Annotated in this window: 70 protein-coding genes and 1 pseudogene (1 of these 71 running past the window's edge); 30 read left to right on the forward strand and 41 right to left on the reverse strand. The window is 33.3% G+C overall.

Going from position 1 to position 57671, the window contains the following annotated elements; all coding sequences use genetic code 11:
• The coding region (locus LAV82_RS27280) for a DUF8096 family protein (RefSeq protein ID WP_499717409.1) at positions 1-94 on the reverse strand (94 nt) is incomplete at its 3' end.
• A 73-nt stretch (positions 95-167) separates the two neighbouring features.
• Positions 168-317 (reverse strand): hypothetical protein, encoded by a 150-nt coding sequence (locus LAV82_RS27285; RefSeq protein ID WP_170959627.1) that lies wholly within the window; start codon positions 315-317, stop codon positions 168-170.
• A 272-nt stretch (positions 318-589) separates the two neighbouring features.
• On the opposite strand from LAV82_RS27285, the gene LAV82_RS27290 reads away from it, so the two are divergent.
• Positions 590-733 carry a hypothetical protein gene (locus LAV82_RS27290; RefSeq protein WP_499717349.1) on the forward strand — a complete coding sequence of 48 codons (144 nt, stop codon included), beginning with the start codon at positions 590-592 and terminating at the stop codon, positions 731-733.
• 512 nt (positions 734-1245) lie between these two features.
• The gene (locus LAV82_RS27295) at positions 1246-1617 is read left to right on the forward strand and encodes an endonuclease domain-containing protein (protein ID WP_240530847.1); all 372 of its coding nucleotides are present in this window, start codon (positions 1246-1248) and stop codon (positions 1615-1617) included.
• A gap of 41 nt (positions 1618-1658) precedes the next feature.
• On the opposite strand, the gene LAV82_RS27300 is transcribed toward LAV82_RS27295, so the two are convergent.
• A complete protein-coding gene (locus LAV82_RS27300) occupies positions 1659-1841 on the reverse strand; it encodes a hypothetical protein (RefSeq protein ID WP_016766705.1) in 183 nt (60 codons plus the stop codon).
• Between the two features lie 217 nt (positions 1842-2058).
• On the reverse strand, positions 2059-2268 hold the full coding sequence (locus LAV82_RS27305; protein ID WP_097812883.1) for a hypothetical protein: 210 nt from the start codon (positions 2266-2268) through the stop codon (positions 2059-2061).
• A gap of 201 nt (positions 2269-2469) precedes the next feature.
• Between LAV82_RS27305 and LAV82_RS27310 the strand changes: the two genes are divergently transcribed.
• Entirely contained in the window at positions 2470-2598 is a 129-nt protein-coding gene (locus LAV82_RS27310; RefSeq protein WP_013056633.1) for a hypothetical protein, read from the forward strand.
• Between the two features lie 221 nt (positions 2599-2819).
• Here LAV82_RS27310 and LAV82_RS27315 read toward each other — a convergent pair whose 3' ends face one another.
• Positions 2820-3368: a YhcN/YlaJ family sporulation lipoprotein gene (locus LAV82_RS27315; RefSeq protein ID WP_499717350.1), complete on the reverse strand. Its 549-nt coding sequence runs from the start codon at positions 3366-3368 to the stop codon at positions 2820-2822.
• Positions 3369-3692: 324 nt separating this feature from the next.
• Between LAV82_RS27315 and LAV82_RS27320 the strand changes: the two genes are divergently transcribed.
• The 8 genes from LAV82_RS27320 to LAV82_RS27355 all read left to right on the forward strand — a co-directional run bounded on the left by LAV82_RS27320 (position 3693) and on the right by LAV82_RS27355 (position 8546).
• Positions 3693-3896, forward strand: coding sequence for a DUF1657 domain-containing protein (locus LAV82_RS27320; protein ID WP_013056635.1), 204 nt, complete (start codon positions 3693-3695; stop codon positions 3894-3896).
• Positions 3897-3975: 79 nt separating this feature from the next.
• A complete protein-coding gene (locus tag LAV82_RS27325; protein WP_499717351.1) occupies positions 3976-4449 on the forward strand; it encodes a YhcN/YlaJ family sporulation lipoprotein in 474 nt (157 codons plus the stop codon).
• Between the two features lie 16 nt (positions 4450-4465).
• On the forward strand, positions 4466-4945 hold the full coding sequence (gene spoVAC / locus LAV82_RS27330) for a stage V sporulation protein AC (RefSeq protein ID WP_057274877.1): 480 nt from the start codon (positions 4466-4468) through the stop codon (positions 4943-4945).
• Positions 4945-5955 (forward strand): stage V sporulation protein AD, encoded by a 1011-nt coding sequence (spoVAD, locus tag LAV82_RS27335; protein ID WP_499717352.1) that lies wholly within the window; start codon positions 4945-4947, stop codon positions 5953-5955. The genes spoVAC and spoVAD overlap by 1 nt, the downstream gene beginning before the upstream one ends.
• A gap of 5 nt (positions 5956-5960) precedes the next feature.
• Positions 5961-6311, forward strand: a complete 351-nt coding sequence (gene spoVAE, locus LAV82_RS27340; RefSeq protein WP_025910774.1) for a stage V sporulation protein AE — start codon at positions 5961-5963, stop codon at positions 6309-6311.
• A 12-nt stretch (positions 6312-6323) separates the two neighbouring features.
• A complete protein-coding gene (locus LAV82_RS27345) occupies positions 6324-6530 on the forward strand; it encodes a DUF1657 domain-containing protein (RefSeq protein ID WP_211080107.1) in 207 nt (68 codons plus the stop codon).
• Positions 6531-6570: 40 nt separating this feature from the next.
• Positions 6571-7431, forward strand: coding sequence for a DUF421 domain-containing protein (locus LAV82_RS27350; RefSeq protein WP_211080108.1), 861 nt, complete (start codon positions 6571-6573; stop codon positions 7429-7431).
• Positions 7432-7829: 398 nt separating this feature from the next.
• Positions 7830-8546, forward strand: a complete 717-nt coding sequence (locus LAV82_RS27355) for a DUF421 domain-containing protein (RefSeq protein ID WP_209151482.1) — start codon at positions 7830-7832, stop codon at positions 8544-8546.
• 113 nt (positions 8547-8659) lie between these two features.
• On the opposite strand, the gene LAV82_RS27360 is transcribed toward LAV82_RS27355, so the two are convergent.
• The 4 genes from LAV82_RS27360 to LAV82_RS27375 all read right to left on the reverse strand — a co-directional run bounded on the left by LAV82_RS27360 (position 8660) and on the right by LAV82_RS27375 (position 9581).
• The gene (locus LAV82_RS27360; RefSeq protein WP_162837693.1) at positions 8660-8815 is read right to left on the reverse strand and encodes a hypothetical protein; all 156 of its coding nucleotides are present in this window, start codon (positions 8813-8815) and stop codon (positions 8660-8662) included.
• A gap of 73 nt (positions 8816-8888) precedes the next feature.
• Positions 8889-9131, reverse strand: a complete 243-nt coding sequence (locus tag LAV82_RS27365; RefSeq protein WP_499717353.1) for a YolD-like family protein — start codon at positions 9129-9131, stop codon at positions 8889-8891.
• A gap of 13 nt (positions 9132-9144) precedes the next feature.
• Positions 9145-9450, reverse strand: a complete 306-nt coding sequence (locus tag LAV82_RS27370; protein WP_499717354.1) for a hypothetical protein — start codon at positions 9448-9450, stop codon at positions 9145-9147.
• The gene (locus tag LAV82_RS27375) at positions 9429-9581 is read right to left on the reverse strand and encodes a DinB/UmuC family translesion DNA polymerase (protein WP_499717355.1); all 153 of its coding nucleotides are present in this window, start codon (positions 9579-9581) and stop codon (positions 9429-9431) included. The genes LAV82_RS27370 and LAV82_RS27375 overlap by 22 nt, the downstream gene beginning before the upstream one ends.
• 260 nt (positions 9582-9841) lie before the next feature.
• Here LAV82_RS27375 and LAV82_RS27380 point away from each other — a divergent pair, with 260 nt between their 5' ends.
• Both LAV82_RS27380 and LAV82_RS27385 read left to right on the forward strand, forming a co-directional pair.
• Positions 9842-10045 carry a hypothetical protein gene (locus LAV82_RS27380; RefSeq protein ID WP_499717356.1) on the forward strand — a complete coding sequence of 68 codons (204 nt, stop codon included), beginning with the start codon at positions 9842-9844 and terminating at the stop codon, positions 10043-10045.
• 73 nt (positions 10046-10118) lie between these two features.
• Positions 10119-10256, forward strand: coding sequence for a hypothetical protein (locus LAV82_RS27385; RefSeq protein WP_165351633.1), 138 nt, complete (start codon positions 10119-10121; stop codon positions 10254-10256).
• 70 nt (positions 10257-10326) lie between these two features.
• Here the strand turns inward: LAV82_RS27385 and LAV82_RS27390 are convergent, their stop codons facing one another.
• The gene (locus tag LAV82_RS27390; protein ID WP_215054625.1) at positions 10327-10734 is read right to left on the reverse strand and encodes a hypothetical protein; all 408 of its coding nucleotides are present in this window, start codon (positions 10732-10734) and stop codon (positions 10327-10329) included.
• Positions 10735-10944: 210 nt separating this feature from the next.
• Here LAV82_RS27390 and LAV82_RS27395 point away from each other — a divergent pair, with 210 nt between their 5' ends.
• Positions 10945-11145 carry a hypothetical protein gene (locus LAV82_RS27395; protein WP_075422738.1) on the forward strand — a complete coding sequence of 67 codons (201 nt, stop codon included), beginning with the start codon at positions 10945-10947 and terminating at the stop codon, positions 11143-11145.
• A gap of 447 nt (positions 11146-11592) precedes the next feature.
• Here LAV82_RS27395 and LAV82_RS27400 read toward each other — a convergent pair whose 3' ends face one another.
• From LAV82_RS27400 to LAV82_RS27430, 7 genes are all read right to left on the reverse strand, one after another.
• Positions 11593-11925, reverse strand: a complete 333-nt coding sequence (locus LAV82_RS27400; protein ID WP_499717357.1) for a YolD-like family protein — start codon at positions 11923-11925, stop codon at positions 11593-11595.
• A gap of 14 nt (positions 11926-11939) precedes the next feature.
• Entirely contained in the window at positions 11940-13205 is a 1266-nt protein-coding gene (locus LAV82_RS27405; RefSeq protein ID WP_499717358.1) for a Y-family DNA polymerase, read from the reverse strand.
• A gap of 451 nt (positions 13206-13656) precedes the next feature.
• The gene (locus LAV82_RS27410) at positions 13657-14382 is read right to left on the reverse strand and encodes an HAD family hydrolase (RefSeq protein WP_499717359.1); all 726 of its coding nucleotides are present in this window, start codon (positions 14380-14382) and stop codon (positions 13657-13659) included.
• 36 nt (positions 14383-14418) lie between these two features.
• Positions 14419-15333: a DMT family transporter gene (locus tag LAV82_RS27415; RefSeq protein ID WP_499717360.1), complete on the reverse strand. Its 915-nt coding sequence runs from the start codon at positions 15331-15333 to the stop codon at positions 14419-14421.
• Positions 15330-15719 carry an NUDIX hydrolase gene (locus LAV82_RS27420; RefSeq protein ID WP_098279013.1) on the reverse strand — a complete coding sequence of 130 codons (390 nt, stop codon included), beginning with the start codon at positions 15717-15719 and terminating at the stop codon, positions 15330-15332. The genes LAV82_RS27415 and LAV82_RS27420 overlap by 4 nt, the downstream gene beginning before the upstream one ends.
• A gap of 16 nt (positions 15720-15735) precedes the next feature.
• On the reverse strand, positions 15736-16434 hold the full coding sequence (locus tag LAV82_RS27425; RefSeq protein WP_499717361.1) for a hypothetical protein: 699 nt from the start codon (positions 16432-16434) through the stop codon (positions 15736-15738).
• Between the two features lie 18 nt (positions 16435-16452).
• The gene (locus tag LAV82_RS27430) at positions 16453-17598 is read right to left on the reverse strand and encodes an aminotransferase class V-fold PLP-dependent enzyme (protein WP_499717410.1); all 1146 of its coding nucleotides are present in this window, start codon (positions 17596-17598) and stop codon (positions 16453-16455) included.
• A 938-nt stretch (positions 17599-18536) separates the two neighbouring features.
• Between LAV82_RS27430 and LAV82_RS27435 the strand changes: the two genes are divergently transcribed.
• The gene (locus tag LAV82_RS27435; RefSeq protein ID WP_499717362.1) at positions 18537-18704 is read left to right on the forward strand and encodes an aspartyl-phosphate phosphatase Spo0E family protein; all 168 of its coding nucleotides are present in this window, start codon (positions 18537-18539) and stop codon (positions 18702-18704) included.
• A 544-nt stretch (positions 18705-19248) separates the two neighbouring features.
• Here LAV82_RS27435 and LAV82_RS27440 read toward each other — a convergent pair.
• The 5 genes from LAV82_RS27440 to LAV82_RS27460 form a co-directional block, all read right to left on the reverse strand.
• Positions 19249-19737, reverse strand: coding sequence for a hypothetical protein (locus LAV82_RS27440; RefSeq protein WP_499717363.1), 489 nt, complete (start codon positions 19735-19737; stop codon positions 19249-19251).
• A complete protein-coding gene (locus LAV82_RS27445) occupies positions 19730-20173 on the reverse strand; it encodes a thiol-disulfide oxidoreductase DCC family protein (protein WP_499717364.1) in 444 nt (147 codons plus the stop codon). Before LAV82_RS27445 ends, LAV82_RS27440 begins: the two co-directional genes overlap by 8 nt.
• Before the next feature lie 201 nt (positions 20174-20374).
• Positions 20375-20842 (reverse strand): NAD-binding protein, encoded by a 468-nt coding sequence (locus LAV82_RS27450; RefSeq protein WP_499717365.1) that lies wholly within the window; start codon positions 20840-20842, stop codon positions 20375-20377.
• Positions 20843-21234: 392 nt separating this feature from the next.
• Positions 21235-22575 carry a TrkH family potassium uptake protein gene (locus LAV82_RS27455; RefSeq protein WP_499717366.1) on the reverse strand — a complete coding sequence of 447 codons (1341 nt, stop codon included), beginning with the start codon at positions 22573-22575 and terminating at the stop codon, positions 21235-21237.
• A 16-nt stretch (positions 22576-22591) separates the two neighbouring features.
• Entirely contained in the window at positions 22592-23245 is a 654-nt protein-coding gene (locus tag LAV82_RS27460) for a potassium channel family protein (RefSeq protein WP_499717367.1), read from the reverse strand.
• 286 nt (positions 23246-23531) lie between these two features.
• Here LAV82_RS27460 and LAV82_RS27465 point away from each other — a divergent pair, with 286 nt between their 5' ends.
• A complete protein-coding gene (locus LAV82_RS27465; RefSeq protein ID WP_499717368.1) occupies positions 23532-24785 on the forward strand; it encodes a cation:proton antiporter in 1254 nt (417 codons plus the stop codon).
• 89 nt (positions 24786-24874) lie between these two features.
• On the opposite strand, the gene LAV82_RS27470 is transcribed toward LAV82_RS27465, so the two are convergent.
• The 6 genes from LAV82_RS27470 to LAV82_RS27495 all read right to left on the reverse strand — a co-directional run bounded on the left by LAV82_RS27470 (position 24875) and on the right by LAV82_RS27495 (position 30949).
• On the reverse strand, positions 24875-25972 hold the full coding sequence (locus tag LAV82_RS27470) for a GerAB/ArcD/ProY family transporter (RefSeq protein WP_499717369.1): 1098 nt from the start codon (positions 25970-25972) through the stop codon (positions 24875-24877).
• A gap of 21 nt (positions 25973-25993) precedes the next feature.
• Positions 25994-27223: a Ger(x)C family spore germination protein gene (locus LAV82_RS27475; RefSeq protein WP_499717370.1), complete on the reverse strand. Its 1230-nt coding sequence runs from the start codon at positions 27221-27223 to the stop codon at positions 25994-25996.
• Positions 27213-27563: a hypothetical protein gene (locus tag LAV82_RS27480; protein ID WP_499717371.1), complete on the reverse strand. Its 351-nt coding sequence runs from the start codon at positions 27561-27563 to the stop codon at positions 27213-27215. The genes LAV82_RS27475 and LAV82_RS27480 overlap by 11 nt, the downstream gene beginning before the upstream one ends.
• 958 nt (positions 27564-28521) lie before the next feature.
• Positions 28522-28809, reverse strand: coding sequence for a hypothetical protein (locus LAV82_RS27485; protein ID WP_499717372.1), 288 nt, complete (start codon positions 28807-28809; stop codon positions 28522-28524).
• Positions 28810-29425: 616 nt separating this feature from the next.
• Positions 29426-29845 carry a hypothetical protein gene (locus LAV82_RS27490; RefSeq protein WP_499717373.1) on the reverse strand — a complete coding sequence of 140 codons (420 nt, stop codon included), beginning with the start codon at positions 29843-29845 and terminating at the stop codon, positions 29426-29428.
• A gap of 258 nt (positions 29846-30103) precedes the next feature.
• Positions 30104-30949, reverse strand: a complete 846-nt coding sequence (locus LAV82_RS27495) for an STAS domain-containing protein (protein ID WP_499717374.1) — start codon at positions 30947-30949, stop codon at positions 30104-30106.
• Positions 30950-31805: 856 nt separating this feature from the next.
• On the opposite strand from LAV82_RS27495, the gene LAV82_RS27500 reads away from it, so the two are divergent.
• Positions 31806-32258 carry a VOC family protein gene (locus LAV82_RS27500; protein ID WP_335523962.1) on the forward strand — a complete coding sequence of 151 codons (453 nt, stop codon included), beginning with the start codon at positions 31806-31808 and terminating at the stop codon, positions 32256-32258.
• 30 nt (positions 32259-32288) lie between these two features.
• Here the strand turns inward: LAV82_RS27500 and LAV82_RS27505 are convergent.
• Positions 32289-32894 (reverse strand): annotated as a pseudogene (locus LAV82_RS27505) (GNAT family N-acetyltransferase).
• 252 nt (positions 32895-33146) lie between these two features.
• On the opposite strand from LAV82_RS27505, the gene LAV82_RS27510 reads away from it, so the two are divergent.
• The 7 genes from LAV82_RS27510 (at position 33147) to LAV82_RS27540 (ending at position 39038) form a co-directional block, all read left to right on the forward strand.
• Complete coding sequence (locus tag LAV82_RS27510; RefSeq protein WP_499717375.1) at positions 33147-33881, forward strand: SDR family NAD(P)-dependent oxidoreductase; 735 nt, start codon at positions 33147-33149, stop codon at positions 33879-33881.
• 188 nt (positions 33882-34069) lie between these two features.
• The gene (locus tag LAV82_RS27515; protein ID WP_499717376.1) at positions 34070-34366 is read left to right on the forward strand and encodes a putative quinol monooxygenase; all 297 of its coding nucleotides are present in this window, start codon (positions 34070-34072) and stop codon (positions 34364-34366) included.
• A gap of 937 nt (positions 34367-35303) precedes the next feature.
• Positions 35304-35756 (forward strand): VOC family protein, encoded by a 453-nt coding sequence (locus LAV82_RS27520; RefSeq protein ID WP_029320891.1) that lies wholly within the window; start codon positions 35304-35306, stop codon positions 35754-35756.
• Positions 35757-36246: 490 nt separating this feature from the next.
• Positions 36247-36441, forward strand: a complete 195-nt coding sequence (locus LAV82_RS27525; protein WP_216884960.1) for a hypothetical protein — start codon at positions 36247-36249, stop codon at positions 36439-36441.
• Between the two features lie 144 nt (positions 36442-36585).
• On the forward strand, positions 36586-37503 hold the full coding sequence (locus tag LAV82_RS27530; protein ID WP_499717377.1) for a DUF4240 domain-containing protein: 918 nt from the start codon (positions 36586-36588) through the stop codon (positions 37501-37503).
• A 184-nt stretch (positions 37504-37687) separates the two neighbouring features.
• On the forward strand, positions 37688-38230 hold the full coding sequence (locus tag LAV82_RS27535) for a CBO0543 family protein (protein WP_499717378.1): 543 nt from the start codon (positions 37688-37690) through the stop codon (positions 38228-38230).
• Positions 38231-38525: 295 nt separating this feature from the next.
• Positions 38526-39038 carry a DUF3231 family protein gene (locus LAV82_RS27540; RefSeq protein WP_499717379.1) on the forward strand — a complete coding sequence of 171 codons (513 nt, stop codon included), beginning with the start codon at positions 38526-38528 and terminating at the stop codon, positions 39036-39038.
• A gap of 101 nt (positions 39039-39139) precedes the next feature.
• Here LAV82_RS27540 and LAV82_RS27545 read toward each other — a convergent pair whose 3' ends face one another.
• Positions 39140-39379 carry a hypothetical protein gene (locus LAV82_RS27545; RefSeq protein ID WP_499717380.1) on the reverse strand — a complete coding sequence of 80 codons (240 nt, stop codon included), beginning with the start codon at positions 39377-39379 and terminating at the stop codon, positions 39140-39142.
• 845 nt (positions 39380-40224) lie between these two features.
• On the opposite strand from LAV82_RS27545, the gene LAV82_RS27550 reads away from it, so the two are divergent.
• Positions 40225-41061, forward strand: a complete 837-nt coding sequence (locus tag LAV82_RS27550; protein WP_499717381.1) for an STAS domain-containing protein — start codon at positions 40225-40227, stop codon at positions 41059-41061.
• A gap of 303 nt (positions 41062-41364) precedes the next feature.
• Here the strand turns inward: LAV82_RS27550 and LAV82_RS27555 are convergent, their stop codons facing one another.
• Together LAV82_RS27555 and LAV82_RS27560 are read right to left on the reverse strand one after the other, a co-directional pair.
• A complete protein-coding gene (locus tag LAV82_RS27555) occupies positions 41365-41838 on the reverse strand; it encodes a hypothetical protein (protein ID WP_499717382.1) in 474 nt (157 codons plus the stop codon).
• A gap of 460 nt (positions 41839-42298) precedes the next feature.
• Positions 42299-42571 (reverse strand): GlsB/YeaQ/YmgE family stress response membrane protein, encoded by a 273-nt coding sequence (locus LAV82_RS27560; protein WP_061860540.1) that lies wholly within the window; start codon positions 42569-42571, stop codon positions 42299-42301.
• Positions 42572-43781: 1210 nt separating this feature from the next.
• Between LAV82_RS27560 and LAV82_RS27565 the strand changes: the two genes are divergently transcribed.
• Positions 43782-43925 carry a hypothetical protein gene (locus tag LAV82_RS27565; protein WP_280157952.1) on the forward strand — a complete coding sequence of 48 codons (144 nt, stop codon included), beginning with the start codon at positions 43782-43784 and terminating at the stop codon, positions 43923-43925.
• Between the two features lie 395 nt (positions 43926-44320).
• Here LAV82_RS27565 and LAV82_RS27570 read toward each other — a convergent pair whose 3' ends face one another.
• Positions 44321-44995 carry an STAS domain-containing protein gene (locus LAV82_RS27570; protein WP_499717383.1) on the reverse strand — a complete coding sequence of 225 codons (675 nt, stop codon included), beginning with the start codon at positions 44993-44995 and terminating at the stop codon, positions 44321-44323.
• A gap of 295 nt (positions 44996-45290) precedes the next feature.
• On the opposite strand from LAV82_RS27570, the gene LAV82_RS27575 reads away from it, so the two are divergent.
• Positions 45291-45494: a cold-shock protein gene (locus LAV82_RS27575; RefSeq protein ID WP_053488357.1), complete on the forward strand. Its 204-nt coding sequence runs from the start codon at positions 45291-45293 to the stop codon at positions 45492-45494.
• Positions 45495-45778: 284 nt separating this feature from the next.
• On the opposite strand, the gene LAV82_RS27580 is transcribed toward LAV82_RS27575, so the two are convergent.
• A complete protein-coding gene (locus tag LAV82_RS27580; protein ID WP_499717384.1) occupies positions 45779-45982 on the reverse strand; it encodes a cold-inducible protein YdjO-related protein in 204 nt (67 codons plus the stop codon).
• Positions 45983-46267: 285 nt separating this feature from the next.
• Here LAV82_RS27580 and cshA point away from each other — a divergent pair, with 285 nt between their 5' ends.
• On the forward strand, positions 46268-47668 hold the full coding sequence (cshA, locus tag LAV82_RS27585; protein ID WP_499717385.1) for a degradosome RNA helicase CshA: 1401 nt from the start codon (positions 46268-46270) through the stop codon (positions 47666-47668).
• A gap of 614 nt (positions 47669-48282) precedes the next feature.
• On the opposite strand, the gene LAV82_RS27590 is transcribed toward cshA, so the two are convergent.
• The 7 genes from LAV82_RS27590 to LAV82_RS27620 form a co-directional block, all read right to left on the reverse strand.
• Positions 48283-48483, reverse strand: coding sequence for a cold-shock protein (locus LAV82_RS27590; RefSeq protein ID WP_207372278.1), 201 nt, complete (start codon positions 48481-48483; stop codon positions 48283-48285).
• 735 nt (positions 48484-49218) lie between these two features.
• Positions 49219-49374, reverse strand: a complete 156-nt coding sequence (locus tag LAV82_RS27595; RefSeq protein ID WP_353636124.1) for a hypothetical protein — start codon at positions 49372-49374, stop codon at positions 49219-49221.
• A gap of 217 nt (positions 49375-49591) precedes the next feature.
• Positions 49592-49864, reverse strand: a complete 273-nt coding sequence (gene hbs, locus LAV82_RS27600; protein ID WP_097825578.1) for a non-specific DNA-binding protein Hbs — start codon at positions 49862-49864, stop codon at positions 49592-49594.
• A 1770-nt stretch (positions 49865-51634) separates the two neighbouring features.
• Positions 51635-53188: an MFS transporter gene (locus tag LAV82_RS27605; protein ID WP_499717386.1), complete on the reverse strand. Its 1554-nt coding sequence runs from the start codon at positions 53186-53188 to the stop codon at positions 51635-51637.
• 84 nt (positions 53189-53272) lie between these two features.
• Complete coding sequence (locus LAV82_RS27610; RefSeq protein WP_499717387.1) at positions 53273-54127, reverse strand: SDR family oxidoreductase; 855 nt, start codon at positions 54125-54127, stop codon at positions 53273-53275.
• Entirely contained in the window at positions 54121-55218 is a 1098-nt protein-coding gene (gene uxuA, locus LAV82_RS27615) for a mannonate dehydratase (RefSeq protein ID WP_211079943.1), read from the reverse strand. The genes LAV82_RS27610 and uxuA overlap by 7 nt, the downstream gene beginning before the upstream one ends.
• Before the next feature lie 39 nt (positions 55219-55257).
• Entirely contained in the window at positions 55258-55935 is a 678-nt protein-coding gene (locus LAV82_RS27620; protein ID WP_211079942.1) for a GntR family transcriptional regulator, read from the reverse strand.
• 355 nt (positions 55936-56290) lie between these two features.
• Here LAV82_RS27620 and LAV82_RS27625 point away from each other — a divergent pair, with 355 nt between their 5' ends.
• Complete coding sequence (locus LAV82_RS27625) at positions 56291-57457, forward strand: Gfo/Idh/MocA family protein (protein WP_499717388.1); 1167 nt, start codon at positions 56291-56293, stop codon at positions 57455-57457.
• A 64-nt stretch (positions 57458-57521) separates the two neighbouring features.
• Positions 57522-57671, forward strand: partial view of a Gfo/Idh/MocA family protein gene (locus LAV82_RS27630; protein WP_211079940.1) — the 5' portion only. It continues 948 nt past the right edge of the window; the window shows 150 of its 1098 coding nt (coding positions 1-150); its start codon is at positions 57522-57524; the stop codon falls past the right edge of the window.

Below are 57671 nucleotides of genomic sequence, written 5' to 3' on the forward strand. Positions count from 1 at the left end.
TGCAGTGATCGCATCTTCCACTAACTTTATCCGGAAATTCATCGTATTCATACACTTTATCAAGATCTATTTCTTGCTCATTTATTGCTTCCATGTTGATCACTCTTTTCTATTTAGCTTTCCTTAGACTAACGCAATTACATCCATAGAAAAGGATTATGTGAAAATTACTCTGGTTTTTCCACTAGTTGCATCTGGAAAATTTGAGTTTCTTGAATACCGGCTCTTTGGAGTTCCTGTTTAAAGGATTCTCCTTCTTTTAGTTTAATGATTCTCTTTGAACCGTCACGTAATGTGTATACTCTAAAATTGTACATGAATGTACCTCCACCAAAATAAATGCTTTCTGTACACAACCTCTTAAGGAACTAAGCCAAGCGAACGTCGATGAGCTCGCTTAATCTCATTTTATTCTTCAATTCAAATACTTCATCAATAAAAATAAATAAATCCCCCAGGGAATCAACAAATAGATACTGATTAAGTAATGGAGTAGTAATTCTTTAGATACTATGTAGCTACTGCAGTAGAGGATGAGTAGGTAGTGATGTAAGAGGTGCTCGTTTTTTATATGCTGGGGGTTGACCTAGTGGCCTATATTTTTTATGAAATGGACGAGAAATCGAAAGTTGTACCAACGACTAAAGTACAATGTAAGGAGAATCAGTGGCAGCAGCTTCTCGGGCCTGTTAAACAGACTACTTTCGATATAAAAACAGCTACAGAATCTTAAAAAAATTCTTGAATTACGACATTGAAGCAGTAATTTGCTACCACAGGGGAATTTTTAGAGGAGATGTAAGACCCCATATTTCAAAAATATTGAATGAACAATTTATATAAGTGTAAACAAACTTATATGTGAACTAGATCTGTATACGGTATACAGATCTAGTTCACATAATCACTTCTTTCGAAACCAAGCAAGTGAAAGAGTCCTTAATATGTTAGGCTGTTTTTGTTTATCATATATGCTTAATGATAACCATTTTGTCCATTTTGGCTGTTGCTCGTTTTGTGTTTTGGATGGCTTTTTTTATTTTGCTTCGTACTACTTCCACCTTTTTTTGTTTGCTTTGTCATTGTTTTAAACCTCCCTTTTACCTTGTTAGTATGCTCATATATACAAAGTAGTTTCATACCAATAATTACTTGGCTCGTATGCATCGCCAAGGTTTCACGTGCTAGGTATCCTACTGCAGTAGGTGATAAGTAAATGATAACGGAACATGTTCGCTTTTTTATATGCTAGGGATTGGACTATTAGCCTTTATTTTTCACAAGATGGGCGAAAAATCAAAGGATGTCCCACTGACTGAATCCAGCAAATTAGCGTCACCAATTGAAAGACGTTTATATAATGCGTTGGTGCTAAATGGCTATTTTGTCCAAACACAAGTAAAATGTGGCCCTTATCGAATTGACCTTGTAATAGGTAAGCTTGCGATTGAATGCGATGGAAAAGCGCCTCATTCTTTTCCATCGCAAAAGGCTCATGACCGAAAGAAAGATGCTTATTTGAGGAAACAAGGATATAAAGTAATGCGGATCAGTGCCAACAGTATTGTAAATCGTATGCCTGGAGTTTTAAAAAGAGTGAAAACAAGATTGAATTAAAAAAAGAGAAGACTCAGCCTTCTCTTTTTTAGAATTTTATTTTATAGACCGCCTTTATATTTCCCAGCATTTTTAGATGCTTTTTCTTTCTTGGCTTTATCTTTATGGATTTTGTTTGCTGCAGCACTTCCGAATTCATGGCTGAACTCAGAATTAATCACTGCTGAATCAAAACCTTTTTTATTTTTTTGATCAGCATCGTTCTTTTTTGTACGTTTTGCCATTTCCCTAACACCCCTTTTAAAAATTCAGTACCTATTTAGTGTAGGGCAAAAAAAGCATTTTATGAGAGATAGCATTTACTACAATCGCCTTATTTTTACACCTTGTAAAGAATATCCGTTCTTCTCGTTTGGATAAGTAATGATACAAAGTGATATAGGTAGGTTTAATTCGTATATTTTTATATTTATCGTTTCAACTTTCTCCATAAAGCCTTTTTTATTTATTGAATCTATTCATCATTGTTTGTACAGTTGCTGGTGCCATTTTATTTGCACGCCCTCTTGTCATTCCATAAGTCGTAACAGCTCCAACTCCTAAACCCAATAATGAAAACAGCATGCCCCTGTTATTACGTCTCTTCCCAAATATCCCTCTATTATTGCGTCCAAAATTAAATAAGGACGTTAACCAACGTAAGTTGTTCATTATGTGAATACCCCTTTAATATTTGTTTGAAAGAAAATGGTCTTCCAACGTCTTTATTCTTTGACAGCTTGACTTATCCATACTGGAAAAATGACACTGTTTTCATCCTCTAATTATTACCTGTTATAATTTTGAAAATAATGCTTATTTTAAGAGATGTACGATTATCACAAGAAAACAGTTATATTAGAGGTGATTATTTTGATTAACAAATGGATAGCTGTATCTGGTGGAATGATTCTTGGTGTGTTATCAACTGGAATCTTCGGTTTCAAAGGGTTTTCCCAACTTTTTAATAAAGATACGGGATCAGGAGGATCGTCTCGATAACTTGACTTTTCCTCTTAATGAGTATGTGGCTATTCAAATCTTGCAGCTAAATCTATAAAAACAAAATTTAGTACGCTTTTTACTTCTCTACAAAAGGAAAAAAATATAATTTGATAAACCCTACTATTCCTAGTAACTAAAAAAGGAAACCCGTTGAATGAACAAGGGTTTCTCTTTTTTAGCAAATAGTGAATCGGTTTGTTGCACTCAATCAATCTAATTTAACGAGCGTTAGGAAATACTCTTCGAACGGTTTCAGTAAACTCTTCAAATAACCCTCTTACTGGAGCGCCCTCATTAATTCTATTTCCGTAATCCTCCATACGGTTCACGAAATCAGGATTGGATGATACAAATACATCCCGAATATCCCAATCTGTAGCTCTTACTTGATCTGCAATCTTCTTTTCTAAACGATCGGTTACTTCTCCTTTTGCCCCATTCTTTAAAACAACAGCCACGTAAGCATTTCGGTTTGTAACAATCACATTTGCATTGTCTACTTCGTCTAGTTTAGCAATGCGATCTGCAGCTTTATCAGCTACCTCTAGTCGTGTCTGATTATTATTATCTACATTATTATTCTGGGTTCCATCGGGTTGGAATCCCACATCTCGTGGTCCATTGTTGCGATCATTTTCTGCCTTTTGTTCAGAAGGCTCTTCAGTTGGATCGGGCTCAGCTTCATCCTTTTTATCATTACAACCGAAAAGGAATCCTACAGATAAAATTGTGAATAGAAGGCCCAATAAATATTTTCTTTTTTTCATCTTGTCTTACTCCTTTCATTTTAAGATAACATTTCTGCCGTTATTATCCGTTTAAAGAAAGGAGACTATACGGGCCTTTTTATATGCTGTTCAACTATCGCTATCCGTTTTTGAATCAAGATGTATGGGTCACTTGGTTAACACCCTATGTAGTCAGCTTGATACGTCGAATCAAAAATGGTGAACAGAAGAATGAAAACTGAACCATCTTCTCGAGCGTAAATATAAAACACTTACATAAAATGGGTGAACGTAAAAAGTATAAGAATATTTTTCTTTGTCATCCTATAATGGTAAGTTACTAAATTTTTGGAGGAATCATTCATGACAGTAATCAATCAAGTTAAACAAACGCTAGCTGGGTTAAAAAGCGCACAAGCAAGCTTTGAAGGTTTTGCTTTAGCAACTGATAATCAACAAGCAAAGCAACTGTATCAAGATGCTGCTCAACAAACTCAAGCAATTGTTGACAGCCTTTCTCCACGCGTTCAACAAATTGAACAAGAAGAGCCTCAATACAAACAATAAGAACATGAAAAAAGGCTGAGCCATTAACCAGCCTTTTTTTAGAATTTTAATTCTTAAGTAGAAACGGACAGGTGATTTCATGAAAGGAAAGATAAGGAGATTAAATCATTTTCTTTTTTTAGCCATGATTACTGTATATATATCCGGATGTACTGGGCAACAGAATCAGTCAGCTAATGGCAATAATGATACAACTATCGTCAAAGTACATACAAGAAAGCCCATTGATCAAACAGTTGCCAATCAAGCAAAAGAAAAGGTTATAAAAGAGGAAGAAGTTTCGGCTGTGAAAGCTGTGAATACAGATAAAGAGCTGTTAATGGCAATAAAAGTGGATCAATTTCATCGCTTTCAATTAAAAAAAATTAAAAAGAACGTGAAAACAGACATAGAAAAAGCATATCCCGATTATAAAGTCTTGATTTCAACTGATCAAAAAATCTACTGGGAGTTGGAACAATTAGAAGAAAAACTGCAAAAAGATAAAACAAAGAAAAAAATATTAAATAAAGAATTCAACAACATTAAAAACCTTATGAAAGAAAAAGCATGATGAAAGAGGTATAGATATGTCAAATAATCAAAAGAAACAATTAACACCTGTTCAACAGGAATACCAAGACCTTGAAAAACAAAAAGAAACAAAGAGACCAGTAGTTAAAAATTGTATCAAAGCTTTTTTAACAGGCGGAATCATTTGTCTTATTGGTCAAGCCATTCAACTATTTTATATTTATTATTTTGATTTTACGGATCAAACGGCTGGCAATCCCACAGTAGGAACTTTGATTTTTATCTCTATGCTTCTGACAGGTTTCGGTGTTTATGATCGAATTGCTCAATTTGGTGGAGCCGGTTCTGCCGTTCCGGTTACTGGCTTCGGAAACGCTGTTATATCAGCATGTATTGAACATCGAACGGAAGGTTTTGTCTTAGGTGTAGGTGGCAATATGTTTAAGTTAGCTGGCTCTGTCATTTTATTTGGTACCTTTTCGGCATTTGTCATTGCGACCATTAAAACGATTCTCATACAGTGGGGTGGCTTGTAATGCTTACTGGACATCGTACATGGGTCTTTGATCAAAAACCTGTCATTGTCTCTACTGGAACGGTCGGGGGACCTTTTGAAGCAAATGGAGCGCTTGCTAATGATTTTGATTTGCTCCATTCCGATTTATGGCTGGGCCAAGACTCGTATGAAAAAGCTCATAAAGTTCTTTTAGAAGAAGCGAGTCAAAAAGCCATCGAAAAAGCAGGACTTCAAAAAGAACAAATTCAATTTTTCCTTGGAGGAGATCTACTTAATCAAATTACGCCTACTAGCTTTGCTTGCCGAACACTTGGTACACCCTATCTAGGTTTGTTTGGTGCCTGTTCTACCTCGATGGAAGGACTAGCTCTTGGTGCCTATCTAGTTAACACAAAAGGAGCTAACTATTTGCTAACGGGTGCTTCAAGTCACAACACAGCTGTCGAAAAACAGTTTCGTTATCCTACCGAATACGGAGGGCAAAAACCCCCTACTGCTCAATGGACGGTGACAGGTGCTGGTGTTGCTTTGCTAAGTGGTTCTGGAGATGGACCTTGTGTCACATCTGCTACGATTGGTCGTGTGATCGATATGGGAATGACGGATCCATTTAATATGGGAGGAGCAATGGCTCCGGCGGCTGTTGATACTATTGAAGCACATCTTACCGAGCGAAATCTTGATCCATCTTATTATGATTTGATTGTAACAGGTGATCTTGGTCAAATTGGACGAGAAGTCTCACTGGACTTATTTAAAAAACATGGAATTCCAATACTTGAAGAACAATATCAGGATTGTGGACTCATGATTTACCGAGAAGGACAGCCGGTTCTATCCGGTGCTAGTGGGCCAGGATGTTCAGCAACGGTTGTATATGGCCATCTATTAAATCGAATGAAAAAAGGCGAATTTAAACGAATATTAGTGGTAGCAACAGGTGCTTTATTATCACCATTAAGTTTTCAGCAAAGTGAAACCATTCCCTGTATCGCCCATGCGGTATCAATTGAATATAGAGGTGAATAATAGTTATGATTTTCTTTTGGGCTTTTGTTGTAGGCGGTTTGATCTGCGTGATTGGGCAAATTATGTTTGATGTATTTAAACTTACACCCGCACATACCTTAAGTACGTTTGTGGTGATTGGAGCTCTTCTAGATGGATTTGGGTTATACGAACCTTTTATTGATTTTGCAGGAGCAGGAGCGACCATTCCTATTACAAGTTTCGGGAATTCTCTCGTTCATGGCGCAATGGCTGAAGCAGAAAAACATGGGTTAGTGGGTGTGATTTCAGGGATGTTTGAAGTAACAAGTGCCGGAATATCAGCTGCCATTATTTTTGGAATGATTGGCGCCATATTTTTTAAACCAAAAGGATAAGGAGAATGTAAAATGACCATTGCATCAGATGTAAAACAATGTCTTGCCAGTCTTAAAGGAGTAGAAGCTGGTTTATCCAATTTAGCATTACGAACTCAAGATAATCAATCGAAACATACTTTGCACGAAACCATGAGTGTCGTGAATGAAATCGTAACAGATTTAAAAAAGCGAGTAGGAGAATTAGAGCGAGAAGAAGCCCAATATAAAGGTTTTTAAGACGAAAAGTTCTTTTCTAATTTTATAGGAGGTGTAAAAGATGCCAGATTGGTTAATTGTAATTTTACGGTCTTTATTGTTTTTAGTTGTTCTTTTTGCCATTACAAAATGGTTAGGTAAAAAACAAATATCCGAGCTTTCCTTCTTTGAGTATGTCACCGGTATTACCATTGGAAATATAGGTGCAGAAATGGCTACGGGGATTGAGAAAAGTATTGCTAATGGGATACTTAGTATCGTGACCTTTGCTTTAATCCCCTTTTTAGCAGGCATCATTTCTTTAAAAAATAAACCCTTTCGTGACTTTATAGAAGGGAAAGGAACGGTTTTCATCAAAGATGGAAAAATTATGGAAGATAATTTAAAAAAGGAAAAGTACACAACGGATGAGTTATTAGAGTTACTTCGAAAGAAAAATGTCTATCAGGCGGCTGATGTGGAATTTGCGGTATTAGAGGCAACCGGTGATTTCAATGTATTGTTAAAGAAAGAAAATCAACCGTTAACAGCAAAAGATTTAGGGGTGGCTGTTGCTCCAAGTAAGGAACCTCAGACAGTTATTATGGATGGAAAGATATTGGATGAACCACTATCGACAATCGGTCAAAGCAGAAGGTGGTTACACACTGAACTAGAAAAACTAGGGGTTACCATTGAAAATGTCTTTCTTGGGCAGATAGATTCTTACGGGCAATTAACTGTTGACCTTTTTGATGATAAACTTCAAGTTCCATCTCCTCAAGAAAAACCTTTATTACTTTCAACCATGAAAAAATGTCAGGCAGACTTAGAATTGTTTGCGCTTGGAACAGAAGCAGAAAAAGCGAAACATATGTATAGTAAAAACAGTCAAAAGCTACAAGAAGTCATTGATAAAGTGACCCCCCTTTTAAGAAACTAATGGAATTTGCTGATAATAAAGATGTTGAATTACCAATAAAGTCATGTAATTTTTCACGTTTAACAGTGTATTTATCCGAATGAGTATTAAAATTACGGATTTCAATTTTATGATAAGGTTAACCAGACTTTCTGGTTGGCCATTTTTACTTTGCAGAATCTATTCTATAATTTTACCTTACCATTTTACTCACACATATTTTTTTACATAATAATGACAAAAAAGGAAATAATGATATATTGGGTTAACCTTTAACAGGTGATAAACCTCTAATAATTTCAATTAATTATGGTGGGAAAAATATAAAAATCACCTTTATGACATCGTATACGTAAAAAACCCCCTGATGGAAATGAAACTGTACATACTATTTTAGTGAATGTGGAGGTAAACTGGTTATGCCAAGCTGGATAGAAGTTATTATTCGTTCTGTTCTTATTATATTAGGATTATTCTTTATCACAAAAATATTAGGGAAAAAGCAATTATCGAAGTTATCTTTTTTTGAATACATAGTAGGAATTACAGTTGGCGACATTGCTGGAACAATTTCGATGGATCTTGAATTAAATGCTGTGAATGGAGTCACCTCAATCTTGGTCTGGTCATTGTTCCCAATCATTATTTCGTATGTTTCCTTAAAAAGCATAGTTTTTCGAAAAGTAGTTGAGGGTACGCCAACTACTTTTATAAAGGATGGAAAGATTTTAGAAGAAAACTTAAAGCGTGAGAAATATACAATAGATGAATTAATGGAACAGTTAAGAAAAAAAGATGTTTTTCACGTTAACGACGTAGAATTTGCAACGCTTGAAACAAATGGGGAATTTAGCATTTTATTAAAAAAAGAAAAACAGCCTGTGAGATGGGGAGACCTTTTTGGAGCTGGCCAAAAGGTAAAATTACCACAAACCATTATTATAGATGGGAATTTTATAAAAGAAGCTATTTATGAAATGGGCTATAGCTTAGAATGGCTTAAAACTCAACTTCAACAACGAGAATCGACTGTGGAAGAAGTTTTTTTTGGTCAAGTCGATCATTTAGGTAATCTGTATCTAGATTATTACAAGGACCGTTTTATCGAAAAAGGGAAAAATAATTCAGAAAGTTAGAAAGTAGACCTAGAATTTCCAAAGACTCTACTCCTTTTTACACCAGAACCTTATTATGTTACGCAAAATATTATAAAGGATAAAAAAAAGTAGCTGACTAATCCAACTACTCTTTAATCAAGATTTCTATTTTGTTGGGTTAATGTCTTAGAGGTAGAAGTAGGTTTAGGCTCTTTACCAAGTCTAGGTTTCCAATTTCCTAACTTGTTTTTCAAGTAATCCTTTAAAAAATCACGTTTCTTTCTGCGTCTTTTATTCCTGTTTTTCATAAGGAATTACCACCTTTACGTCATTCAATAGATTCAATTTTTCCGTATATAACTATGCTAAGAAATTCACTATTTATGCTAAATCTATAACTGGTAAGTAATTCCCCAGGGAATCAACAAATTGGATGAATCCCTTTTTGTAGTATGTAAGATAAACTTGTTTATTTGTATATAAGGCTTCAATTAAGGTGAAATTAATCTGTTCCATTTGCTCTTCTGTTAAAAGAGGTTGAGCTACCTCTAGTTGCTTGTTAATGACTTCCTGTAATCCTATGTATTGCTCTGGCATACTGGCGAATGGGCGCCATTTTTTCATATTATCATCCTCCTTATTTTTTATGACCTCCAAGTAAGCCATTTCGATAACGAGCTGTTGAATGCTCAAGATGGCTTGATGCTCGCAGCAAACTATTCTTTCCATAACGCATCCGGATCTCATCAATCGTTTTAGCAAGAGCATAGGCTCTTTCACGCTGATCGATATCCTCAAATAAGCTCATTTGCTCCTCTTCTTCAATGCTAGTATTTGATAATGAAATTCCAATGGAGCGAATCGGCATTCCATTATCAAAATTATGTAAAATGGTTAAACAATAAGGGGAAATATCTTGACTTAAGTTCGAAGCTCGCCCCATTTTCTTTTGTCTAGAGAAACCTCCACCTGTTTGTTGTAGCCAATCGACAAATGGATAGTTTGAGCCACCACTTGATGCATGCGTAAACGAAAACAAACATCGTCCAATAGCTCCAATAGTAATAGTTCCACTTCTTTTCGGCTTGTATAATCTCGAAAGAGAATCTGACTTTTCCCAAAGGAACGGGAACTTTCTGCTTGTATTAATGCGGTAGCGCTACTGAACTAGATACTGATTAGGTAATGGAGTTATGATTCTTTAGATACTATGTAGCTATTGCAGTAAGCTTGCCTGTCCAGTCAAAAAATAAAAAAGAACCCTTACCGCAGTAAGTAAGGGGTAGCTGATTATGTAAGAAGTAATGGGTTTTTATATGCTGGGGGTTGGCCTAGTGGCTTATATTTTTCATAAAATGGACGAGAGATCGAAAGATGTCCCAACGTCTAAAGTAGAACGTAAGGAGAATCAGCGAGAGGTTGGTAAATCAGATGCCTCAAGTTTTAAAAAGAGTGAAAACCAGATTGAATTAAAAAAAGAGAAGGGAAACCCTTCTCTTTTTCAACTGAATTCTTCAGGTAATGCGTTAATACATTAATTAAGACTTTGAATAAGCTTCCACCTGTTAACTCATCTTAACAATGTAACTAAATTTGAAGGGAGATCCAAAAATGAGTCAGAAACGCGATAAAGGCAATAGTCAGAAGGGCAAACCAAATAGCAATACAGTAGATCCAGTAATCGCAGCAGAAGACGTGGAAAAAGCAATTTTTCCAACCAATAAGCCTCCTGGCAACGCAAAACCTTGAAAGAGAATTAGAGCTGGATTGTTAGCTGCCTGTTTGGCAGCTTTTTCATTAAGAAAAGACCTTGATTATATTACCACTCATCTTCTGAAAAAGTGTTGATTATGGTATGTTCAGTTTCATCTACTTCTGATTTTTTTATCAACTGAATTTGATTTCTGTCAGGAAATGACTCTAATTTTAAATAGTAGGTCTCTTCACTACTATACACTCTGCCATGCACATGTTCTGTTAGTTGCCCACTATAAATATAAGAGCTATCTTTCCAACGATAAATATCTACAATAAAACTTGCATCACTAGTTCTTTTGGAATCTTTTTCATCAGCGTCACCTGGGTTTAATTCTGATGGAACAGTAACATTAGATTGATCTATATCCCCTTTCCACTCTAACTTCAATTTTCTATCAGTGTCATTTATTAGTTTTAAATAATGTTGCGGACGTGGTACATCGGTTTTACTTTCTTCAGATGTTAACATTTGATCACCCCTGTTAAAGCTTTATAGTTATATACTTTCCATTAAGAAAAAAATTACTTTACTTTTTGGTGCTTATAAAATTTTATTAGTGGGAAAAGAAAATCGGAATATTATCCATAAGGAATATCTATAACAGGAAAATCATTTTGTCTTATACTACCTCTTATATTTTTTTACTCAAATCAAACAATATATTTGGGAGGTTTTTTTATGCGAGAATCTGGTGTCAATGAACCATTAGATAGTAAAAAACATTATTTAGGAAGGTTCGACAATGATTATGCAAAGCATTTACACTTAAATAATCCAACCTCTACTAACATGCACGAGTTAGAACGTTTAAACGAAATAACTAATACGAAAAACATATTAAGTAATATACAAGAAAATATAGACAATGATCGTGAATAACAGAGGTGTATATGATGTCAGATGTAAGAAGTGACCTAACAGAGTATATGTATGACCCTTTCACTATACAAGGACTTGAACTTAGTATATCTAAAGAAGACGAAAGCACTGAGCGACTTATAAGTCGTGCAGGGTTAAGTGCCTCTAGTTTCAAAATAAATATGAGTAGAGAAAATTTTGACCAGTATATTTATTGATAAGAAGCTTCCACGGCTTCTTACCTCATAAAAAGAACCTTCTGTTTAATATAGCAGAAGGTTCTCTCTAATTATTTTTTCTACATAAACTATCCATATACCAATCATAGAAGGGCCTTAAAGAAATGCAGAGACAAACACTAATTTTTAATGTAGATGATACGCTTGTTCACTGTAATAAATTAGAGATACAATAAAAAACTTTGTTGCCCAATTACAGGAATGGTTCCGTACACTTAAATTTCAAGAACTAAGCAAAACGAACATTAATTAGTTCACTTAACCTCATTTTGTTCTTTAATTCAAATACTTCATCGATAAAAACAAACAAATTCCCCAGGGAATCAACAAATTGTATGAATCCTGTTTCGGTTATACGTTGCCCGTTCTTATAATATGTAAGGTATACTTGTTGATTTGTATGTAAGGCTTCAATCAATGTGAAATTGATTTGTTCCATTTGCTCTTCTGTTAAAAGAGGTTGAGGTACTTCTGCTTGCTTGTTTATAACTTCCTGTAATCCTGTGTATTGCTCTGGCATACTGGCGAATGGACGCCATTTTTTCATTCCTCGATGTTCCATATTATCATCCTCCTTTATGATTTATGGCCTCCTATAAGGCCGTTTCGATATCGAGCTGTTGAATAATCCAGATAGCTTGAAGCCCGTAGAACACTATTCTTTCCATAACGCATACGAATTTCATCAATTGTTTTCGCAAGAGCATAGGCTCTTTCACGCTGATTGATATCCTCAAATAAGCTCATTTGCTCCTCTTCTTCAATGCTTGTGTTGGATAAGGAAATCCTAATGGAGCGAATCGGCATTCCGTTATCATGTGTATGTAGGATGGTTAAGCAATAAGGAAAAATATCTTGGCTTAAGTTTGAAGCTCGCCCCATTTTCTTTTGTCTTGAGAAGCCTCCACCTGTTTGTTTGCTGTAGCCAATCGATAAATGGATAGTTTGAGCCACCACTTGATGCATGCGTAAACGAAAACAAACATCGTCCAATAGCTCCAATAGCAATAATTCCACTTCTTTTCGGCTTGTATAATCTCGAAACAGAATTTGACTCTTTCCAAAGGAACGAGAACTAGGAATGTACACATCGGAAATACGACTAAAATCAATTCCATTTGCATGTTGATGGATTTCTTCTCCCAGGACACCAAATTCTTTTTGTAACATCTCCTTAGAAGAAAGAGCGAGTTCTTTTATGGTATAGATACCTAAACGGTTTAAGCGTCTTTCTGTAGCTGACGAGATCCCCCAGAAATCCTTCATTGGATGGATCGACCACAACTTAAAGGGAATATCCTCATATCGCCAATAAGCAACCCCTGTTGGGCTGTACTTCGCTTCATGATCTAAGCTGACTTTAGCCAGTAAGAGATTCGGACCGATTCCCGCGGTAGCTGTCAGTCTTGTTTTGCGATAGATCTCACTGAGTATTTGATGAGCTAGCTCCTCTGGTGTTCGAGCAAATAGATGCAAAGAAGCTGTGGCATCAATAAACAACTCATCAATGCTATAGGCATGAAAGTCTTCAGGAGCAACATACTGTAACACCAAACTAGAAATATAGTTCGAAGCCTTGATATATCTCTCCATTGATGGATTCACCACATGGATATCTTTCCTTTTAGGAATTTCAAAGAGGCGACTTCCTGTTTTGATCCCTTCTTTCTTTAATAAAGGTGTGGCAGCTAACACAACAGATCCCGACCGTTTGATATCTCCTACAACCGCAAGCCTTGTTTTCAAAGGATTTAAACCCCGTATGACAGAGGAAACCGAAGCAAAGAACGCTTTCATGTCTATGCAAATAATGACTCTGTTTGGTAGCTGCCCATAATCCATTGGAATAACTCCTCAGTAAAGAACATTTGTTCTTTATTATATACGAACAAATGTTCTTTATTCAATGGAATATCATTCCTTTTCCCGATTATTGCTATTACTTACTTCTAACAAAAGGGAATGCTAGCAAGCCACCCCCCTTTTTTGTTTCTTTAATATGTGAAAAAAGTCGTATTATTTACCTTATATTAACTGTAAAATAATGAAAGAAACTCGTCGAGAAGAAGCCTTTGCCCAAGGAAATCACAACGTAATCTTAATAAGTACCCTCTAATTTCGATTAAATGTAACTTTATTAACAGGGACATCTATACTTTCTCAATAAAGTCATACCATAAAATTAAAAAGAGTTGTTCTAAGATCGGGATTGTTAATAGTTCAACAAATAAACAAAAAGCTAAAACCCTTATCAGTTAAGTAACGGGTTTTAGCTTTTAATGCATTATCTTATTTATAAATTGCCTACAGGTAGTAGAGACTCTTCTAAATTGAAAATAGAGGGTATTTTAATTATTTTTGATTTATTTATTACAGTGCTTTCTGGAATAATTTTATCATCACTAATCCAAATGGCTCTCATGCCTGCATTTATAGAACCTACAATATCATTACTCCATGAATCCCCAACATAAATTGCTTGCTCATAATTTACATTTAAATTATCTAAAGCATAATGAAATGCCTTAGGGTCAGGCTTTTCGTAGCCTATTTCATCTGATATAAAAATATGATCCCAACTTATGATATCGTTAAGTTTCATTTTTTTAATTTTTTGTTTCTGTTCATAAATTTTACCATTAGTTAATATGCCTATATCATAGTATTCTTTTATGGAAAGAAGCATGTTATTAATCTTTTCATCAGAAACAATACTATTTATTAAAAAATTAAAAAATTCCACAAAATAATTTTGAGATTCTTCTATACTAATTTTGATTTCAAAATCATTTAAAGTCTTAATCAACCTTTGTTGGCGCAATTCATCTAAAGAAATTAATTGTTGAAGATGAAGTTCCCATAATTCTTTATCGTATTTTCGATATAAATTTATAAAGGATTCATAGTTTAAATTCTTTGTTAGACTTGATGAATTAAAGATCTCTACATTAGCTTTTTCCCAATATGAATGAAAGGGTAATAAAGTGTTATCTAAATCGAATAATACTAATTTTCTCAAGATGTTCCTCCTTCCATAAACCGTTAGGATAGCTCCTTAGGACTCTATACTTTGGTAATTGCTTTTTATTTCTTCTTTAGATTGTTCATATTTAAGCCAGAGTATAGAAAATAGCATTAGTAATAACCCTATTATTTTAATAGTATTTGGGATTGGCCCCCAAATAACCCATGTCAGAATCATAGCTACAGGTAATTCTGTAGTAGTCAAAGTTCCCATAAGAACAGACGAAACTTTTTTTGCAGCATAGGACATTAGTTCGAATGTTAAAATTTGTCCAAGAATAGCAGCTATTAAACCATAAATAAAAGCATTCTTTGTAAATATAGACAGTTGATCCATTTCAAATATACAAAATACCCCTGCTATAATTGTAGCTATTAAAACAATAAAGACCTTGGTAATAGGATGTTCAGAAATTTTTTGTAAACTAAATAGGTAAGTCGCAAAAGATGCTCCGGCAGCTACTCCATATATTATGCCTACCATAGTTATGTTTTCCGTAGTTGTACTAATTAATAATATAGTTCCTATCCAAATTAGAATCACTGCTAAAACATTTTTTAAAATTACTTTTTCTTTATTAACCAAAATTCCAATTAAGAAAAGAATCCAAGGATACTGAAATAACCCTAGTGAGGCTACACTTGGATCAGTTAACTGAATAGATGAATAATAAAACAAACCTGTTAAAACTGTTGTAATTCCTGCTATCCAATTGTATGGATTAGCTATAATTGCTTTATGAATTACAGGGGTATTATCAGTTTTATTCTTAGATATTAAATATCTTCCACCAAACCATAATATAGCAAAAGCAAATTGATAAATTAATAAATCAAATGTAGTAACACCCTTATTATGGGCCATTTTAACAATAATAGAGTTTACCCCATAAATACTACCTGATAGTAATGCTACTGTAGCCCCTAGGTTATTAATTTTATTCATTTACTATTCATCCTACGTAATAAAGGCAAAGTAAACTCTGTAATACCCGAACCAAGCAATCTAGTTTCTTCAGAATCTATATCTATCCATTTATAAGAGTGGATTTCTGTGTCAGGAGCAGGTTCTCCTGACACTTCCGTTAGAAAAACTGTAATTGTTAAAGGTTCCGTTCCAAACATAGAAATTGTCTCGTGCGTTCCTAACAATTCAGTCGAAACGACTTCTAATTTTAATTCTTCGTGCAATTCTCTTGATAAAGTTTCTAACTTCGATTCATTATGTTCTGGTTTTCCACCAGGTAACATATATTGATCAGGATATTTTTTTTTACTAACCACTAAAAGTTTATTTTCTTTCACGATAGCTGCTGCTACTTTTGTTATCATAGAGTTAATACACTCCTTAAACTGTTAGAATTTCAGGATTATAACGAGTTCTTTCCACTACCTTTGCAGTATTAGTCAATAATTCCACGTGTTTGTGACAAATAGGCAATTTGTCTAATATGTACTCTTCAACTTGTTTTTCACTTGGTTCGCTAAATGCATCACCAAAAATTGATACACCCTCTAGAGATTTTGAAGATAATCCTAAAGTTAATAAAGCATATTTTACATCATCTTTGCTGCCGTAATTATAAATAGGAGATTCATATTCAATTCCATATTTTTTTTCAAAGTCTTTTAAAAGTTCAAGAGCGACCTCTTTTTGCTCTGCCAAATCTTCTTGGTAACCAACACAGCCATCTACAATTCGATCGATACCATTTTGAATACAATACACTGTTGCTGCTGCATGTATAGCTAATTTATCTCCTAATAGTACAAGGTTAATTCCCCAACGTCTAAAATCATCTTCTAAGTTTTCAATGGCTACACTTCTGAATAAACCATAAGTTGGTAAGTACGTTCTACCTACAATATTTTCTGGAAAACGTTCCATTAATTGCTCAACACGAATTTGTGATAATTCACTGCCAATACCGATACCACTATTACATGTTAATAAATGTACTTCATTACCTTGTAGCGCTTCTAAACTAGCTACTAAAGAAGAATCACGTCCACCAGTAAATAATACAGCAACTTTCTTTTTACTCATTAGAAAAACCTCCTAGTATTATATCAATCTATTTATATTCTTAATCAAGTCACTAATTTGTTTCTCGTCATTAAAAAAACCTATAGACACACGTATACTATTCAAGCGTTTTATATCATTTACATAAATATCTAATTTCTCTAATTCTTTACGAAAAGCTTTTGCATTTATTTCTTTAGGCAACTGGATACTACTTATACTACTTACGTTGTTAGTAATTACACTCAGGTTTGTTCTCCTGTCAAGATAATCTTGAAGAGTCAACATATTCTCTTTGATTTTGGAGTATATATTAGAAAATCCTATATCATTTATTAGAAAATCTAATCCTGTAGACATGCCACTAATAATAGGGCGAAATCTCGTTCCTATTTCAAACCTTTTTGAACCTGTAGATGGGATAAAATCAACTTTTCCATTGTGAGACAGAAAGGATGAATTTCCGGCAAATACTTGATTTAAGCTAGAAATTCCGGAGCTAGATATATACATAAAACCTATTCCTTCAGGCCCTAATAACCACTTATGTGCCGGGAACACATAAAAATCAGCTCCCAACTCTTTAACATTTACAGGCATGGTTCCTAAAGCTTGAGCTCCATCAATTAAAACCATAATTCCTAAACTTTTTGCATATTTACAAATTTCTTTAATTGGATTAATGTTTCCAGATTCCCAAAAGATATGAGATAAGACAATCAATTTTGTATTCTGATTAATTTTCCCAAAAAAAGATTTCGAATTGAAACTCTTATCTCTTTCTTTGTAATAATCAAAAAATTTAACTTGTACATTTCTTAACTTATGAACTGTAGATAAGCTTGCTAATGCCCCTAAGTGTTCAGCATTCGTGGTTAAGATTTCATCGTCTTTTTTTAAGTCCATTCCCCATACGACTATATTAATAGCCTCTGTAGTATTGCTAGTAATAGCAATCTCATTGGCATTTGCACCTATAATGGAAGCTATAGAACTTCTTAATAAAGATAATTTATCTTGAAATAAAGAACGTTGACCCTTATTGGCTCGACCAGTAAGTAATTCTTTTTGTACTTCTGACGAAATAGATTCAATTACACATCTAGGTAAAGGACCTGCGCCTGCTGTATTAAAATATAGTCCATTCTCTGCAAGTGGAATTTGTTCTTGTATAGTCTGCTTGATTTTTTATTCCTCCTTTCTTCATTTATTCATAAAATGACCATATTAGGAAAAATAGTGTAAATATAACAACTTCAATATCTTAACACAGATAAAAACTAATTTGTATAATATAATGTTAAGTTTTTGTTATTTTTTTGAAAATTTTACTGGGATAGTAATTTAAATGTTCGTGTTTTGTAGAGGATTTATGATGTGGAGATTTTATCATTTTTATCTATACTGTTTTATATTCATCATATTTTCACTCATGCTGTTATGCATGTTTATCATTCTCTTTCGATTCTTTATTTCTACAAGCAAATGTGCTTCTATAGTAGTCCTAAGCATTTCATTATAAAAGATGACCTCTAGGATAAAAAGGAGGCATTGAACCCGATCTCTTTTGTATCTTTAAAGGATTTCTTTTTTGGATTAATGGAGATCCTTACATTGCGGACATTTCCCCTTCCATCATTTTGATTACAACTGTTCGGTATGCGGTGTCTTCCGAGCACATTCGCATTATACAGGTAGCAAGTATTCATGAGTTAATGGAGAAATATAAAAGTTCAGCTAAACAGCAAAGAGAGGCAAGGCCAAGAACATCAGCTTCCTCAGGTGGAATTAAAATCAATCTCACGTAATGATGGCTAAGATAAAAAAGCTGCCTCAATGCAGGGAATGAGGTAGCTTTTTTTGATGTCACACTCGTTGAAATGTGAACGTTACAGCAATTAATAATATTAAATTTACTCCAAAAACTTCACATTTTTCATTAAATTTTATAAGTTTAGAACGACTATTCATACCCTTATTTCCAGATTTCGAGCTATTAAGTCCATTTTACAAGTTATATAGTTAATCGCTAAAGGGATTAGCTATTGATATAAAACCATAATACATTTATTGTTAAATAAGTCTTAGATATTAACATTTTTGGTAAATGGGTGAGATGGTCATTGCAAGGGTATAAAGGTGTTCTAAAACAGACTTTGATTATAGAGATAGAAAAAGCACGTGAAAATATGATTCAAGTAGCATTAGAAGAAGGATTTTTAAGTGCGAATACATTAGAAATTAGTCAATTTATTGATGAGATGTTAAATGAATTAGAAAAAATCGGATAGTATTACTACACGTAAGAAAAGCCCTCAAATTTAGTTAAGGGCCTTTCTTACATGATTGATTAAAGCTAATGCCGATAAAAAGTGAAATATGTACATTTTTAAAATATAACAATAGGCTATGGTTTGTCTAATAAGATGATAAGGAAAATAAAAAGCTACCTCTGGCCATCAGTAGAAGCAGCTTTTCCGAACATTATATTGGAATTTTATTGCTGGATAGATGATAACATTTATTTCTAAAAAAAGCCATATATAATGGGGTGTTGCATATGTATAAACGTACGGTTTTTTATACATAGTAGCTTCAATCACCTCAAGAGGAAAAGCTTTCATATCAAGGATGTATAAAAAGCTGCATACTCCGGAAAAAGAACCCTTGTCAGAGTCCCCGTTCTGCGACAAGGGTTCTTTTTTGTGATGTGTTCCGGAAAGAGTGATTATGTTAACTGGATCTGTATATTGTATTCATCTCAAGCTTCTTTTTTAAGAATAAAATAGTAAAAAGCAGAAATTCCCAAACTGACCAATATAATAGGTAGCACAATCATTGTATGTTCACCTTCTTTTTCATAAGGCCTGTTTGGATAGACGTTTCAGCTGTTACTGGAGAGTCAAAAAATACTCTTTTTAATTTTTTATATTCAAAGAAAAGTAAAGCTATACTCATAAAGGTTAACAATGTGGTAACAGAACGAGCTGGTATCTCAAAACAAAAATCAAGAATAGTAATATTTACTGTGATAGGTAAATAAATAATGTTTCCTAAAGTTGCTGTCTTTGGAATTACTAATAATAAGGCTGCTGTTATTTCTCCAAAAGCAATAAAAAGATTATATGTATCCGAATATCCAAAGAAGTGCCAAGCCAATTGCATTGCTGAGTCCTTTGTCGAGTCATATATAAAGTCGCCAGTAGAAAACTGGCCTGGATAGATTTTGGCAATGCCGTAAATCAAGAAAGTTAATGCTAAAGACCATCTAAATGTAGTGATAATTGTCATTCTAAGCTTTTTTAGAAATGTAATTCTATTCATTGATTTTCCCACCTTCTATTTTCGTTTTAATAAACCTATTTTGTATTTCTTTGCTAGGGACGAGACAACTTTCTTTTTTCCCAAAGAATCGATATCGATTCTTTGCAATAAAACGATACGCTCTATCTCGGATTTTTTTAGGTATTATCCAAAAGAGAATGAAAAACCTTATAGGTCCGGTAAGCTTATTTATGATACGTAAGATTGCTGTAGATTCCGTATATATTTGACCTTTGTCAATTAAGATAATGGAATCCAATTGCGTATTATTCGGATTGTGATTTATTATCAATGAACGTGCTAGATCTGATTGAAGAGACAAAAATTTAAATATGCCTTTAGGATCTCTTTTTATCACAAATTGGACCCAATGATTACATACGTTACATATACCATCAAACATAATAATAGGTTGATTGTCTTTTTTTACCTTCAATATATTTCATCCCTTTAGTTAATTGTAAATATTTTCTACAAATAATTATAATACGAGATTTAATAAAGCTCACCTAACAATAATGTAAGACGGGCTTACAATTTTGTTAGATGAGCTTTATTTTTCTGTTAAGAATGCCTAGAATTTGTTTTATGTTAACTAAAAATAGATAAAATATACAATAATAAAAACTACGTCACCTTAATAAGACATTTTTTCACTAAATAATTTATCATACATAAGACGACTTATTGGTAAACTTCTGTGAATGATTTGATCAGCACCTGCATGCCTTGCATTTACAATCTGTTTAGAAGTTAGAATTTCAACAACACTGTAAATGGAAGGATTCTGCCCTTTACTAGCTATAAGCGATATGAGAGATTGTAAATCAGCTTCCTCCTCTGTTTGGTGTGCATTAGCTGTTATAAGTATTGTTGTTGCGTACTTTATGTTTGCCTTTACTAATGTCTGTGAATCTGTTGGATCTCCCTTAATAAAATAGACATACTGAGATAAGACTGAAGGTGTTTCTAGTGTATTATCAATCAGGACGATTTCATTTAGAAACAAAGACTCTTCAAGGTAAGTAAAAAGGGTTCTAACTCGTTCATTCCAACCAATGATAATAAAATGATTATTTCCTTTATATATAAAATCATCTCCCATTAAAGCACTCTCCTTTAAAATCATAAGGCCTATAAAATAATTAAAGAGTGATTCACAAACTTAGTTTCAAATACGATGAGTGGTACTAACTTAATACGTCAGAAAGAACATACCCAACATATTCTACAGTGTAATTGATTAAAAATCTCTATCATTATTATCTCCTGTTTTTTTGAAGATAAACTAGATAACATCATTGACCAATTTATACGTTTAATGCATCACTTGTTACAATAACTTATTCTATCTAAATTATTTTCTAATAATGTTTTATAGTGGTTTTTAATAGAAATTGATTTTATTTTGCTGAATAAATAGATAAAAAAGAACGCTCAATATACGAAAGCGTTCTTTTTTGAAAACCATTTTTTTATAAAAGAAGATGAGATTATCTATCCAATCATAATTTTTCCTTTTGGATAATGGAATGGATCTCCTTGGCGACGAAGTGTAATAGCAAATGCAATGGTTAAAGGGCCAACTCTTCCAGCAAACATGGTTAATACAATGATTATTCTGCCGATAGGTGATAAGTCTGGCGTGAGTCCCATGGAGAGCCCTACTGTTCCAAAAGCCGAAACTGTTTCAAAAAGAATCATTAAGAACTCTTTTCCAGGTTCTGTAATGGTCAATAGCATCGCTACTACAAAGACAATAAATAAACCAATCGAAGTAACAGTGAGCGATTTATAGATAACATCATAGGTAACTTTCCTTCTAAAAAAGTTTACATCTTCTTTCCCTCTAATCTGCGACCAGACTGCTCCTATTAGAGTCGCAAAAGTAGTTGTTTTAATCCCTCCACCCGTAGAACCTGGAGAAGCACCAATAAACATTAGAAAGATCGTAAAGAATAACGTAGTTTGAGTTAAATCAGGGATGTTTAATGTATTAGCGCCTGCTGTACGAGGTGTAACAGACTGAAATAATGAAGCTAGGAATTTTCCTGACCAAGATAAAGGCCGTAGTGTTTTAGTATTGTTGAATTCTAAGATAAAGACAATAATGGTACCCGCAACTAATAAAACACTAGTCGTTATAAGAACAACTTTTGTATGTAAAGAGAAGCGTTTGGTATGACGATACTCGTACAATTCGTTTATGACAATGAAACCAATTCCTCCGAATACAATCAATGTGCAGATAACTAGAGTAACCAGAGGGTCATCTACATACCCCGTTAAACTTCTGAATTCTCCCATTAAGTCAAAACCAGCATTATTAAAGTTAGAGATAGCATGAAAAAAACCAAAATAAATCGCTTTTGAAAGAGGCATGTCAAACGAAAATCGAATTGCTAGTAGTAGTCCCCCTAAACCTTCAAATACAAGAGTAAAAACTAGAATTCTTTTTGCTAATCTAACAATTCCCTCAATTGATACATTATTAAGCGATTCTTGTAAAAGAATTCTTTCTTTTAAAGAAATACGCTTCCCTAAAATAAAAGCAAATAGAGTGGCAAATGTCATGAACCCTAATCCTCCAACTTGAATAAGAGCAAGGATAACTAATTGTCCAAACAAAGTAAACGTTGTCCCTGTATCTACTACAACAAGACCAGTTACACAAGTAGCAGATGTAGAAGTGAACAGCGCATTTATCCATGAAAGACCTTCTCCATCCTTGGTGGCTACGGGAAGAGTTAATAGAAATGCTCCTAGTAAGATGATGAGCGCAAAACCAGTCACCAATACCTTGGGAGGATCTAAAAAAAACGTTCTTTTTTTTCTCAACATAATCCCTCCTTTATCAAACCTCTTGTTCAAAACGCTTTAAACCTTGATTATCACCGATGATGATTAATTTGTCACCTTTTAAAAGTGATTCATGAGCAGAAGGGGAAATGATCATCTTGTTCTCTCGTTCAATACCAATAACATTACATCCATACTTTGCCCGTGCATCTAGATCAAACAGGTTTTTATTATGTAGTTTATGTGAAACTCTAATTTCAACCAAACTATAATCAGGTGACAGTTCAATGTAATCAATAATTGATTCAGACCCGACGTGGTGAGCGATACGCTTCGCCATATCACGTTCAGGTTGAATGACACGATCAGCCCCTATTTTTTCTAATACTTTTTGATGATAACGATTGGCTGCTTTGACCCAAATTTGTTTAACACCCAGTTCTTTTAATAATAATGTAGCGAGAATACTGTTTTCAATATCATCTCCAAATGAAACAATGGCATGATCAATATTAGAAATACCAATAGCTTTTAAAGCATTTTCATCAATGGCATTTGCTTGGGCAACAAACGTAGCTTTATCGGCATATTTGTTTACCACTTCCTCATCTTTATCCACGGCAATCACTTCGACATCTAGTTTAGAGAATTCTTCTACTAAGGTCCCTCCAAAGTTTCCTAATCCAAGTACCGCAAATTGCTTTCGCATTTTTTTCTCCTCCTTTTGTAGCCCTTAAAAAAGAATAAAAAATTAGTATAAACTGCTAATAAATAATTAATCTTTCTTTTAATAGTTGTATACACAGTTAACTTTCCTAGTAAATCTCTTTATGGAATATGAATATTTTTATAAGAAGAGTAAGTAGATGGCATGAAAATTCTATTTTAAGTTTCGCATTTTTCTTTATAAATATTCTCAGAAGAATGGTTCGTTATTATTTTCGGAACAAATGTGCAACCTAGAGGCATAGGAAAGAAACAAAGGAGGAGAAATGATGGAAGCTAGTGTCATGAATATTGTTCAACATGAATTATATATGATTACGATGGTTTTCCTTTTTGGGTTAATAGCCATGAGAGTAGCAGAGCATATTAAGATTCCTGATGTGGCCCTATTTATGATTGTAGGGATCTTGGTTGGACCATCCGTCTTACACCTGATAACAGCCCCAATTAATTCAGTAGCCTATCAATTCATTATTGTCCTAGGTTCTATTTTAATTCTATTTGAAGGTGGAAGAGCTATTCAATTGTCGATATTAAAAAGGGTATGGTTGACTATCTCCCTTTTATCCATAGTAGGAGTAGTCGTTACGGCAGCAGTTGTAGCATTTACCGCATTTTATTTATTGGATATACCGATCCTATATGCTCTTTTACTTGCCTCTGTTATTGCATCAACAGACCCGGCGACGTTGATGCCTGTTTTTAAACAGATTACTATTCGAGAAAAAGTCAGACAAACGGTAGAAAGTGAGTCAGCATTTAATGATGCAACAGGCTCTATTTTAACGTTCACCTTGCTAGGTGTCATTCTAGGAGAGACAAAATTATCATTTTCTTCAAGTGTATGGAGTTTTGTTCGGGAAGCAGGAGGAGGAATTTTAATTGGAGCCATCATAGGTTTCCTAGGTTCTATTTTAATTTCCGAACATAGGTGGGGACTTTTGCAGAAATATAATACCATTGTAAGTCTGGTTGTGGCCATTAGCGCTTACTTAGCAGCAGGGTTTATTGAAGCAAGTGGATTTATGGCGACCTTTACAGCAGGCCTTGTTTTAGGGAATTCACAACAACTGTTTCGTCTTTATATTTCAGATGAAACGAATTCAACAATCTCTCACTTTTCAGAAACCTTAACTTTAATTATGAGAACACTTATTTTTATGTTGTTAGGGACTCAAGTTAATTTTAATACCTTAGGTCAATTTTGGATTCAGGGGACACTAATCGTTCTCGTCTTTATGTTTGTTGCAAGACCACTTGCTGTCCTACTATGTACTTTACCTGATCGAAAAGCAAAGTGGGATTGGAATGAGATTGTCTTTATGTTTTGGGTTCGTGAGACAGGTGTTATACCAGCAGCTCTTTCAGGAATGATTGTAGCAGCAAACGTTAAATATGCAAATGAAATATCTTCTGTTACCTTTATTGCTATATTGGTGACGATTCTTATACAAGCCAGTACAACTGGTTACGTAGCCAAAAAACTAGGACTTATCTTGACACCCCCTATACATAGAACTTAATTCTAAAAAAACTATCTGAACGAAGGTGAGTTAGTTTTATAGTCGCTGCTTTTTTAAATTCTGTACACTGTTTGTAAATGACTCCGTTACTATCTCTCCTTCTTTCTGTTTTTTAGGAAGGCAACAAGAAGAAGCAGAGGAGGAATAATTGCGTAGAGTGGAATATTCAGAACAACTGGTGCTATCTTTAGCCCTTCATGGAGATGTTCTTGAAAATTACTCGCAATTGTAACAGACAAAAATAGAATAATGAGACCCATTGGATACGCCAGTCGTGAAGGTGATTTAATCTTAAATAGGTTAGCCGTGCCTATGACGGCCGCATAGAACAACACGCTTACCTTAAAGAAACCACAGATTATCAAGGCTAGCATAAAAAACACATCAAGACGTTCTAAGAAATCAGCTACTTGAATGCTCTGTACTGTACTAAGAAGAGGGAACTGTGAACGTGCAGTCAGGTTAACGCCAAGTACACTAATATTAATGAGCATCGTAATAACCAAATTGATTCCACTTAATCCCGTTGCACATAACATGGTTACCTTTGCCTTTTTAGGGTTATTTAGGTAAGGTAAAATCATTGTAAACACAATGGCTTCTGCAAAAGGGAAATACATGGTTTGAGTAAATACAACTTTTAGGACGGGTAACATGCCCTCTTCAAGTACCGGTTGTAATTTCGTAACATCAATTAAACCAGAACTCACAATCAAAATAAATCCAGTGACGGCAAGTACATACATAAAAATGAAAAAGAGCTCCCCTGATCTCGCTATGACCTCGATTCCTTTGCGGACCGTATAAATAATAACCAACATCAATAAGGCATTCGCGATGAATAAAGGCGTGTCCGGATAGGCAAAGGTTAGCAGCATTTCACCAAAATCACGTAGAACTCTTGCAGCATCATACATAAAGTAAAGGAGGTAGACAAAGGCAAGTACAGTTCCCATCACTTTACCTAGAATATTTTGCATATACTCCGTAGGCAAGAGATCAGGATAATACGAATAAAGCCTATAATAGACTAATAATAGAACAAAACTGCATCCCATTCCAAGTAGAATCGCAAGCCAAGCGTCCTGTTTGGCTCCCATAGCAAGAGGTACCAGTAAAGCACTCCCAAGTTCAAACAGGACCATTAAAATAAAGAGCTGACTGGCACTAATTTTTGCTTTCTCCATTTACCTGTCACCTCCTTTTCCTTACTTTTGATTCTCTTTTATTCCTGAAAGAAACGATTTGTTTCGTAAGCCAGCTCGACGTACATAAGCTTCCACGGTAACATTTACGTTTAATTTTTGGAAGTGCAAATTACTCCATTCTTGTTCTAGTTTTTTCCATTGATTTGGCCTAGTACGGTGAACGACTTCGCCGAATCCAAAGATATCAGCTTTGTCTTTCTGCGCATGTTCAATGACTTTTTGCAGCTCTTTTTTAATTTCTTTCCTCAATGCTTGTTCGATCTTTGTAATGACTTTTGGATTGGTTATATCTACAGGTACCTCCATTTCACCAATGTCACCTTCAACACGTGCATGAACGGAAATATGAGGTTGACCATTCTTCACTTGGGCAGACACACTTGTTTTTTGACGTACGGTTTGATAGGCGATGGCTTCTTTCTTCCCATCCCAATCGGTGTTGATATCTGTTCCTTGTATTTCATCTAGAATCCACACCGTTCCTCTTGCTGTGCCTCCATACAGCCAATCTATTAATTTTCCTTTTCTTAAAACGGCGAGTCCCGAAGCTCGAAGTGTTGCTTCAGGCGCACTTTCTTGAAGGTTATCTAGCTTTTTTGCTTTCTGTGGATTCCCAACCAGACGAAATCCTAGTACGACGGCTTCTCCTCCAGGAGATTGGAGTCTATTCATTACGTCTTGGAACGAAACTTTTACAGTCTCTCCCCATTTTCTTTGGGTGAATTCTAATGTTTTCATCACTTTATTCGCTGGAATTTTATCAACGGGTGTTAATGCTTTAACCAAATCTGCGGCAGTTGAATGATTCGCAATCACCATGGTTGAAGTATTCCGAAACTCAGGGTCACGGTCAAGAGCATCTATTAACGGGTTAACCCCATCTTCTCTTGCCATCCTCTCACCAATAACGATTAAGTTTGCATGGGCATAATACAGCCTCCGGGAAATCCTACCTGAAGCCCGTCTACTTGCTTCGACTACATTGTTGCCAGAAGCTGAATAGATAGTAACAGGTGGACTTTGCGTACCACCACCTCCACCTTGTATGCCTCCTGCTACGTTCCCTGGATTAATAATTTGGAGCGTTAGATGATAGCTTCCACCTTTGGTTTTGTCGACACCTATTGCTGAAACAATGGCAAGGTCCGTTAACTCTTTTTTACTCCAACAACTGGAGAGCAAGAAAGTAATCATCATCATCAATAAAAGAAAAGCCCCTTTACGCTTCATTGTTGTCACCTGCTTCAAGGTCTCGGTTCACCATACGAGGAGGTGCAGGAGGGTGAGAGCGTTGATTGGTCCATTCCTGAACAGTATTTGCATTAATTAATCGAGGGCTTTGTCTGAGTGCATAGACAATAGATACTTTAATACCGGCATTTATTCTCCTTTTTACTTGACGAACGACGAAGCCTGAACTGGTTCCTGGTTTCAGTTTAATGATGTTAAGATTCGCTAATAATGAACTATGTATATGCTCTACTGAGTGGTCAGTAGGTTGATTTTCAGTATCATAGTAACGGTTCTTTTTTTTTATTTGGATCTTTAAAGAACGAAGGCATAGGTTCAATATCCCTTTTTTGGTTACTTTAACCAAATAACAGATTTTTATGTGAAAATTAACAAAAACTTTCTGAACCATACTAGAAGAAAGAGAAGTAGAGGATGTGTAAGATAACGTAGTATAAAATAGATAAAAAAGCCCATCGACCTAAGTGGATGGGCTTTATCTTTCCTATATGAATTGTTAAACTAACTAACGCGTTTTTTAATTTTTGGTTCAGGCTTTATTAGTAGGGAGGATAAAAATTCATAAATAATTGCGAATACCAAGGGTTGTTTACGCTCCTTCAATCTATATTTAATTTGACTTACATGTAACCATAAAAATAAAAACTGTTTTGTATTACATGGATCAAATGGGAAATTTGCATCGTAAGATCATACAGATAGATTATAGTAAAAAAAGATAATTTCTCATAGTCCTATTTTTAAAAAATTATTAAATGATTTTTTCCTTTTTTCTCTACTTGAAATGCTTTTGAACTTAAATGTAATTAGTTATAGATTAGAAATGTATCGTTCAAAAATACGTATACTTTTTCCTATTTGTAAGAGTATAGATTCACAAATAAAAAGCTCCTTATCATAGAATAAATGAAACATTTTAACATTTAATTTCTGATTAAATCCATTACGTAAAATTACTTATAATAAATTATGCTTAATAAAAAAAGAATCCTTTGCTGATAAAAGCAAAGGATTTTCAAATTTATTGAAATAGGGGGGAATACGTTATTAGTCTGGCCAGATTTGTAGATTCATATACATATAACTTTAAAAATAAATATTGTAATCGACTCTACTTAGAAAAAAGCAACCCTTTTCTCACACCCATGTTTTATGAGTAGTTAAGTAAACACTAAAGTATTTTATATATTATTAAAGTTTCATCACTTACCTTTAGTGACGACAAATATGAACTTGTTCTTCAAAATAAATAGTAGTTAAAAGGTTTTATTATTCAATTAATGATATAGATTCTCCATATGTTTTTTTTTACTATCTATAAAATGACTCCACCTTTCTCCCTGGCTAATATAATCATTAAATGTAGCGTTCTTCATTACAATTTGACCTCCACACTCATCTGCCAATTGTTTAGCAGACTTTTCATCAATGGGAAATGCTACCGATTCATCGTTAGTAAATTCGTAACTAAATACTTCTTTCTCTTTTACGTCCTTATACGAATGATATACGTAAAATAATCTACCTAACTTTACAAAATAGTATGGATACTCTCTGTTAGGCAACTTACTTCCCTCCATTTCTGCATCCTTCAATTGTTTTATAAGTCACTATTACTATCCTACTTGGACTTATAAAGGTAAAATCCTTCTACGCCAAAGGGTTTCCTTTATCATGCGTGCCGGAAAGTTCTATCATGTTAACTAAGGCTGTATATCTTAGTCATCTTAAAAACAAAAAAACCTATCTCTTCCCAGTTAAAGGAGATAGGTTTGTCTGTTGCAGAATTTAGTTGTATGAGTCGATGCTCGGAAACATCTTGAGTAGTTTACTCAAGTTGCTATTTATTATCCGTTTGTAGGAGGAAAGAATATAAATCAATTTCTTTTACTGGTTATTTGCACCAAAAGGTCGGTAAGAAAGATAATAATAAAGGGAACAATGCAAACAATGAAGATTTTACAAAAGATCATATAAACCTTATTATTCATTTATACTGAATCCACCTTTATATTTTAGAGTAAACATTCTAACCATAGACTAAGAACAGAAAAACCTACCTTTGTGGCGACATGAGGTAGGTTTTTCTAATCGTAAAATATAGATGTTCAGCTGACGCTCTATTGCATCTTGAGTAGTTTGCTCAAGATAAAAAGAATTCATGTGAAGAAAAACAAAGAATTAATGTTTTCTCATCCTTAGCATTTCACTAACTTTGTTTATAGTTTTTTCTGATTCCTCTAACCGTTTTTGGGTATTTATTAAAGAGCGTTCAACAGATAACGATGTGAGGACTTTATTACTCTTTAATTCCGTACATACTAGATGACCTATCCCATCTTTCCATTGGATCGTACATTTAAAATTCCCAAAGAACCCGTTCTTTATCTGTAAAATTAGATGTTTTGTTACAGGGTGAGAATTAGTACTCTGTGATAGCATTACTATAGCTTTATTCCGGTCTTCTTTATGAATGATCGTCCATATATTAGATATAGGAGGAAAATATGAATGTGTTATGTTTGAAGAATTTAGAATTGTACCCTCTTGATTGATTTGAAAATAAGGAACAGGAATCCATTTAGTTGTAGAAGTATCCATATTCTAGCTCCTTTAAATTAATTACTCTTTTTACTTACCATACCATATCTAAGTAAGTTTTGTATGTACTGATAAAGCACATTATATTAACTACGTTTGTATATCGTATACAGCTTAAAAACAGAAAAAACAACTGGGTCCGTTCAGTTGTTTTTTCTGTTTCATGAATGATAATCAATGTTTGGCTGACGTTGCAGAACGTCTTGAGTAATTTGCTCAAGTTGCTATTTATTATTCGTTTAAACTGGATAAGAACATTTATTCTAAGGAATCAATGGTTAAATTCAAACCAAGAAGCGCTTGTTCTAAATTTGCTTTTATCGTTATTTTACTAAAATCAATTCCAAGTTGAATCATTGTTTGAGCAACTTCAGGACGGATACCGATTAATATCGTTTTTACCCCAAGAAGACCTAACGCCTCTACAATTTTAAAAATTTGATAAGCAACCATAGTATCTATAATCATCACACCGGAGAGGTCGAATAGCATGTGTGATAATTTCAGTTCATTTGCTTTCTTTAATGTTTCTTCTAGTAAAAGCGTTGCTCTTCCCGTATCTACCTCCCCAATGAGAGGTAAAATAGCAATACCTTTGGTGATTGGAACCACAGGTACTGATAATTCAAGGAAAGCATTCTTTGCTTTTTTTAATGTTTCATGATGAATATTCACATAAGTTAAACTAAAAGCAAAAACAGCTTTATCTAATAAAGGATCAATAATTGAGCTTAATTCAAATACTGTATCTATCGACATATTCTGCTTTTTTATTTCTTCTTTAAGAACTTCCCATATGAATGTTCGATAATAGGTTGTATCTTCTAAGGCCTCGCTAAGAGAAACCCCTAAATTTGATGCAAATTCTCCTGATTGGTTCCCCCATTTTACTATTTGATCTAACATTGTTTTTTGATCGAGCTTTTCCATGATAGCCCGTCCAAAATAGCTGATGAAGTTTGCTCTCAATTCAATAATTTCCTCATCGGGAAGATTAATGTCTTTTACTTCTTTAAGGTCAGCCATTCTATGTGCGTGTACCATTTTTGCAATTTCATATTTTTTTTCTAAAATTTTCTCTCCTAGAAAGTTTAAATTATCCATTGTATTCTGTCCTCCGAGCTTAGATTCTCTAAAAAAGTTGTTTTAACTATTACACCCTAAAAAAAGGGGGAAACTACTGAGCAGAGGGGCAAAACCCTGCTTTTATACATATAGTACAGATTATAATTCACTTAAGAAGTTTGGGTAAAGTAGCAATAGAAGGTTTAAAAACTAGAGAGCATAAAAACGATGCAAAAAGCCACTATGTTAAGGATGCATCAAATATTTTGATGGAAAACGGGTGGATGGAAATCCCACCCGAAGCTGTAGAACGAGAAAATCTAGCTTCAAAATAGTGTCTTTGATAAACGTGAGAAAATAACAAAAACCCCTATCTGTTTTCCGATAAATAGGAATAGAATCAGATAGGAGAAAGATAGAGACACATGTAAAGTATATGCAAACTACGAAAAGGATTTAACCTATATTAAACCCAATCGCTACGTTTGCATGTAAATTGGTATAGATATTAGTTTCCTTAGGAACTGAAATGATAAATTTATAGAGGTAAAAAGATCCCTCTATCCTCCTGACAAGGAAAGAGAAATCCTTTTACCCACGAGCTATAAATGGAAATATGCCATACCGACATAAATTATCATAACATGTCTTTATGACAGTAAAGGGGCAATACTATTTCTTTTTATAACGGTACTATTTCAAAGGGGTTACATCATATGTATAAAAAGTTGCATAAAGCAGAAAACACTCCTTACCTGGAACTCTTGCCTACCAAGGGTTCTTTTTTGTGGTGTGTTCCGGAAATAGTGATTATGGTAACTAACTTTGCATACGGTATGCAACATCCATGATAAAATTAGAGTGTTTATTTTTGGTCAATGAAGGGGGGATTTTTATGATCAAGGGATTATATGAGTCACATTTGCCAGTTAGTAATCTTGAGGAATCAATCTTATTTTATGAATCCTTAGGTTTAAAATTATACAAAAGGTATGGTTCTATTGCGTTTTTTTGGATTGTAGAAGGCCAAAGTTGGCTAGGTTTGTGGGAGGGTGATGAATATCAGACTAAATATCATCCATCACTTCGACATATAGCATTTCAAGTTGATATAGATGATTTAGAAAAATCTATAGACTGGTTGAAGAGTAAAGGGATTAATCCAAAAAAGAGCTTTGATATGGAACCGATTGAACCAATTGTTCTTCCTGATCAAGCGCATGCAGTCGTATACTTTGATGATCCCGATGAGAATAGTTTAGAATTCATTTCTAGACTACCTGTTGAATTAGAAGTTAGAAATAAAATGTATTTGAGTGAATGGAAAAACCTTGCTAAGAATTTATAAATGATCTTCCGATAACACGTTTTATGTAAACTAGCTTTGCATATCGTATACATTTTCTGGTTTTGACTCATGTTTGTATGAGAACTCTTCTTTTAATATTGAATACATTTTTAAATTTTGATGTTTTCCCTTTATAAACATGGCTTTTCTAAGGATTCCTTCAAAGGACATGCCCAATTTTTACATTACACATGCTGATCCTTTGTTCTCTACAAAGCATCTTGCTTGGATACGAATCAGGTCCATATGGTTAAAACCAAATTTAATCACTTCGTTTGCAGCTTCTGTTGCTATGCCGTTTCCCCAATAATCTTTAGAAATGATATATCCGATTTCAGCTATATTGTGTTCTATATGCCAAGAGATAAAATCGATAGTACCTATAAGTTTTCCATTTTCTTTATACTCTATTGCCCAGGGAGCAATTTTTCTATTCTCATATTGATTTAATACAAATTTAACAAAGTTAATAGTATCGTTGATTGTCTGATGAGTTTCCCACGTAACGTATTTAGATACTTCTTCATTAGAGCAGTAAGAATACATATCTTCAACATCATCTAACGTTATTTTTCTTAATATCAGACGTTCTGTTTCAAGTTCGGGTAAATCTCCAAATATTTCTTCAACCTTCATGAAAAACACCTCCGCAATTGTTATTTATTAACATTATATATGTAATTTGTATAAAATAAAAAGTATCATTAAATTTTAGTAGAATGATACTTTTTATTTCCTATAATCGTGATTATGGTAACTAGAAATGAATACAGTATTCATTTATTGGTAGTAAGATCGAAATAACTCCCTTTCAATATATGGTTATTTTTAGTAAAATTAACAATTATTAATTTACTTTTTAAAAGTATAAAGGAGTCGTTTTGTAAATTGTTAAAAAACAGAAAAATAATTGTAACAGGCGCAGGTTCAGGGATAGGAAAAGACATCGTTAGATTGTGTTTAGACGAAGGTGCTACTGTAATTGCATGTGATATTAATAAGCATTTTTTGGATGAATTAAATTCAAGCTTAAGCAATTCAAATACTCTCTATACATATCAGCTAGATGTAAGTAAGTATGAAAATGTTGTTGAGTTTTTTAATTATATTGACTCAAGGCACAGTGATGTAAACGGATTAGTTAACAATGCTGGGATTTATTTAGCTAAAAATATATTAGATTATCTTGATGAAGACATTGATAGAGTGCTGGATATCAACATTAAAGGTTTCATCTACTTTTCTCAAATGTTTGGAAAGAGAGTAATTGATAAAAAGGATAACGGAGTTATTGTAAATATGTCATCAGTGTCGGGAATGGAAGGCAGTTCAGATGCTATCTATGGATTATCTAAGGCAGCAATTTTGGGGTTAACTAAGAGTTGTGCAATGAACTTTTCACCATATATTAGAGTAAACGCTGTTGCCCCTACTATGGTAAATACAGCAATGATGAATACAATACCAGACTGGAGAAAAGAAGAATATTTAAATCACCAGTTAATTAAATCCCCTGTAACCCCTCAGGATGTGGCTGATACAGTTGTATTTTTGTTATCAGATAAAGCTAAGCATTATACAGGATCTACATTTGATATTAATAATGGTGGGTACTTAAGATAGACCATGATTTATTCCGTACTAAAAAGCTTACTTTCTCTAGTAAGCTTTTTTATTTCCGAGAATTCACATTATGGTAACTAAAAACGTAGATAGTATACACTGTATTTTTAGGTCCTTTCCTTGATTAAATGGAATGTTTTTCTTGAAATACTTCTGAGAAACGTTATAATGATAAACTAAAAGAAACTATGAAAGAGGGGAACTTGATGCATTACATAACAGCATGCTTGAGAATTATTAGTAATAAGGACCTTAATGAAATAATGGGAGAGTTCAAAAAACTTGAGGAAGAAACTATGAAAGAAGATGGATGTATCAAATTCCATGCTTATCCTCTTAAACCATCGGAACGAAAAATAATGCTTTGGGAGATTTGGGAGAACGAGGAAGCTGTTAATGCCCATTTCACAAAAACACACACCAAAAATGTTCAAAAACAAGAATTAACGGAAGTAGAATGGATAGTTAAAAGTAATGTAAATTAACAAAAAGGCGCCATAAGGCGCTTTCCAAGTTGACATGCCCCCTTCTTTTTCTACATTTTCTTGAAAATGAATTTCAGACCCTTTTCTATAATCAACATTATGGTAAGTAGATTTTACTTTGTCTGTAAGAACAGAAAAGCACAAACCCACTATATATGGTTTGTGCTTTTTTGACTAAGGAATAGCAATAAAAGAAAGATTGTCTAATAATACGGTAACAATTTAACGCTTTAAAGTAAAGGTCATTTTTTGTTTCATAATAATCTAAATATGTTAAGTAAGTGGTAAAGCATTTTATGTGAATTATTAATTTAACTATTTACTCTTATTAATGACAAATGAAGATTTCCCCTTATTATCATATATTAATCTATCTTCTACTTTCCTTTTAAGAAATTGTTGTATTCATGACAACTAACCAGAAAATGTATAAATATTTAATGTTAATATACTTTCAACAAGGTGTATTTTACATAAAATACAAAAACAACGTATTTTATATAATTAAGTAAATGAATAAACTAACTTCCAAAAATTATTGTTTTATCATTTACTCTAAGCGACGACAAATATGATCTTTTTCTACAATGTATATACAATATACAACAAATATGGCCTAGTGACAGGTAGAAATATTTTGTGGGGAAGGCGAAGTTGTTTTACCGAATAGCAACTATGGTATCGAATTTTTGAAACTATTTAAACATGATGGCATTCACGAAATAAGGTTGGCAAATATTCCAATAGTAGAAGGTTTAAGAGGTTTATGAAATGTTGTTCGTTAACGAGATATTATATGACATATCCGAAAACCCAGTTTCACATTTCCCTATATTGTGACAAGGTGTTTTTTGTTTGAAAGGGATTTGAAACTTTTTAATAGAATAATTATGAAGATGGTCAGATAATAAATTTTTACACATAAGGAGATAAAACTATGGCAAAAAACAACTTACTAAGAATGGACAATGTCAGCATCGTTGTAGAATCCCTTGATGACGCAATTTTTTTCTTTGAGGAGATTGGCTTGAACCTCGAAGGGCGAGCCACTGTCGAAGGTGAATGGGCTGGTCGCGTAACCGGATTGGGTTCTCAGTGCGTAGAGATTGCTATGATGGTTACCCCAGATGGCCACAGCCGACTTGAACTGTCGCGATTTCTCACCCCACCTACTATATCAGATCACCGGACTGCTCCTGTAAACGCCCTCGGTTATCTACGCGTCATGTTTACCGTTGAAGACATTGACGAAATGGTATCGAGACTCACTAAGTATGGTGCTCAGCTCGTTGGCGAAGTGGTTCAGTACGAGGACTCGTATCGACTCTGCTACATTCGTGGAATCGAAGGACTTCTAATCGGTTTGGCAGAACAACTCGGTAACAAATAAGTAAGTGACATTTTATAAAAAGCCTTTACTGAAATATACATTACTGAAGTAAAAATATTTGAAGAAAATTCCTATTCAATAAAAGGGCGCAATTCACCTGTAAAGGTTCTTTTGCTGGCTCACTTCCGGAAAGAGGTATTATGTAAACTGATTTTGTATATGGTATTCATGTTATCAAATAGATTAATATGGTAAAATATTCTATATACATCACCAAATACAAGGAGGAGAAAAACATCAGTAAAAATATTAGAATTGTGATTGGTTTAATCAGTAATATTATCTTGTTTGTTTTTGGAATCAGGGGTTTATTAATAAATGAACCAATACCATTTGTTTCATACCTCTTTACGATAGGTGGACTTATTGGAATTATTGCTCTCCTTCTTGAATTAAAAAAGAGAAATACTGCAGAGTCTAGTAATTCTGAACAAATATAAATCTGTGCACTTAGAGTTAGTATTCTAAGTAAAATAAGAAGGTGAAACATATGAAGCAAAAATTCCGTGTATATTTTATAACTTATCCAATTGTTTGGATTATTGTTTCTGTCTTATGGTTTTGGTTTAAGGATATGAAAGAAAACATTGTTAGTTCTATGGCTATTATTGCTGTTTACTATGTAATTATGAGTATCATGTTCTCATTTAATTTAAAAAATGATAATAATTCAGTTGGAAAATAAGAAAAAAACTTATCTACGAATAGATAAGTTTTTTTGTACCTAGAATATGGATTATGTTAACTAATTTTGTATACTATATACACTTTTCGCATTCCTTGTTATTCTACTTATAACTAAACTTTTTATTGAAAGGAATTACACACAGTGAATTCAAAAAAGTCAGTGCAAGTAGGAGATATTTTCGCTATACCGTTACCGATGAATAAGTATGGTGCGGTTAAAGTAGTGAATATAATTGATCGCTCTTATCTTCTTGGTACTACAAGTTATATAGGTGAACAGTTGCCAACATTGGAATCCAAAGCAGTTCATCATATTTTAATTACGGAGTCTATAGCAGATGGATTAGAAAAGCCTTTATTTGAATGGGCGAATGGTAGAGTACCTAAAGAGTTAATTTTCATTGGAAATATACCTCTAACTGCAGATGAAATAGGGGTGGAGTCTAATATATACGCTGGAGAATGGACAAAAGAATGTGGCATAGATGTTTATTACAAATGGCGTGAAGAAACAGATCCTATAGGGTTTGAACTTGAAATGAAAAAACAAATTGAAGAAGCTGATGCCTATGCTCGTAAACACTCAGTTTCAAAACCTAAAAAAATGATGGATGATCAAGTCTTTTGGGGAATTATTTCTTTATTAGACTGGAGTAAAGAAGATGAAAAAGAAATTATAGAGGCTGCTACTAAGGAACTTTCTACTTTAACCGTATGGCAAATAAGGCATTTTGAAGAGGCCCTGTCTTATAACCTTTTCTTATTAGATACGGAAGAACATGCAAAAAAAATGGGAGAATATTGTTTTTCTCAACAAAATCAACATTTCTCACCTGACCTTTTCTTATATGCCAGATGTGCAGTCGTCGCTCGTGGTAAAGAAGTCTTTGAAGATGTCTTATCCAACCCTTCAAAAATGCTTAAGGACACTGAATTTGAAATCTTACTGTCTCTTTCATCTGAAGCTTATTATGTAAAAAAGGGTAAAGAATTTGAATATGAAAGTGGATGTAGTTATGAGACTTTTTCAAACACAGAAGGCTGGCAGAATACTCTCTAAGAACTAAAGGTGAGCTGAAAAGCTCACTTTTTATGTTCATACTACCGATAAGTAACATTATGGTAACTAGAAACGAATAATATATACGTTGAAAATATGATGAATTTTAATTCTCGATGTTTTGGACAAAATATAAATAAAGAAGCATTTATTGAGTGTTTATGGAGAGGAGAACATAGTATTTGTGACATATCCTTCTTATGATGAGGTACAAGATATTCGAAGAGAACTAAAGGAAGTTGGATATCAAAATTGGCTTCACAGTGATTTATTTACATGGCAATGGTGGGTTCTGCTTATAGCTGCTATTTTACCCTGGGTTATATGGGGGTATCTTATTAAAAAGAAACAACGTCTACATGTATTTGCATTCGCTATGTCGATTGGTATCATTTCGAGTATTTTAGACGTAGCTGGAGCTGATATATTGCTATGGGGATACCCTACCAAATTATTTTTTATGGTTCCACCTTTAATTCCTGCTGACTTGACTGTAATCCCTGTTGCATTCAGCTTGGCTTATCATTATGGGAAAACATGGACAATATATATTCTATATATTGTCATTATTTCATTTTTATTTGCTTATGTTATCGAACCTTTGTCTAAGTGGGCAGAAATATATCAGAAAAATAACTTTCCCCATTGGCTTTCTTTCATTGGTTTTATTTTACTTTCTTTAATAGTTAGATGGTTTTTAGAGAGGATTTTGCCAATAAGAGAGTAGAATTAAAGAAAGTCCATTATGGTAACTAGCTATGTATATCTTATACACCTTAAAAACAGAAAAAGCCTATCTCTTTCCGGTCAAAAGAGGTAGGTTTTTTCTGTTACGTAATTGGGTTCCATGAGTAATGCCTCATTGCATCTTAAGTAGTTTGCTTAAAATATGAAATTATATTCTTTGATGAATTAATTTTTTGATAGAAGTAGAAGAATAATAAAACAAGATTTGGAGACGTTAAACATGTGCATAGCAAGAAGGGTGGCACACTATCATGAATTTTATAAGGAGGATAACAATGGGTATTTTAAGTGGAAATCCTACAGATGAACCGATGCATTATGGTGAGGTATTTGGAACATGGTCGTATGTTTCTACCTCAAAAGGGTTAGTATCTGGCTATCAAACATTTCTTAATCATGTAGGAGACAAGGATCTACATAAGTTAGTACAAGAGACAATTGAACAGTGCCAGCAGGAAATGAAAAATATAGAAACATTGTTAAAAGAAAATGGAGTAGGCTTACCGCCAACCCCACCTGAACGACCTGAAGCTTGTTTAGATGATATTCCAGTAGGGGCACGTGTTCAAGATCCAGAAATAGCTGCAGCAATTTCAATGAATATAGCTGCTGGTCTAGTTGCGTGTAGTCAATTGATTGGACAATCTATTCGTGAAGATATTGCAGCCATGTTTGCACAAATTCATATGCAAAAAGTAGCTCTTGGTGGAAAGTTCTTACGACTTAATAAAGAAAAAGGTTGGTTAATTCCACCTCCTCTTCACAAGTCTAAAAAAACTGATTGTTAATGATTAACTTTCTATAAAATAGAAAAAGGTGTCTCTTAGCAAATAGGGATACCTTTTTTATTTCTGATAATACCTGTTATGTAGACTTTAAAAGTGGATTATTACTCAGTGACTTCTTTTTCCACAGTACTTATTATTTTATACAAAGCTAAAGATGTAGTCTCTACATCCGGAAAATGTTCAATATGGCCCGTTTTAATATTCTTCACTTGAAAATTCTTTAGTTCTTTAGAATAACTGAGAGAAAAGGTATGATTTCCACTACAAAAGGTATGAGTGATTTCACTATCTTCATATCGTAATAAAGTTTCTAACATTTCTTTGATTTTTATTATTGTCATGTATCAGCAAACCCCTTTCTCACTATTTAAAGAAATTTAAAAAATTAAAGTTTAATCCATTTTAACATAGGGTATATTTATAAGTTATTACCTTCCATAATTGAAATAAAGATTTTAAAAATGAAATAAATTTGTAAAAAAACAAAAAAATGTAATGTTGTATTGAAGTTAGGTGCTATATGACGAATGCAACATAGTTAGCAATTCTTAATATATATGGTAAAAAAGATGGATGTAAAATACATTTTTTGAGGGTAAAAATAAAAAGAGTCTTATTTAAAAATGATATTTTTGAGGAGGTAGGAGGTATCTGAAATTGTGTAGTGCATCTAGATTCAAAATGCGAATTTACAGCCCTCGGTGGGGACTTAAGGACCTTTATCATTTTAAAAAAACAAAAAGGGGTTGGAAGTTTGAAAACTATAGATGTAAGGGTGAAGTAGATAAAGGCGGTAATCCTTTATTTTATAAAGCCCTTATTACTGAATCCATTTCCTATCCTAATCATCTAGAGGTTTATATTTCTAGTGCATGGGAGAATGTTAACACGTTAAATAAAGAACAAGTTCAGAACATTTTTGATGAACTATCTGAATGGATATCAGCCAGTGAAAATAACCTCCATTAACCCTTTATCATGGTGAAAGAAGTAGCACTATCATGAGTGTGTTCAAGATTTACAAATTGGTTATAAAAGAATTAGCATTTCTTATCTAAAGCCATATCTATTGGGGATAGTACAAGGAAGAATTTTCTTCATAGACAATGTAAAAATGACATTTTACTTTGAGGTATTGATTATTTAAAGCTAACTATAATCAAAAAAATAAGGGGGCGTATTCAAAATGGAAGCTATTTATAATCAGAGAGAGAAAATGACTGATTTTATTAGAGACAACAAACAGAATTTCCAGGATAAACTCTTATCAGAGGCGGTTAACGTAGCCTCTAAAATTAATGACATTTTAGAAACTGGGAATATTGATCTTTTAAAAAATGCTCAAAAGTTATCTCTATATGTCGTAGAACAAAAAGAAGAACAACTCATTGCTTTCGCTCAGCAAGAAGGCGTAGCCTGGGCGGAGCACGCCTTAACTCTTGCCTTCAAACTAGAATGGGTACAGGCCATTAGGCGAACATTATGGCATTTTATCTATCAATATGATCGAATAAATAACCATTTTAATAGCCGTGAAGAATTTTATGCCTTAGAGAAACGTATTAATGATAAGATTGATCAATTTCTTAACACTTTTCTAATCAGTTATTCCAAATATAAAGATGAATTAATTGCCTCCCAGAGGGACTTAGTGGAACATCTATCGGTGCCTATTATACCACTTAGCCAATCTGTAGCTGTATTACCATTGATCGGAATGGTTGACACATACCGTATCCAAACGATTGAGGAGAAAGTATTGATAGGCATTTCAGATTTAAGGATTGAAACATTAATTATAGACCTTTCTGGAATTGCTAATATGGAGATGCATGTCATTGACCATTTCCAAAAAATATTAACTGGAATTTCAATGATGGGATGTAAGGCAATTCTTACAGGTTTACGTGCTGACCTGGTGCGAACAATGATTCACTCAGGAATCTCCTTTCAAGACAAGGCAGAAACAAAAGGGACGTTACAGCAAACATTAAAAGAATATCTAGAACTCCATCAAATGTAGGAGGAATAGGTAAGTTTACTCTACCCAGAGAAATGGAAATGAATTTATGAAATTAGAATCGTTTTTGAAAAAATAAATCATTATTCAGAAAAGCCTTATAGGAAGATATAAGGCTTTTTGTGCCTAGAAAACCATTAAGGTAGCTAAAAATGTATGGAGTATACAGCTTAAAAACAAAAAAACTACTGCTCCCATACAGTAGTTTTTCTGTTACACATATCTTATGTTTAAGTACTGATGCCTCACGGCGTCTTAATTAGTTTTACGTATATTTAAACACTTTATTCGTTTTATCCTAACGTACTAAGATCTTTTTCTAGATAAAGTGTTATCTTTTACATACATTTCATAGTGTCCATTTATGTAACTAGACACCTTTAAATTAAGTAGAAGAGCTTTTAGGTTAACTATTTTTTCAGTATCTAATCCGCACTCTTTTGCTAGTTCTTCAATTCCTTTTTTACTGATTTGTATGTTACCTTCCAAATCGGTTACTGTTTCTTTACTGTACTGGAAAGGAACTTCATCTATAACTTCTGTAATTAATTGATCCTGCCCTTCACAATCTAGTCTCCCTTTGACTGCAGCGTGTTTCCCAATTAATACAGCCTGCTCTTTTATGTCCGATAAGAGAATCATTAATCTAATTTGTTGATTCATTAGAACATGGTGTTTATCAAAAATAGAGATAATTTTAGTTTGATAATCATCCATGGTTGTATGAAGTTGATGTTTTGCTTCTCTTATTACTTCTTCGCTGTTTTTAATAAGTATCATACTTAATTTCTCTTCCCTTTCCGTGTCATGCATACTTTCATTATAACAAACATAAAAATAACAAACATAAAAAGGAAACAGCATTTTTCACTACTTACCATGATAAATAATGTATATAAACAAATATTATCATGCGTTTATTACTCATTAACATTAATTGTAGGAAAATATACTGACTCATAATTTTTAAAGATTTACCCCAATAATAAGCGACCTCATTGATTCCAATTAGAATTATAAGGTCGCTTATAAGATACTCTGATTCAAATTTTGTATTTTTACCGTTCTTTTATTGCAAAGCAATTGTTTTATCATTAATTCCTCTTCTCATTTTTAACATTTTTATCAATTGTACTAGGTAAATAAGGTAAGAATTTAGTTTGAATTGCTTCTCTAGAATAAAGTCAGACAATATTAGGCTGGTATTGGTAATCACTCTAATTTACATTTTGTCTCTTTCTTATGCATGATGACCATGATTATTCTTCTGTCCCATTTTACGCATAATAAAGCTTACAATTAACACTAAAATAATCGATCCAATAATAGCTGGGATAATTGCAAATCCACCTACGACTGGTCCCCAATTACCTAAGATAAGTCCACCTAACCAGGCACCAATAAAACCAGCAATAATATTACCGATAATTCCTCCAGGGACATCTCGGCCTGTAATTAAACTAGCAAGCCAACCGATAATCCCTCCAACAATTAGCATCCATAGTATTTCCATTAAGAATCGTCTCCTTAGTAAAAGATTTAGTTGGCTTTACCCCTAAATGAGACGAATTAATCGTGGGATTTTTTTCTTGTTTAGAGGCTTTTCTCTCAATTAAGTAGAAAATTTCACACGGATTTCTTTAAATAGTTACTAAGATCTATTCCTATTCACCATATGAATTTCCTAAACAAAAATACGCCATATATCATAAATTTATTTGCTTCTATGGGTCTTGTAATTCGTTTGATGATATCTTAGTGATCTTCTTTTTATTTCATTCAAGTGATAAGAACCTATTCTTTTATATAAAAAAGAGAAAAACAATCCGAGTTAGAGATCAATTGTTTTTCTCGACAAATATATAGCTTCTACTATCTAGATATTCTTTTTTTACATCCATATTTAAGTGCTTTTTTTAGAAATACTATCTGATTGTATAACTCGTGCTTAGTAGATAGATGTCTACACTTATCATAATCCGCAATTAAACATTTAATCTCCCTATGGAATAGGAAACGTTCATAGTTATCGAGCATATCCTCCCCTCCTGATGTTATTTCTTTTATATTACCCCTTCGACACATAATGACACTTGATTTCTGATAATAGCGATTATGTTAACTACCTTTTTACATCATATATAACCTAAACACAGAAAAAACTGCCTTTTAGGTTCAGTTCAGAGGGGATTAGTTTATTCTGTTACGTAATTAGAAGTTAGTTTTTGATATCTCAGGACATCTTGGCTGTTATTTATTATTCATTTTATAATTATTAAATAAAAAGAAACAGACTTGTTAGGAAGTCTGCAACTGCAACAAGAAATAAAGCTATTTACATACAACAGGTATTGTATATAATCAAGCGAACTTTAGCAGTCTACCCTATTGAGGAGATTTTATACTTTATTGACCTTATGTAGACTAGGTTTGGATATGGTATATATCTTCAAAAAAAAAAGCTACCTCTTATCAGAAAAAATGAGGCAATCTTTTTCTATACAGTAACCACAATGTTGTGTTGACGCTTTGTTGCATCTTAAGTAATTTGGCCCAGGTAGTAAAAAATATGTATATACATAAAAAATTGAGTGTATTTTAAATTTATGTTTTGAAATATACAAGAAAGGGAAAAGTAACTTAATTTTAATAAGGATGAATTTTGAACAAGAAAAGTGATTAATATGTTGAGTGAACTATGATAATGAATCTGGAGGGAAGGTATGTCAATTAATAAAGAGGTTTTATATCTTGGTAAAAGATTTAAGATTATTCATATTTATAGTTCTGGTTATTGTGAGCTTAGAAAAATTAACGATCCTTTCAAAGTAGAGCTGGCTTTATTAAATGATATACTACTAACATGATAATAGTTGTCGCATATTTTTATTTTACTAACCAAACTGACTCAATTTGATTTTTGTTGTTAAATAAACATATTAATCATTTTTTGATAAAAATAGAAACCAAATTCCTAATATATAAAGGATTTGGTTTCTTATAATGTCCATTATACTAACTAAAGTTGCATAGCATATACAGCCTAAAAACAGAAAAACCTACTGCTTATACAGTAGGTTTTTCTCTAAGATCATCCAATGCAATGGAAGCCTTAAGGCTTCTTGAGTAGTTTGTTTAAACTATTATTAATTATTCGTTTTATAATCAAAAAAAAGAAACAGATCAAAAAAACTGTTTCTTGTAAAATTCCAATCCAGATTAATACATTACCCTTCCGTTTAAGAAATAAAACATAATTATTTCATATGGAAAATTTCCACTGGAGAGATATTTGAATATCAGAGTCTAGTGCTTGAGCAAGGTTCGATTTAATTCTTATATTTTTAAATGAAAGACCAAGTTGAATGGCTATTTGGGCAACTTCTGGTCTAATACCAGATAAGGTAGACTTCACTCCAAGTAGACCAAGGGTATCAATTAATTGAAATATTTGATGCGCAACCATCGTATCAACCATAACAACCCCTGATAGATCAATGTAAAGGTGGGCAATATGTTTGTTAGCACATTGCTGTAACGTACTTTCTAAGATCATTTTTGCTCTTGTAGTATCAATATCTCCAACCAGTGGCAAAAGCGCGATATCTTTTTTTATGGTGATGACCGGTGAACTTAATTCATGAATCATTTCTTGTTGTGCTTTTAATTGAAGGGAGGAGGTTTCTTCAGCTGCTGTTATAAATTTTAAAATGGTAATGTCAAAAATTCGAATCACATGTTCTTCCCATGCGTTTATCAGCTTAGGTTCTATAAACCCTTCATATGTATTTACGAATTCTTCTATGGAATCACGGTATTGCTTACGAACTCGCATAAACTCTTTAGTAATAGATGAAATAGGTGTTCTTACATGTTCATTATCTTTTGCAATCTTATTAATCCATCCTTCAGTCTCAAACGCTCCCCCCTTTACCACGTATATACCCTGTATTGTACCCAACATATCATTTTATAAAAAATTTCATCTACACAAAAACAGTAGGTTTTAAATTAGTCCTTTTACAATACAGGTTTTTACATTTTAAAGATCCATCTACTTTCCTGTATTTGCTATATTCGGTTCTATATGGTATGATTAAGTTAATTATTTTTGTTCGGTGTAGGATTAAGAGAAGAGAAATCTCTTCCATAGAAATTTTCATCTTAAGATAGTATGGTTGGACAAGGGTAGTAATACAAGTGTGGAATATTCCACACCAGGAGGCAATATTATGGAACAAGGTACAGTGAAATGGTTTAATGCAGACAAAGGGTTCGGTTTTATAGAAGTTGAAGGCGGAGACGATGTATTCGTACATTTCAGCTCTATTCAAAGTGAAGGCTTTAAATCGTTAGACGAAGGTCAAAAAGTAACGTTTGATATCGAACAAGGTCAACGTGGAGCACAAGCTGCTAACGTTCATAAAGTAGCATAATTAAAATGAGTAAAAAAGACTCCACCTGGGAGTCTTTTTTTTACTTTTGATTTCACTAGCTAGCAAAAAACGTATTATATCTACTTTTAAAATCTAGATATAATAGAAAAACCAGAGTTTTAAGTCTGGTTTCTAGATAAAACGAACGGTACAAGGTATGGACTAGTTATACCACATATTAGAAATATAAAGCAAATATCGCATGTTTTTTTGGTAAGAAGTTTAATTTCAGTTAAAGAAGTGCCAGAAATTTTTTATGGATTTATCCAAAAGGCAGCCATAAATTATTTTTGATGGGGATTAGGTGACGCATCTAAAAGCCGTTTTTTAGCTCTCATTTTATGGCCACATAAAGGACACTTTTGATGATTTTCATAAGAGAAGTTTTTTCTCATCCAACCATTACACTCTTCTGACTCACATTCCCAAATCATTGTTTGTTCTTTTGGTAAGGGCTCTTGATCTTTCTTCCTATGGTTATAATACATAACTACATCATCCTTCCTCCTAAATAGTATACCTTTTAAAAAAGAAATAGTAGGAACCATATCTTTCTAAATTACATTACTCTTTATAGGTACTATAAGAATTTATAAATACACGTAAGCACGGATAAAATAAGGCATGAGTTCGTCTTGTACAGATATGTTAAAACAAGATATTCGTGGATAGTAACACTGATTTACCATACACAGGAATGAATAAGCAGGATCTCTAGTTAAAGAGTACCTTTCTCATTTCTGAATTTAAGTAAGAGAAGGAGCACGAAACAGTTGAAAAATTTTTCTGATTTTCATTTAAGTAAAGACATTGAAAAGGCCGTTCATAACTTGGGTTTTGAAGAGGCTACGCCGATTCAGGCTGAAGCTATTCCAATAGCTATGACGGGTAAAGATCTAATTGGCCAAGCTCAAACCGGTACTGGAAAGACAACAGCTTTTGGTATCCCCCTTATAGAGCGAGTTGAGCTTGCTGAGGAAACGATTCAGGGAATCGTTCTGGCACCGACACGTGAACTAGCGATTCAAGTAGCTGAAGAATTAAATCGAATTGGACAGGTAAAAGGAGTTAAAACATTACCCATTTATGGGGGGCAGGACATTAATCGTCAAATCAAGGCTCTGAAGAAAAGGCCGCATATTATCTCAGCAACTCCAGGACGTCTTATGGATCATATGAAAAGAAGAACCATTCGTTTAAATCACATTCGTACAGCTGTTCTGGATGAAGCAGATGAGATGTTAAACATGGGTTTTATTGAAGATATTCAAACGATTCTTGGTGGCATCTCTTCTCCCCATCAAACCTTACTATTTTCAGCAACCATGTCCAAGCAAGTACAAAGTTTAGCACAGAAATTTATGAACACTCCTGAACTAGTGCAAGTAAAAGCGAAGGAGTTAACGGTAAAGAATATTGAGCAACAGTATATAGAAATTCCAGAAAATCGAAAATTTGATGTTCTTTGCAATCTTGTAGACCTTCAATCACCAGACCTTGCTATTGTGTTTGGGCGCACAAAAAAACGTGTGGATGAACTTGCTGAAGGGCTAAAAAAGCGTGGGTATGCAGCAGAAGGCATTCATGGAGACCTTACCCAATCAAAACGTGCCGATGTGATTCGTCAATTCAAGGAGCATACGATTGAGATTATGGTCGCAACCGACGTTGCAGCAAGAGGACTTGATATTACAGGTGTTAGTCATGTCTATAATTTTGATATCCCTCAGGACCCTGAAAGCTACGTTCATCGTATTGGGCGAACAGGACGGGCGGGTAGTAAGGGATTGGCAGTTACATTTATAACGCCGAGAGAACGTCATCACTTAAAAGTAATCGAAGATGTCACGAAAACCAGAATGTCTAGACAATCACCTCCTACTTTCAGTGAAGTAATGGCAGGAAATCAGGAAGCAGTCATTCACCGTATTTTGAGTACCATCGACAAGAGAGAGTTCGAGGAATATAAGCCTATGGCGAAAAAGCTATTAGAAGAAGTGGATTCTGTTTCCTTACTGTCAGCCACTTTAAAGCTCTTAACAAAAGAATCGAATATGGCTCCCGTCCAATTGACTGAAGTGGCACCACTTCGTAATAAAAAGGCAAGAGCAGAACGTAGGAGAGGTAGAGGTAGAAAAGAAACAGTAGGTCGTAAAAAAAATTATAGAAAATAATCCCTTACTGTTTTATGACTATCTACTTCATTAGTAGGTATGGAGGCTTATCACACCGTACAGTGTCAAAGTACAACTATTCCTTCATGAACCAACAATCGAAGAAGGGCTGCTCATTATTTAAAACGTATACCATAATGAAGAAAACCTACACTAGTCGATGTAAACCTTTCTCAGCTTCATTACAAGAATTACATGACGACTTTAATCATTATCCTTACGTTTGTCGAGAAGATCTAGCAAAAAAACTGGATACAGATAAAGAATCTTAGGAGATTTAAACTATATCTTAAGGTAAATGAAAGTAAAAATTTTATTATTTCTAATACAGGAGAGGATGAGGGCTATGAGCGAAAACCTATTTACTAATGGAGAAATAGTAAGTATAAGAGTATCCAATGAAGTAGTGACAATCTTAAAAAATCATTATGTAAAAAACATGAAAAGATACTCTTATACAGTCGATAAACACCCAAATACTTTTTTCTTTGAAGAAGAATTAATGAAATACGAATAACAATTACTACTGAATGAGTTCTGGTAAAAAGGACTTTTAAGGACTTTTAAAGTAAAAACAGACTCTGAAGATAGAGTCTGTTTTTCATTATGGTTTCTTATGCTTTACGTACGTTTGTCGCTTGTGGTCCACGTTGCCCTTGTTCGATATCAAAAGTCACTTCTTGACCTTCATCCAAGGATTTAAAACCGTCACCTTGAATAGCTGAGAAGTGAACAAACACATCTTCTCCACCTTCACGCTCGATAAATCCAAAACCTTTGTCGGCATTAAACCATTTCACTTTACCGTGTTCCATTTTGTTGCCTCCTAAAATATAGAAAATAAACCAGATTATAATTAAACCTAGCTTATTTATTATATTATCCCAATAAAGACATCTTAAACTTAAATTAATTTGATCTTTCTAACGTGCTTTATCATTACCCACTTCACTAAAAGATTATTAGGGTATGATTATATACATCATAATGAGGTTATCATGCAAAAACTTCAAAATATTTATAAGTGACCTTCTAAACATGGAAATGATGGAAGATCGAAAATTCCCCGTTGTCCACACAATGCATTATGCATTTTATTCATCAATATGAACCTAAATTAGATGAGAGAGCACAATGGGACCGGTCTGTCCAAAAGAAAGGGAAGTTTACAAAAAAATTTGAATAGTGGCGTAAAAATACATTCTATTAGATAGGAATCTATATACCTTTTTTATATAAATGCAAACTACGCGCTAGAATCCGTAAACTTGTTTACAAATAAAAAATGACGCCGTTTTAGGCGCCATTTTTCACAGAATAGAGAAGGACACACCCTATGCACGGGCGGTACTATTAACACATCGTCTTGATTTGATAATACCCAGTGTTCAAATTTAATAAACCTGTGGTGATGACGATTTATGCAAAATATCTGCATGGAGGTAAGTCTACACATAATCTGGATTTTTGCGTGTAAATAAATAACAAAAAAACAAAGTTAAATTGTCTTTCTGTACACCTCACCTATGATTTATGTCATTTATAAGAGATTATTTTTTCTCATATTTTAAAGGCAAGGGGGAGAAATCATTTTTTGTAACTGATTGTTTAAAAACTAAATTCCTATGCTCTCTCTCTTCTAATAAATCTCTAATCTCTTTACATAAATGAATTCCCATATTCAATAATTCGATTTCTTGTGACATCCGATTTGCTCCCTCTTGAATAAGTTTATAAAAAATTTTACGTAAAATGAAAAAAGTCTTTGAAATGGGACAATAATTATCTTTGTGAAAGGATTTGATTGAAGGAGCAGAGCATATATGCAGAAATAAAGGCAAATGGGTGTTTAATTTATAAATTTATATTACTTTATAAAAATCAAAACAAGGCACCTTTTTTATCTATTGTAGATACACGAGGTTATTTAACAGCTTGTTTTAATTCCTTTCCTGCTTTAAAGGAAGCAATTTTTGAAGCAGGAATCTGCATTGTTTCACCTGTTTGAGGGTTTCGACCTGTTCGTTCTGCACGTTCTCGTACTTCAAATGTACCAAAGCCAATTAGTTGGATTTTTTCTTCCTTAGCAAGTTCGGCAGCAATTGTTTCAAATACTACATTCACAGCTTTTGTAGCGTCTTTCTGTGTTAGATCTGCTTTTGTTGCAACGGCACTTATTAGTTCCATTTTATTCATAGTCAAACACCTCATTTCATTTGTTTAAGCAAGTATATTAGTGAAATAATCTAGCTTTTATGCACTTGCTCTCTTATAAGATTAGATAAACGTAGGTAAATACCCTTTAATTAATATACAATATATAACAAATTCTTTAATACAGTTAATTTCCTATAGCTATAATAAACGCATGTCTCACAGAAACTTAAAATAAAAAGAACCCAATCAGTTGGGGAGTTTATTGGAGCTTCTTCTCTTAGAGCCACAGTTAATCAATATTAAAACAAGAAGGACCTTTACTTAGGGGTCTTCTTTTACCGATAATTCACATTACGTAAAATCATTTATAATAAATTGTACTTAATAAAAAAGAATCCTTTGCTGATAGGCAAAGGATTTTCAAATTTATCGGAATAGGGGGAATACGTTATTAGTTTGGACAGTTTTATAGATTAATATACAGGAGAGATTAAAGAATTATATTTTTTATTTTAAAATTCATTTTGCCAATAACCCGTTTTTGCTAAATGGATAGACTTTCTCTTCCAAGAAATACACAGATGTAATCAAGTAAATATTAAATTATTTATTGAATATTAAACATTTCATTATTTACACTTAACCCAGGCAAATATGAACTTTTACTTTTTATCCTATACGAATCTATCTTCTATTTTTCTTCCAAGAAATTGTTATATATACGATAAACAAACAATAAATCTATAAGTATTCGATTTTAATGTGTTTTAAATAACGTAAATTAAATATAAAATAAAAAACTAATTTCTTTTATATAAAACAGTAAATGAATAAACGACCTTATAAAAATATTAGTTTCACTATTTACTCTTTCTGACGACAAATAAGAAGTTTTTCTACAAGGTATGTAATATTTAATGTTATTTTTAATAAAATACGTTAACTATTACTTCCATTGACAACATTAAATTAAATTTACTTAAAAATCTATATCCATTTTAATCTCGTATTATTTTCTATAAGATTATACAATTTATATATATAAAGAGAATAATGATCCATTTGTTGTAACTAAGTGTAATTAGTGAAACTTTAATTTTTATAAGTTAGTTTTATTAGTTACTTCTTTGCAGGGAATAAGTTTACTTTTTATTTTTAATAAAAATTTTATTATTTAAAATATATTAACATTAAATAATTATAAATTTTCTACTGTACTATTAAGAACAGAATAATTTCTTAAAATGTTAGGTAGAAAATTGATTGATATATAATAAGAAATAAAAAGTATAATTTATAGAAATAAGTTTATATAATTATTTCCAATCATGTAGTTATATATTAATTAACGAACTACATATATATATTTTGTTTTCTTGTTTATCAAAAATAGAAAAAACTTGTTAAAAAAATTTATTTCCTTTTAACAAGTTTCTTTTTCCTTTACGAATGCTTTTTTTCTTTATACCTTTTTGAATCTCGAACTAGAAAAGATGTCCCAGTCATTAAACAATTGAGGAAACAATACTTAGTTAAATAATGGGAAAAACTATATTTGAAATAAAAGTACAAGAAAAGAAAAAAACTTAAATAAAAAATAATTTGCACATATCTTTTCAAAACTAAGTTATTAGGAGAATTCATGCTTCTTACTCCTTCAATAATCGTTTGAAATGGAATTATTATTCAGTATAAATGGCGGGCTTTCCTCTGCTATTTTACAAAACCATTATAAAAATGTTAGGCAAATTAGTAGTACCTGTGAAATTACTATTTAACTGATTCTTAGTTCTTAACTAACACCAAAAGTTAGTTAATGTCACTCTGTTTAAAATCTTGTTGTTCAAAATTTTGGGGCTTATGCTGATATCCTACGTTATTATTACCCCAGAGCTTCTCATAATCCCAACCTGTTAGCGCTTTCAAAACACTTCTTGTTTCTTCATCAGCCTGTTCCATTGAACCATTATTCTTTAACCTATTAATTTCATTAATCATAATGGAATGAGTTTTCTTAGATAGTTTAAATCTAAATGAAATAACTAAACTAATACCGACTAGCCCTACAGTTCCGAAAAACAGAATACCTACAATCCCATTTATTGCTGTAGTAGACTGTGTCGTCGCACTTGCAACAAATCCACTTTCCTGTAAAATAACTCCTACTAAGAATGTGGCTAAAGCTGTAGTACTCTTGCGTGTAAAAGTCATAATACCTGCAAATATTCCTTCTCTTCTTTTACGAGTTACCATTTCATCTACATCAGGAATGAAAGTGTAAATATTCCATGGTATATAATATAATCCACTCTTCCCGATTCCTAAGATAACAGAGAAAGCATATAGCGCTATAATCATATAAGTTGGTTGTGTGAAGTATAAGAATATATAACCACTTATACATGTAATAATAGCAACATAAGATATTTTCAAAGATGGTGCAGGACCTATTTTAATAACGAGCCAACCAAACAATAATGTACATAACATTTGAAGTAATGAACCAATAGATAATAAATCGGATGCCAATACTGCATCTTTATTTAAAGAAAACACAACAAAGTAGACAAAGACAGCGTTTAAAATATCCATGGCTGTAAAGGAACAAATATACATAGTGAGGTGCTGACGGAAACTTCTAATTCTAAAAGTAGATGTTAAGTCAATGATGAATTTATTTATGGATTCTATAGCAGGTGCTCTTTCTCTACCATAAGGTTCTGTAATGTCCTCTTCTATTTTACGTTCCCACGTTGTTCTATGTGTAATTAATAATGCAGCCATAAAAATAAAAGTGAAGATAATCCCATTGTAAAGAAAAACTTGAGGTGAATCTTTTCCGAATATTTCGAATAATCTACCTGGAATAAAGGTAGCTAAAAATGTTCCTAGTCCTGAATAGATTAATCTTATTGTTGAGAGCTTGGTCCGTGCATTAAAATCGTTAGTCATTTCAGCTCCAAGTGTTTCAAATGGAATTAATACCATCGCTGCAAGGAATTCTAACAAAATATAAACCGTTAAATAGTACCAATAGTTCATATCAGAAATCCAAAGCAAGGAATAAATAAACATTAAAGGGCTTCCAACTAGTAAAAAGAACCTGCGCCTTCCAAACTTTTTTCCAAGTTTTGTACGGCCAAAATTATCAGTGATATGCCCCATAAGTGGGCTTGCTATGGCATCAATAATACGAGCAATCGCAATAATAGATCCTGCTTCAACGGGGGTAAGACCACAATATGTAATGAAAAAATATAACATCCATGCGCCTATTATAGCGAATGCTCCCCCTCCAAATAAATCCATTGTTCCATAACCAATATAATTTTTGAGTGTTAGTTTCCTGCTCTCAGTCCGCATTCTTATTTCTCCTTTCCAAGCCTACCTATAAATTTAAAAAAACACATAAAATAATGATGTATGACAAGGAAGAATATAAAAATATTAAACACCTGAATACGCCATAAAACCTCCATCAACAGGAATTGTCACTCCGGTAACAAATGCTGACATATTATCATCAACAAGCCATACTAGGGTACCAAGAAGATCTTCTGGCGTACCAAACCTTCTCATTGGTGTGTTCGAAATAATCTTATGAGACCTTTCTGTATAATCTCCTTCTTCATTTAGGAGAAGGTTTTTATTTTGTGAGGTTAAAAAGAAGCCCGGTGCAATTGCATTTACTCTAATTCCTGCCTCGGCCATATGAACAGCTAACCATTTAGTGAAATTTTCAATTGCTGCTTTTGCTGCGCTATAAGCAGGCACTTTGGTCATTGGAGAAGGTGCACTCATAGATGACATGTTGATTACAACTGCTCCCTTTTGGTTAACCATATTTTTAGTAAAAATTTGTGTAGGAATGAAAGTCCCCATAAAATTTAAATCAAATACATTTTGCACACTATCTGTACTTAAATGAAAAAAAGTATTTAACTTAGGATTAGTAAGGTCTTCTGTTTGAAATATTTCGTTGGTTGTATTTGCACTTGAGTGGTTACCGCCAGCTCCATTTATCAATATTGTACACGTGCCTAATTCCCCTGTTACAATCTTCTCGGCTTGTTCAACACTATCTTTATTCATAACATCACATTTAATAGCAATCGCTTTCCCACCCATAAGGTTAATTTCTTCGGCTATCTTTTCACCCTTTTCGACTGTTCTATTTAAAATAGCCACAGACACGCCATGTCTAGCAAGTTCCTTTGCCATGGCGCTGCAAAGTACTCCACTCCCTCCTGTTATTACAGCTACTTTACCATCTAAATTTTTATTTTCTTGTATGTTTACCATGTAGTTTCCACCTTTGCTTCTTTTAGTACAGAATTTTTATTTTTTAAAGCATCCCAAGCTCCCCACAAATACATAATTCCAAGTGCTCTATCATAAAGACCATATCCAGGCCTACATTGTTCATCCCAAATATGTCTTCCATGATCGGGTCTACAATAACCTTTGAATCCGTTTTCATTATAAGCATGTATAATGGCTGAAACGTCTACTGATCCATCTTTTGACCGATGCGATGTTTCAACAAAGTCTCCATTATCATATACACGTACATTTCTTATATGAGTAAATGGTATCCTATCAATAAATTCGTGAATCATAGAAACTAAATCATTTTCTAAGTTTGCTCCTAAAGATCCTGTACAGAGCGTTATACAATTATATGGGCTACTATTTAGTTGTAAAATTTTTCTGATGTTTTTTTGGTTAGTTACTATTCGCGGTAGACCAAAGACAGGCCAAGGTGGATCGTCAGGATGAATAGCCATTTTAATATCATTAAGTTCTGCAATTGGAATAACCTGATCTAAAAAATATTTCAAGTTGGCCCATAAATCATCTTCTGTTATATTTCTGTAGGCTTCAAAAAGTTGGTGAAGGTGATTTAACCTCTCTGGTTCCCAACCTGGCATGGTTAAACTCGAGTTCTCACTAATTTTATTTACTAAGTCTTTCGGATCAATATCTTTAATTCGACTATGTTCATAAAATAGAGCTGTAGATCCATCAGAAAGTGTTTTATTTAAGTCTGTACGTATCCAATCAAATACAGGCATAAAGTTATAACATATGACTTTAACACCCACCTTTGCTAGCTTCTGAATTGTTTTCTTATAATTTTCTATGTATCGATCTCTAGTTGGAAGTCCGAGCTTAATGTCTTCATGAACATTCACGCTTTCAACCACTTCAATATGAAGGTTATGTTTATCAGCTAATTTTTTCATTTCTAAAATTCTTTCTATTGGCCACTCTTCTCCTACGGGCACATCATGCAGTGCCCAAACAATTCCTTCCACTCCTGGAATCTGCTTTATTTGTTCCAGTGTTATAGTATCGTTTCCTTCTCCAAACCATCTAAATGTCATCCTCATCTACCATCACCCCTAAAAATATAAGCAACAACCTATTTTTTATTTAAAATAATTTGGATATTCTTTCTTCAATAATTCTTTATCAACAAGTGCAATTTTCAAATGCTCTTCCATGATTTTTTCAGCTTTATTAGTATCTTGATCTTGTATAGCTTTGAAGATATTTACATGTTGAGAAAAAATATTATCCCAATTATAATCTGTTACTAGCCTTAACATGCGACTCCTATTAAAGTGTACATTCATCTGTTGAATAACTAACCATGTTTTTTCTTTTTTACACCGTTTGAAAATAGTTCTATGAAACTCCTCATCTAATTCAAACATTTTTTTATAGTCTTTTTTCTTAACGCAAATTTTTTGCATACTTAAATTCATATCTAAATCAATAATCAACTCTTCAGAAAATTCCTGACAGGCTAGTCTAATAACTGCCTTCTCGAGATGTTCTCGCATAAACCGTGCTTCCTCCACAAGGTTCAAATCAATTAAAGAAACAAATGTACCTCGTTGAGGATAGATACTTAATAATCCTTCTTGAGATAATTTTAAAAAGCTTTCTCTTACAGGAGTTCGACTAACATTAAATTGAACTGATATTTCTTTTTCAGAAATATTTGTCCCAGGTGGAAGCTTCAGGCTTAATATTTGATCTTTTAGCATATTGTAAACTTGTTCCCTCGTAGAGAGGTTTTGGTTTTTTAAATCAATATTCATTATTCTAATCTCCTTTCTCTAACATACTACCATACAAGTACATTAGAATGGTAGATATTAATTTAATTTTTCTGAATATTTGTACTGTGAGCATTTATAACTCTTGATGATTCCAACTATGTAAGCCATTTTCAATAATAAAAGTGGGGGTATTAAAAAGAAAATTCAAAAAAGTATACAAAATTCAAAAAAATGAGATATAATGTTTTTGAGCTACCATACTAGTATAACTAGAATATTAATAAAACTAACGGTACTCTGCTCTATAAGTTAGTTGAATTATTAAGTTTTTTGAAAGCGCTATCTCATTATTAGAAGTAAAAATTTATCTTCTTAACAGAAGGGAAAGATTTATATGTCCAACATCGCAATTATAGGAACTGGATCTATTGCAACTGCCCATATTGAGGCTTATCTTGCAATGCCTGAAATTAGTAAAATTGTAGCTTTAGCTGATATTTATCCTGAAAAAGCAACGTCTGCAGTAACAAAATATAACCTAGAAGCACGAGTTGTCGCTAACTACCAAGAGTTATTGAATGACCCTAATATTGATGCCGTTTCCATTTGTACACCCCCTTATATGCACGCAACCATTGCCATCGATTTTCTTAAAGCAGGCAAACATGTCTTAGTAGAAAAACCTATGGCTTCTTCCCTAAAAGAATGTGACGAAATGATAAAAGCATCTATTGAAAGTCAGAAGCTTTTATCTGTTGTTGCTCAAAATAGGTTTATGACTCCTATTATGAGATTAAAACATGTACTTGATCAAAACCTAATTGGAAAAATCGCTCATACTCAAGTTGATTCTTTTTGGTGGCGTGGTCATAGTTATTATGATTTATGGTGGCGCGGTACATGGGAAAAAGAAGGTGGAGGTTGTACACTTAATCATGCTGTTCATCATATTGATATGTTGCAATGGATGTTAGGGTTACCAACTGACATTTTTGCAGCAACTAGTAATACCTTGCATGATAATGCAGAGGTTGAAGACCTTTCTATCGCTGTACTTCGCTATGGAAATGGTAGCTTAGCACAAGTAACAAGTTCTGTTGTTCATCATGGAGAAGAACAACAACTCATTTTTCAAGGTGAAAAAGCTAGAGTATCTGTCCCATGGAAAGTAAATGCTCAAGTAGCTAAAGAAAATGGGTTTCCTCAAGAGAAAAATGATGAGGGTTTAGAAAATCGTATTCAGGAAGCTTTTAATCAATATCCGGAATTACTATTTGAAGGGCATAAAGGACAAATAAATAATTTTTTAATGGCTATCAATGGTAACCAGGAGCTTCTAATTGATGGAACAGAAGGAAGAAAAACACTAGAACTTATTACAGGCATCTATAAATCTGCAAACCTAGGTGTTAATGTGAAGCTGCCTCTTTTAGCAGACGATCCTTTTTATACACGCGAAGGAATGCTCGCGAATGTTAAGCACTTTTATGAAAAACAAAGCAGTGTAGAAAATTTTTCAGACGATACGATAACAGTTGGAGGAAATTACGAGAAAATATGAGTCTAGCGTTATTAAGTTATAGGTATTAAAAATAAACTGGAAGCTAGCTTGAGGAGGAACAATAATGCAGAAAAGTGATGGAATGAATTATGCTCCTAAGGGAAAAAGTGCCCCTGTCGTTACAGAAGGAAAATTCGTAATCGCAGCTATAGGTCTTGATCATGGACACATCTATGCAATGTGCAATGGATTAACTGAGGCTGGGGCTACATTA

The organism is Bacillus sp. ILBB4 (assembly GCF_035064545.1).
GTDB lineage: Bacteria > Bacillota > Bacilli > Bacillales > Bacillaceae_H > Priestia.

Coding starts and splice junctions, on each gene's coding strand:
- LAV82_RS27525 (WP_216884960.1), top strand. CDS start 36,247: ATGAAGCAAAAATTCCGTGTATATTTTATAACTTATCCAATTGTTTGG.
- LAV82_RS27490 (WP_499717373.1), bottom strand. CDS start 29,845: ATGGATACTTCTACAACTAAATGGATTCCTGTTCCTTATTTTCAAATC.
- spoVAC (WP_057274877.1), top strand. CDS start 4,466: ATGTCAAATAATCAAAAGAAACAATTAACACCTGTTCAACAGGAATAC.
- LAV82_RS27550 (WP_499717381.1), top strand. CDS start 40,225: ATGGAAGCTATTTATAATCAGAGAGAGAAAATGACTGATTTTATTAGA.
- LAV82_RS27515 (WP_499717376.1), top strand. CDS start 34,070: ATGAAAGAGGGGAACTTGATGCATTACATAACAGCATGCTTGAGAATT.
- LAV82_RS27625 (WP_499717388.1), top strand. CDS start 56,291: ATGTCCAACATCGCAATTATAGGAACTGGATCTATTGCAACTGCCCAT.
- LAV82_RS27320 (WP_013056635.1), top strand. CDS start 3,693: ATGACAGTAATCAATCAAGTTAAACAAACGCTAGCTGGGTTAAAAAGC.
- LAV82_RS27450 (WP_499717365.1), bottom strand. CDS start 20,842: ATGGGAGATGATTTTATATATAAAGGAAATAATCATTTTATTATCATT.
- LAV82_RS27605 (WP_499717386.1), bottom strand. CDS start 53,188: ATGCGGACTGAGAGCAGGAAACTAACACTCAAAAATTATATTGGTTAT.
- LAV82_RS27545 (WP_499717380.1), bottom strand. CDS start 39,379: ATGACAATAATAAAAATCAAAGAAATGTTAGAAACTTTATTACGATAT.
- LAV82_RS27475 (WP_499717370.1), bottom strand. CDS start 27,223: ATGAAGCGTAAAGGGGCTTTTCTTTTATTGATGATGATGATTACTTTC.
- LAV82_RS27520 (WP_029320891.1), top strand. CDS start 35,304: ATGGCAAAAAACAACTTACTAAGAATGGACAATGTCAGCATCGTTGTA.
- LAV82_RS27580 (WP_499717384.1), bottom strand. CDS start 45,982: ATGTATTATAACCATAGGAAGAAAGATCAAGAGCCCTTACCAAAAGAA.
- LAV82_RS27495 (WP_499717374.1), bottom strand. CDS start 30,949: ATGGATAATTTAAACTTTCTAGGAGAGAAAATTTTAGAAAAAAAATAT.
- LAV82_RS27595 (WP_353636124.1), bottom strand. CDS start 49,374: ATGTCACAAGAAATCGAATTATTGAATATGGGAATTCATTTATGTAAA.
- LAV82_RS27425 (WP_499717361.1), bottom strand. CDS start 16,434: ATGAGTAAAAAGAAAGTTGCTGTATTATTTACTGGTGGACGTGATTCT.
- LAV82_RS27370 (WP_499717354.1), bottom strand. CDS start 9,450: ATGGGGCGAGCTTCGAACTTAAGTCAAGATATTTCCCCTTATTGTTTA.
- LAV82_RS27540 (WP_499717379.1), top strand. CDS start 38,526: ATGGGTATTTTAAGTGGAAATCCTACAGATGAACCGATGCATTATGGT.
- LAV82_RS27590 (WP_207372278.1), bottom strand. CDS start 48,483: ATGGAACACGGTAAAGTGAAATGGTTTAATGCCGACAAAGGTTTTGGA.
- LAV82_RS27400 (WP_499717357.1), bottom strand. CDS start 11,925: ATGGAACATCGAGGAATGAAAAAATGGCGTCCATTCGCCAGTATGCCA.
- LAV82_RS27315 (WP_499717350.1), bottom strand. CDS start 3,368: ATGAAAAAAAGAAAATATTTATTGGGCCTTCTATTCACAATTTTATCT.
- LAV82_RS27350 (WP_211080108.1), top strand. CDS start 6,571: ATGCCAGATTGGTTAATTGTAATTTTACGGTCTTTATTGTTTTTAGTT.
- spoVAE (WP_025910774.1), top strand. CDS start 5,961: ATGATTTTCTTTTGGGCTTTTGTTGTAGGCGGTTTGATCTGCGTGATT.
- LAV82_RS27620 (WP_211079942.1), bottom strand. CDS start 55,935: ATGAATATTGATTTAAAAAACCAAAACCTCTCTACGAGGGAACAAGTT.
- LAV82_RS27325 (WP_499717351.1), top strand. CDS start 3,976: ATGAAAGGAAAGATAAGGAGATTAAATCATTTTCTTTTTTTAGCCATG.
- LAV82_RS27555 (WP_499717382.1), bottom strand. CDS start 41,838: ATGATACTTATTAAAAACAGCGAAGAAGTAATAAGAGAAGCAAAACAT.
- LAV82_RS27295 (WP_240530847.1), top strand. CDS start 1,246: ATGCTAGGGATTGGACTATTAGCCTTTATTTTTCACAAGATGGGCGAA.
- LAV82_RS27500 (WP_335523962.1), top strand. CDS start 31,806: ATGATCAAGGGATTATATGAGTCACATTTGCCAGTTAGTAATCTTGAG.
- hbs (WP_097825578.1), bottom strand. CDS start 49,864: ATGAATAAAATGGAACTAATAAGTGCCGTTGCAACAAAAGCAGATCTA.
- LAV82_RS27390 (WP_215054625.1), bottom strand. CDS start 10,734: ATGTTAACATCTGAAGAAAGTAAAACCGATGTACCACGTCCGCAACAT.
- LAV82_RS27460 (WP_499717367.1), bottom strand. CDS start 23,245: ATGCGAAAGCAATTTGCGGTACTTGGATTAGGAAACTTTGGAGGGACC.
- LAV82_RS27285 (WP_170959627.1), bottom strand. CDS start 317: ATGTACAATTTTAGAGTATACACATTACGTGACGGTTCAAAGAGAATC.
- LAV82_RS27465 (WP_499717368.1), top strand. CDS start 23,532: ATGGAAGCTAGTGTCATGAATATTGTTCAACATGAATTATATATGATT.
- LAV82_RS27385 (WP_165351633.1), top strand. CDS start 10,119: ATGAGTCAGAAACGCGATAAAGGCAATAGTCAGAAGGGCAAACCAAAT.
- spoVAD (WP_499717352.1), top strand. CDS start 4,945: ATGCTTACTGGACATCGTACATGGGTCTTTGATCAAAAACCTGTCATT.
- LAV82_RS27470 (WP_499717369.1), bottom strand. CDS start 25,972: ATGGAGAAAGCAAAAATTAGTGCCAGTCAGCTCTTTATTTTAATGGTC.
- LAV82_RS27405 (WP_499717358.1), bottom strand. CDS start 13,205: ATGGATTATGGGCAGCTACCAAACAGAGTCATTATTTGCATAGACATG.
- LAV82_RS27360 (WP_162837693.1), bottom strand. CDS start 8,815: ATGAAAAACAGGAATAAAAGACGCAGAAAGAAACGTGATTTTTTAAAG.
- LAV82_RS27560 (WP_061860540.1), bottom strand. CDS start 42,571: ATGGAAATACTATGGATGCTAATTGTTGGAGGGATTATCGGTTGGCTT.
- LAV82_RS27440 (WP_499717363.1), bottom strand. CDS start 19,737: ATGAATAGAATTACATTTCTAAAAAAGCTTAGAATGACAATTATCACT.
- uxuA (WP_211079943.1), bottom strand. CDS start 55,218: ATGAGGATGACATTTAGATGGTTTGGAGAAGGAAACGATACTATAACA.
- LAV82_RS27420 (WP_098279013.1), bottom strand. CDS start 15,719: ATGATAACAAAAGTAGCAGCAGCTATCGTGAAAGAAAATAAACTTTTA.
- LAV82_RS27345 (WP_211080107.1), top strand. CDS start 6,324: ATGACCATTGCATCAGATGTAAAACAATGTCTTGCCAGTCTTAAAGGA.
- LAV82_RS27300 (WP_016766705.1), bottom strand. CDS start 1,841: ATGGCAAAACGTACAAAAAAGAACGATGCTGATCAAAAAAATAAAAAA.
- LAV82_RS27355 (WP_209151482.1), top strand. CDS start 7,830: ATGCCAAGCTGGATAGAAGTTATTATTCGTTCTGTTCTTATTATATTA.
- LAV82_RS27415 (WP_499717360.1), bottom strand. CDS start 15,333: ATGAATAAAATTAATAACCTAGGGGCTACAGTAGCATTACTATCAGGT.
- LAV82_RS27395 (WP_075422738.1), top strand. CDS start 10,945: ATGCGAGAATCTGGTGTCAATGAACCATTAGATAGTAAAAAACATTAT.
- LAV82_RS27305 (WP_097812883.1), bottom strand. CDS start 2,268: ATGAACAACTTACGTTGGTTAACGTCCTTATTTAATTTTGGACGCAAT.
- LAV82_RS27565 (WP_280157952.1), top strand. CDS start 43,782: ATGTCAATTAATAAAGAGGTTTTATATCTTGGTAAAAGATTTAAGATT.
- LAV82_RS27610 (WP_499717387.1), bottom strand. CDS start 54,127: ATGGTAAACATACAAGAAAATAAAAATTTAGATGGTAAAGTAGCTGTA.
- LAV82_RS27575 (WP_053488357.1), top strand. CDS start 45,291: ATGGAACAAGGTACAGTGAAATGGTTTAATGCAGACAAAGGGTTCGGT.
- LAV82_RS27365 (WP_499717353.1), bottom strand. CDS start 9,131: ATGAAAAAATGGCGCCCATTCGCCAGTATGCCAGAGCAATACATAGGA.